The organism is Neotabrizicola sp. VNH66, assembly GCF_049445895.1.
Classification (GTDB): domain Bacteria; phylum Pseudomonadota; class Alphaproteobacteria; order Rhodobacterales; family Rhodobacteraceae; genus Pseudogemmobacter.
Genome location: NZ_JBMSDW010000019.1, coordinates 1 through 55002, shown reverse-complemented (window position 1 = coordinate 55002; position 55002 = coordinate 1). Strand labels below are relative to the sequence as shown.

Below are 55002 nucleotides of genomic sequence, written 5' to 3'. Positions count from 1 at the left end.
ACCGGCCTCGGCGGTGCGGGCGGCTCTGGCACGGCGACAACTTGCGCCGGTTGGGGCGCGGTTTCGGCCGCCGGAACTGCGGGGACGGCCACCGGAGGCGACGGTTCGGCCAGCGCCGCCGGTTCGGGGGCAGTTGCGGGGGCGGGTTCGGGCATGGCTGCGGTCGGCGCAACTTCCGGCGTCACCGGAACCGCAGTTGGCTCTGCCGCCGCTGTCTTCGCCGGATCCGGCTGCCCCCCCGCTGGCGCTGCGGGGGCGGGTTCTGCAGGGGCGACCGGCGCATCGGGGGCCGCGGCGCTTTCCGCTGCGGACACGGGTTCCGGGCTGACCGTCTTTGCCGCGACGTCCGGGGCCGGGGCAGGTTCCGCCGGAGCCGCAGCAACAGGCTCCGGCCTGGGCTCAGGCACAGGCTCGGGCTCGGGTGCCGCCGCGGCGGCCAGCGCCTCCGGCGTCTCACGGCGGAACGGCGTTTCAAACCGCGCCGTCACTTTCCCCGCGGCATCCAGCTGATCCACCCGCAGCGTGTAAAGCCCGGGCGCCGTATCGCCCAGCGTCACCAGCCACAGGCCGGTTGCAGGCACCGTCAGCTCACCCGCCGGGGCATTGTCCAGATAGATCCGCAGCGCAGCCTCCGGCTGGCCGCGCCCGCCCAGCTGCACCGCGCCTGCGGGCGTGTAGGTGATGGTCTCCACCGTCACCGGCGCAATCTCGGCCGTCGCGGCCGCAATTTCCGGCTCCGCCTCCTGCAAGACAACGGCGCCCTCATCGGTCACCATCACCGCGGCGGGCGGTGCGGGCACGGGCTCCGCCGCCGCAACGTCCGTGTCTTCCGGCCCCGTCTCCGCCTCGCCCCCCGGCGCCGGTCCGGGCTCCGGCTCAACTTCGGCCACAGCCACCGGCTCTGGCCCCGCAATCGGCCCAAGGGCCACACTTTGCGCGGACGGCACTTCGGCCCCGTCCTCCGGCACCATGACCAGCGTCAACAGGCTGGGATCGGGGTTCGGTTGCAGCAGGGTGACCACCGCAAACTCCCCGCCCGGCGTGGCGCGGGTCTCCGCCACCGGCACCCCGTCCAGCAGAATCCGCACCAATGCCCCCGGCGCCGCGATTCCTGCGATGGTGGCAGAGCCGTCAGCAGTCACCGCCCATGTCAGGATTTCAGGCGGCGCGACTTCGGCAGGCGCCGCAGGGGCAGCCGCCGCCTCGGGCGCGGCAGTCTCGTCGGGCGCTGCCGTTTCGGGCGCAACCGGCGCAGCCCCCTCCGGCGCGGCAGGCACCTCGACCAGAGCAGCGGGCGTCACCGGCGGAGGCGCCGGGCGCAGCGACCACAGCACCCCTCCGGCCACGGCGACAACAACCGCCCCCCCGGCCGCCACCGCGCCGCGCGCCGCCCCGCTCATCGCCCCCCAGTTCAGCATCTTCCATCCCCTTGTCGCCACCGGGTTGCGGCTTTCACCGCTCCCGGCTTGGTTTGGCATAGGAACCCCGATATCACGGGCCAAGGCAACGGAAATTTCAGGACGACCCATGACCCGCCCTTCGATCTGCGTCTTCTGCGGCTCGCGCCCCGGCACCAATCCCGCCCATGCAACCGCCGCGCGCGCCTTCGGTACCGCCATCGCCGCACAGGGCTGGCGGCTGGTCTATGGCGCGGGCGATGTCGGCCTGATGGGAGAGGTCGCCCGTGCCGCCCAATCCGCCGGCGCCCCCGCGCTTGGCGTGATTCCCGTCCATCTTCTGGGGCTGGAAAAGGGCAAGCGCGACCTGACCACCTTCGTCGTGACCGAGGATATGCACGAGCGGAAGAAGGTCATGTTCATGAACTCGGACGCGATCGTCGTGCTTCCCGGCGGCGCGGGTTCCCTGGACGAGTTCTTCGAGGTGGTCACCTGGGCGCAGATCGGCCTGCACCGCAAACCGATCTTCCTGCTGGACGTCGATGGCTACTGGCAGCCGCTGGTCGGCCTGATGAACCACATCATCGCCGAAGGTTTTGCGCCGGCAGAGCTGAACAGCCTTTACGCCACCGTGCCGGATGTCGAGACGCTGACCGGGGCACTGGCGGCGGCGCTGGCGTGACAAAGGATCAAGCCCGTCGCGCTACGGCAGGTCAGGCGCTGCGGCTATTCGCAGCCCGACTGCGGCCGCGATGGACGCCAACCGGGGAAAGGCCTCGCGGCTATCCAGAAGCAGTGTGAAATCCCCACGCTCCAATGCCGATTTCAGATCAAACGGATAGCACAGATGATCCGGGGGCGTGAACGGGCTTCCATCTCGGCCTTGCAGCTGTCCCATGCCGAATGCCGACAGCGCGATCCGAAGTTCTTGCTCATGCTGGAACCTGACTCGATCCTTATGAAACGTGGCAAGGATCGGGTTCGGATGGGTCCCGTCTGTCAAACGATCGGTCTGCCAGTCGGTATACCAGACACAGCCATAGTTCACGGACAGATGGCAAACCCACTCCACCTCTGAAGCAAGTTGCCGCGCCACGGATTCGTTCACAAGGCGCCGCAAAGTTCCGAATGTCGTGCAGACGGCAACCTTTGTCTCAGGGCCTCCTGAGCCGCCATAGTTCTCCCAGATGTACCGGCTGTTTTCTTTGCTGAAGCAGCAGGCATAGGTCCGACGGCGGCTATCTGAGTAATAATCGTCCAAAGTGCGGTGCGGCGCTTTCTCAAAATAGCCCTGACGCGCCATATCCCGGTCGACCGGTGATAGCGCGCCGTCGTTCTCGTCATCCTGATAGGTGTCGACCCGCTTGAAAAAGAGATAGGCGCCAGCCAGCGACCGTTCAAAATCATCAATCGCCATGATCTTGAAAAGCGCCTGATCGTCGGCCGGCTGAACCAATAGCGGGGCGTGCGGTTCGATCAGTCCAAAATAAGAGCTCTGCACCATGCCCTTGCCCCGGCAGACTTGCACCGGCATCCTAGGGCAGTTTCGCCTTGCCGGGAATAAAAAGGGCGGGACAGAGCCCCGCCCTTTATTTCTGATATCTGGCGGCTGCCTTCGCGCGGGAAGGCGCGCCTTACAGCTTGGCCGCGACCGCTTCCCAGTTCACCAGCTTTTCCAGGAAGTTGGTCAGATAGGCCGGGCGCTTGTTGCGGAAGTCGATGTAGTAGGAATGCTCCCACACGTCGCAGCCCAGCAGTGCAGTCTGGCCGAAGCACAGCGGGTTCACGCCGTTCTCGGTCTTCGTCACCTTCAGCGCGCCGTCCTTGTCCTTCACCAGCCAGGCCCAGCCCGAGCCGAACTGGCCCGCACCGGCGGCGGCGAAATCTTCCTTGAACTTGGCGACCGAGCCGAAGCTTTCGGTCAGCGCCTTTTCCAGCGCGCCGGGAATCTTCTTGTCTTCGCCCGGGCCCATCACTTCCCAGAACAGATTGTGGTTCCAGTGCTGCGAAGCATTGTTGAAGATGCCGTTCTGGGCAACCGCGCCGGCCTGATAGGTGCCTTTGACGATGTCTTCCAGAGACTTCGTTTCCCACTCGGTCCCGGCGATCAGCTTGTTGCCGTTGTCGACATAGGCCTTGTGGTGCAGGTCGTGGTGGTATTCCAGCGTCTCTTTCGACATGCCCAGCGGCGCCAGCGCGTCATGGGCATAGGGCAGGTCGGGAAGGGTGAAGGCCATGGGTCTCTCCTGTTCGGATGGCAGTTGGGCGGAGTAAGGGCGGATCGGCCGGGAAGGTCAAGTGCGCTTGCAGCCCAAAGGCCTGTGCAGCGGCACACCGAACCGGCGGCACGCCACCCTTTCAGGGAGAGGAAACGCAAAAGACGGCAGGCCGGTTCCCCGCGCCTGCCGTCTTTTTCGCAGTCCCTGTCGCCGGTGCCCTGCGGCCCGCCGGGTCAGCCGGGGTCAGCCCAGTTCGGCGCCCGGCGTGGCGGCGTGGGACAGAAGCCCCATGACATAGCCCGCGACCGAACGGAAGCAGACCACGGTATAGCCCCCGTCCGCCGCCCAGAAGGCCGCGGCCACCTGCGCCAGACGCGAACGGCGAAGTTCCCCCGCCTCCATCCTGTCCAGATCGGCAGGCGTCAGTTTGCGCAGCACCTGATCGGCCTTCAGCCCCTCGATGCGGAAGACCGCCCGCGCGTCGGAGACATCGGCCGCCAGATGGTGCTGCCCGGCAAGGCCCTGCGCCAGCGCAGCCAGCGCCGCGGTGACGCCTGCATAGGGCAGGATCAGCAGGTATTCGTCCGGGCTCATCCAGCCGCAGGCATGGTTGCCCGCGGTGACGATGCCGCGCTGCGGCGGCAGACCGGTGCCGGTGACCGCGCGGACCGCGGCCTCCAGCCCCGGCGTGCCGGGTTTCGCGCGGAGCGTGATCATGCCCAGAGGGCCGATCTCGCGGATGGTGGCAAAGCCCGGAAAGCTGGCGCCCGCCAGCGCAGAGACGGGATCAGACATTCTGTTTCGCTCCTTCCGGGTCCACGAACACCGGGTTCACCACCCGCGCCCGCAGGGTGCCGCCTTCAATCCGGGTGAACTCCACCTCTTCGCCCATCCGCGCCGGGCCGTTCAGCAGCAGGCCCATGGCAATGCCCCGCCCCAGAGTGGGCGAGAAATAGGTCGAGGTGATGCGCCCTTGGGTGTTCCTCTGGCCGTTGTCGTTCGACCCGGCCGCGATGACATAGGCGCCGTCCGGGATGACGGCGCCATCTACCGCTTCGAACCCCACCAGCTTCCAGCGGTCGGGGCTGGACAGGTGGCTGCGCTGCTGCCCGCGTTTGCCCAGATAATCCGCCTTTTTCTTGGAAATCGCCCAGTCCAGATTCAGGTCCTGCGGGATCACCGTGCCGTCGGTTTCGTCGCCGATCATGATGAAGCCCTTTTCGGCCCGCAACACGTGCAGCCCCTCGGTCCCGTAGGGCATCAGGCCCAGCCCCTCGCCCGCCTCAAGGCAGGCGTCCCAGAAGGCGCGGCCATGGCTCGCGGGCACGGCGATTTCATAGGAAAGCTCGCCCGAGAAGGAGATGCGGAAGGCCCGCACCGGGAAGCCGCCAAGCATGCCCTCGGCATAGGTCATGAAGGGCAGCGCCTCTTTCGAGACATCCATCCCGCCCAGCCGTTCCAGCAGAACCCGCGCCTTTGGGCCGACCACGGCCACCTGCGCATATTCCTCGGTCAGGTTGGCGGTGTAGACCTGCCAATCCCACCATTCGCATTGCAGCCAGTCTTCCATCCACGCATGGATGCGGTCCGCCCCTCCGCTGGTGGTGTGGCACAGCCAGCTGTCCTCGGACAGGCGCACGACCACGCCGTCATCCATCAGAAAGCCCTGCTCGCTGCACATCAGGCCATAGCGGCATTTGCCCACGGGCAAGGTGCTCATCATGTTGGTGTAGAGCATGTCGAGGAACCGGCCCGCATCCGGCCCCTTCACAAGGATCTTGCCAAGGGTCGAGGCATCCAGAAGCCCCACATTGCTGCGGGTGTTCAGAACCTCACGCCGGACGGCCTGTTCATGCGTCTCACCGGCGCGGGGGTAGGTATAGGGGCGCTGCCACAGGCCCACGGGTTCCATATAGGCGCCCTGCCCGGTGTGCCAGTCGTGCATCGGCGTGCGGCGCAGCGGCTGGAAGATCTCGCCCCGCGCCTCACCCGCCAGCGCACCAAGGGTGACGGGGGTGTAGGGCGGGCGGAAGGTGGTAGTGCCGACGGCGGGAATATCCTCGTTCAGTGCGCCCGCCAGAATAGCCAGACCGTTGATGTTGGACAGTTTCCCCTGATCCGTCGCCATGCCCAAGGTGGTGTAACGCTTGGTATGTTCGACCGATTCATAGCCCTCGCGCGCGGCCAGCTGCACGTCCGAGACCTTCACGTCGTTCTGAAAGTCCAGCCACATCTTGGATTTCAGCGCCGGACCTGCGCCCTGCGGCATGATCCAGACCGGCTCCACCGCCGCCTCATCCGCGGCTTCGGCGCGGGCGATGAGACTGGTCTTCTGCGCCAGCCCCAAGGCCTTGACCGCATCCATCCCGGCCTCGGCCGCGTCGGACAGGGTATCCGCGGTGGTCAGATGGCCATTGGCCGCCCCCGCCGGGATCACCAGGGCCGAGCCGTCATGGGTCAGCGGCGGGCGGGCCGGATCGGGGCGGAACATCGCCTGCTTGCGGTCCCAGGTCAGCTTGCCGCCGCAATGGCTCCACAGATGCACCACCGGCGACCAGCCGCCCGACATGGCAACGGCATCGCAGGCGATCTCATCCAGAACGGCGCCTTCGCCCGCCTGCAGGCCGATCTGCACACCGGTCACCGTCTTGCCGCCCTTGACCTTCACGATGGCGCGGCCGGTTTCCACCCGCAGCCCCATGGCACGGGCCTTTGCGGGCAGAGCGCCATTCGCCGTGGGTCGCGCGTCGATGATGGCCGGAACCTCCAGCCCCGTCTCGCGCAGCGCAATGGCGGTGCGGTAGGCGTCATCGTTGTTGGTCACCACAACCGTGCGGTCGCCCGGAGAAATCCCCCAGTTCACCACGAAATCGCGCACCGCCCCCGCCAGCATGACGCCGGGAATGTCATTCCCGGCAAAGCTGAGCGGGCGTTCCAGCGCGCCGGTCGCGGTCAGCACCTTCTGCGTGCGGATGCGCCACAGCCGCTTTTTCGGCCGCCCGTCGCCGGGGGTGTGGTCGGCCAGACGCTCTTCGGCCAGCACATAGCCGTGGTCATAAACGCCGGAGATCATGAAGCGCAGCTTCGCGGTGACATTCTCGGCCCCGTCCAGCGTGCGGAGGGTCGCATCGACCCAGTCGCCCGCGGGCTTGCCGTCGATCACCTCACCATCCACCGGGGCGCGGCCGCCCCAATGCGCGGCCTGTTCCGCCAGAATGACCTTCGCGCCCGAAGCCGCGGCGATCTGCGCGGCCTGCAGGCCCGCGATCCCGCCCCCCACGATCAGCAGATCGCAATGGGCATAGACATATTCATAGCGGTCCTCATCCGGTTGTTCCGGCGGCTTGCCCAGACCGGCGCTGCGGCGGATCACCGGCTCGAACAGATGTTTCCAGGCGGGGCGCGGATGGATGAAGGTCTTGTAATAGAACCCGGCGGGCAGGAAGCGTGCCAGCCGGTTGTTCACCGCGCCCACGTCGAACTCAAGACTGGGCCAGTGGTTCTGGCTGGTGCAGGTCAGCCCGTCGAACAGCTCGGTCGTGGTGACGCGCTGGTTGGGCTCATACCGCCCGCCCTGCCCCAGACCCACCAGCGCATTCGGCTCTTCGGGGCCAGAGGCCAAAATGCCGCGCGGGCGGTGATATTTGAACGACCGGCCCACCAGCGTCTGGCCATTGGCCAGCAGCGCCGAGGCGAGCGTGTCGCCCGCAAACCCCTTCATCCGCTTGCCGTTGAAGGTGAATTCCATCGGCGCCGTCCGGTTGATCAGACGCCCGCCCCGTGCCAGCCGCGCGCTCATTTCCAGCCCTTCCAGTCCGGCCGCTTGGCCTTGATCTTTGCAATCAGTTCCGCAGGCGGTTCCGAGGTCTGCGCCGGGTATGTCCCGAACACCTCCAGCGTGGCGGTGCAGCGCGCCGCAAGGAACCACTTGCCGCAGCCGTAGGAATGGCGCCAGCGTTCGAAATGCACGCCTTTGGGGTTTTCCCGGGCGAACATATAGGCCTCGAACTCCTCATCCGAGGCGCCGGGGCCGAAGCGTTTCAGATGCGCCTCACCACCCGGGGAAAGCTCGGTCTCCTCGGCGGCGACGCCGCAATGGGGACAGGTCAGTAGAAGCATGGCAGGGTCTCGCAATGCAGCAAAGGCCGGGAGGCGACATGCCCCCCGGCCCGCAGGTCAGGTCTGCCCCGAAGGGCGGTGTTGGTGTCAGTTGGCCGGCGCAGGTTGCGCAGGATCAGCCGGGGCCGGAGCGGGCACCGCAGGCTCCACCGCGTCAGGCGCGGGGGCCGGGACATCAGCCGGCGGCAGGGTGGCATCGGGCGTGACCGGGATTGCCGGGTCAGCCGCAGGTGCGGGCGCCGCAGGCTCGTTGATGATGGTGGTGTTGTCAGCCGGTGCGACGGCGCCGTCGTTCCCGGACGAGAAGGCATAGATCCCGGCGCCGACGACGACTGCCAGAAGAACGGCAGCCAGAAGCCCGGCACCCGAACCGCGGGTTTCCGGCACCCGGCGGTAATCCTGCGCATTGCCGGTGATGCGGTCATGTTCATAGGCCATTTGTTCATCTCCGTGGTTGCGAACACCACAGAAACACCGCGCCCCGGCCCTTCGTTCCGGCCCGCCGGACCGGTCAAACCCCGCCCGGCGCCGTTCCGCACAAACCCGCCCCGCCCCCCGGCAGCTTGCCGCCGCAGGACGACGGCGACACGGAACCGCCCCCCGGAGATCCGGGTTGCGGCCCTTTGCGCGCGGGACTGATGCGCGCGGGGGGTCATCAATGCGCCACCCCGGCGGCGACGGATTCGTCGATGAACTGACCTTCCTTGAAGCGCCACATGTTGAAGGCGGCGGCCAGCGGCCCCGGTTCGCCCTTGGCCATCAGCTCCGCCATCGCCCAGCCTGAGCCGGGGATCGCCTTGAACCCGCCGGTGCCCCAGCCGCAGTTGATGAAGCAATTCCCCAAAGGCGTTTTCGAGATGATCGGGCTGCGGTCGCCGGTCATGTCCACGATCCCGCCCCATTGCCGCAGCATCTTCAGGCGGCTGATGATGGGGAAGGTCTCGACCAGAGCGCGCAGGGTTTCCTCGATATGGTGGAAGCTGCCGCGCTGCGTATAGTTGTTGAACCCGTCGGTGCCGCCGCCGATCACCAGCTCGCCCTTGTCGGATTGCGACATGTAGCCGTGCACGGTGTTGGCCATCACGACGACGTCGATGCATGGCTTCACCGGCTCGGATACCAGCGCTTGAAGCGCAAGACTTTCGACCGGCAGGCGGAAGCCCGCCATGCCCGCGACCTGCCCGGAGTGACCCGCAACCACGATGCCCAGCTTGGTGCAGCCGATGGCGCCCTTCGTCGTCTCCACCCCGGTCACCCGGCCGTTTTCCGACCGCACGGCAGTGACTTCGCAGTTCTGGATGATATCCATGCCCATGTCGGAACAGGCCCGCGCATAGCCCCAGGCCACGGCATCATGCCGGGCGGTGCCACCGCGTTCCTGATAAAGCGCGCCCAGAACCGGATAGCGCGGCCCGGCGATGTTCATGATCGGGACCAGCTTCTTCACCTCCTGCGGGGTGATCCAGCGGGTGGCCACGCCTTGCAGCTGGTTCGCATGCACCGTGCGCAGATAGCCGCGCACCTCATGATGGGTCTGCGCCAGCATCAGAAGGCCACGCGGGCTGAACATCACGTTATAGTTCAGGTCCTGCGACAGGTTTTCATACAGCTTCAGCGCCTTGTCATAGATCGCGGCCGAGGGATCCTGCAGATAGTTCGACCGGATGATCGTGGTATTCCGCCCGGTGTTGCCCCCGCCGAGCCAGCCCTTTTCGATGATCGCCACATTGCGGATGCCGTGGTTCTTGCCCAGGTAATAGGCGGTGGCCAGCCCGTGCCCGCCCGCGCCGACGATGATCGCGTCGTAATGCGCCTTGGGCGCGGGGCTGCGCCAGGCGCGCTCCCATCCGGTGTGGTAACGGGCCGCCTCGCGGGCGATGGCAAAGACCGAATAGCGCTTCATCACAGGTTCTCCGCGGGGGCCTTGGGCAGGCCCGGATCAGCTTCGTTTCTGGAACGGGGCGCAGGATGGCCCACGTCCTTTGGCGGCACAATCGGGAAAAATGCGACATGCCCCCGGGGCCACGGACGGCAGGGTGCGGCGAATGGACCGGGCGCCGCAACCCGGGCGGCGGCATCTTGCCCTTCCCGCCGCGGGCGGAAGCGACTACATCCGGGCTGGATCAGGGACAGACGGGGCCGGGCATGGAGAACGGGGCATTCTGGCTGGCGGCGGGGCTGATGGCCGCGCTGACCGCGGCGGGGCTGGCGGCGGCCATGCTGCGCGCCGCGCGCCGCGCGACCGACAGCGCGGCCCTGCCTGCGGGGACCGAGGACCTGCGCATCTACCGCGATCAGTTGACCGAGGTGGAGCGTGATCTGGCCCGCGGCACCCTGCCCGAAGCCGAAGCCACGCGTCTCCGGACCGAGATCGCCCGCCGCCTGCTGGAGGCTGACCGCAAACGGCAGGCCTCCGTCCCGAAAGGCGCGCTGCGGCCTGCCACGCTGATCGGCGGGCTGGCGGCCGTGCTTCTGGCCTGTGCCGCGGCGCTGCTGCTCTATGACCGGCTTGGCACCCCTGGCTATCCCGATGTGCCGCTGGCCGCACGTCTGGCCGAGGCCGACCGGCGCATGGCAGACCGCCCCGGTCAGGCCGAGGCCGAAGCCACCGCCCCGGCGCTTTCCGTGCCCCCGCCCGATGCCGAATTCACGGCGCTGATGGACAAGCTGCGTGCAGCCGTCGATCCTGCCACCGCGACCGACCAGCGCGGACTGGATCTGCTGGCGCGCAACGAATTCGCCCTTGGCAATTTCCCCGCCGCGATTGCCGCGCAACAGCGGCTGATTGCGGTGAAAGGGGGCGCAGCAACGGCCGACGATCATGCGATGCTGGCGGATATGCTGGTGGCGGCGGCAGGCGGCTATGTCTCGCCCGAGGCCGAAGCGGCCATCGTGGCGGCGCTGCAACTGGACCCGCGCCACGGGCTGGCCACCTATTATGCCGGGCTGATGTTCGCCCAGAACGGCCGCTTCGACCGGGCCTTCGCCCTCTGGCGGCCGCTTCTGGAAGACGGGCCGCAGGATGCGCCCTGGGTCCCGGCCCTGCGCGAGGATATAGCCGAGATCGCCTTCCGGGCCGGGGTGAACTATACGCCGCCCGCGGCAGCGGCAGCCTCCGGCCCCACAGCCGAAGATGTGGCCGCCGCGGAAGACATGGCCCCCGCGGACCGGCAGGCGATGATCGAGGGCATGGTGGCCCAGCTGGGCGACCGGCTGGCCACCGAAGGCGGCCCCGCCGAAGACTGGGCCCGACTGATCCGCGCGCTTGGCGTTCTGGGCCGCACCGAAGAGGCCCGCGCCATCCTGACCGAGGCGCAGACCCGCTTTGCCGGGCAGGAGGCCGATCTGGCCGCGCTTTCCGCCGCCGCCACCGATGCGGGGATCGCCGAATGATCTGCGAAGATCTGACCGGCCTCGCCCCTCTCCTCCCCCCGTTCGGCGCGCTGGCCGGGCTGGATCTGGGCACCAAGACCATCGGTGTCGCCCTGTCGGACCTGCGCCGCAGCGTGGCCACGCCCACCAAGGTGATCCGGCGCGAGAAATTCACCCTCGACGCCGCCGCCCTGCTGGAGCTGCTGACCGCGCGTGAGGTGAAGGGCATCGTCCTCGGCCTGCCGCTGAACATGGACGGCAGCGAAGGCCCGCGCGTGCAATCCACCCGCGCCTTCGCCCGCAATCTGGAAAAGCTGACGCGGCTGCCCATCACCTTCTGGGACGAGCGGCTGTCCACCGTCGCCGCCGAACGCGCGCTGCTGGAGGCGGATGCGTCACGGAAACGTCGCTCCGAGGTGATCGACGCGGTGGCCGCGGGTTATATCCTGCAAGGCGCGCTGGACCGTCTGGCGCGGATGGAACGCCCGTGACCGACGAGATCTGGAAACGCGACGAGATCGAAAGCCCCTGCGTCAAGATCTGCGTCATCCACCCGGAGGTGCGGCTTTGCGTCGGCTGCTGGCGCAGCCTTGACGAAATCGCCCAATGGTCCGCCATGACACCCGAGGCGCGACGTGCCGTTATGCTGACGCTGAAAGGCCGCGGCGCGGCGCTGAAATCCCGCCGCGGCGGCCGCGCCGCCCGCCTTGGCCCCGCCAGCAGCGCGGGCTGACCCGCTGCAATAATGTGCCTCTGCGCGAAGGGCGCAGAGGCAAGCTTTTTTCGCCGGCTCTGGCGCAAGCGCCAACCGCCGGCAGCCTGCCTCCGGCGGGGATATTTAAGCCAGTATGAAATCCATGCCCATTCATACTGGCGCAAATATCCCGGGGGTCAGGGGGCAGCGCCCCCTGCGCTATCCGAAGATCACCTTCCGCAGCATGTTCAGCGCCACCAGCGCCAGGAAGATCGCAAAGGCGCGTTTCAGGGGCTTGGGGTCCATCGCATGCGCAAGCCGCACCCCCCAGGGCGTGGTCAGCAGCGTGGTGCCGATCACGAGGAAGAAGATCGGCAGGTTCACCGCGCCGATCGTATAGGGCGGCGCACCTTCGGCTTTGACGAACAGGAAGCCGATCACCGCAGGCACGGCGATCAGCACACCAAAGCCCGAGGCTGTCCCCACAGCGCGGTGGATCGGCATGTTATACAGCGTCATCAGCGGCACACCGAAGGTGCCGCCGCCAATTCCCATCATTGCGGAAAAGAACCCGGTGGCCGAGGCGAGCAGCGCGCGCACGGGCTGCCCCGGCATCGCCTCGCCCAGCCTCGCGCCGTCGCGGCCGAAAGCCATCCACAGCGCGGCGAGCCCCGCCAGCACACCAAACACCGCCTGCAGCGCGGCCGAAGGCACCCGTGCCGCCACGAAGACCCCGACAGCCGCCGAGATCACCAGCCACGGCCCCCAGCTTTTCAGCACCGCCCAGTCGACCGAGCCCTTGCGGTTGTGCGAGGAGACCGACCGGATGGAGGTGACCACGATCGTGGCCAGCGAGGTCGCCACGCACACCTGCATGATCTGCCCCTCGGAATAGCCGAGCGCATTGAACGTATAGAAGAAGGCAGGCACCAGCACGATGCCGCCGCCCACGCCCAGAAGACCGCCCACCACACCGGCGACACCGCCGACGATGATCATCGCCGCCAGCAGCGGCAAGTGGGAAAGGATCTGGTCCATGGCGGCCTCCGGTCAGGTTCAGTCCGGTTAAAGCCCAAGCCGCGGCGAAGGGCCAGCGGCAATGCGCCTGCAGGCGCCCGGTCCGGAGCCACCGTGCCGCGCCTGACCGTTCCCGCGCCGGTCGGGACTGGTTCGCGCGCCGCCCTGTTCTGCGGGGGCGAAACCCTTGCGAAACGCGACATCCGCTCTCTGCGCCCTGCCGGCGGTTTGGCAATCGCCAGGTCCCGCCGTTTCAGGCCGCGGCCTCGGTCACCCGGGCCAGCGCGTGCAGCAGCGTATCCTTCCCCGCCCCCTCGCGCGAGGCATCAGATGACAGCACCTGCCGCCAGCCGCGCGCGCCGGGGCGGCCGTGGAACAGGCCCAGCATGTGGCGGCTGATCTGATGCAGCCGCCCGCCCTGCGCCAGATGCGCCTCGACATAGGGCAGCATGTCCAGCACCACCTGCACGGGGTCCGGCGCGTGATCCTCATCCCAGAGCGCATCGGCCCCGATCAGCGTGGCCGCCGGGTCGTGATAGGCCGCGCGGCCGATCATCACCCCGTCCAGCCCCTGCGCCAACAGCGCCCGCGCCTGCGCAAGAGTGGTCACCCCGCCGTTCAGGCAGATGGTAAGTTCTGGAAAACGTTGTTTCATCCGCAGGACCAGCGCATGGTCCAAAGGCGGAATCTCGCGGTTTTCCTTGGGCGACAAGCCCTGAAGCCAGGCCTTGCGGGCATGGATGATGATATGGCTGACACCGGCCCGCGCCACGGTTTCGATGAAGCGGGGCAGCACCTCCTCGGGGTCGTCGTCATCCACGCCGATGCGGCATTTCACCGTCACGGGGGCGTCCGTCTCACCCTGCATCGCCCGCAGGCAATCGGCCACAAGGTCGGGCGTCTTCATCAGCACCGCGCCAAAACATCCGGACTGCACCCGGTCCGAGGGGCAGCCGCAGTTCAGGTTCACCTCGTCATAGCCCCAGGGCGCCGCGATCCGGGTGGCCGCCGCCAGCTCTGCCGGGTCCGACCCGCCCAGCTGCAGCGCCACCGGATGCTCTGCCACCGAATAATCCAGAAGCCGCGGCTTCGGCCCGTGCACGATGGCGGGCGCAGTGACCATTTCGGTATAAAGCATCGCCCGGCGCGTCATCATCCGGTGAAAATACCGGCAGTGACGGTCAGTCCAGTCCATCATTGGCGCCACCGAGAGGCGGTGGTTTTGGCGGGGGTCGGGCATCTCAGCGGGTCCGGTGGCGGTGTTGCGCGCGGTACTAGCGCAAAACGCCCGGCAAGGGAATGTCTCCCTGCCCGATGGCGGCGGGGCCGGGCCGGGACGCATTCAGCGGGTCCGATCGGGCAGCGGCCACTGACAGGCGCGCAAAGAGCGCGACGCTCAGGGGGCCAGCACCAGCGTCACCCGGCGGTTCTGGCGGCCCTTTTTCTCGACCTTCTCCAGCGCGACGGTGCCGATTTCGGCGGTGCGCGCGACATGGGTGCCGCCGCAGGGCTGCAGGTCCACCTGCCGCGTGGGCGTGCCGATCCGCACCAGCCGCACCCGGCCCTGCCCCACGGGAGGCTTCACGCTCAGCGTTTTCACCAGACCGGGGTTGGCGGCGAGTTCCTCATCACTGATCCACTGATCGGTGACCGGCAGGTCAAGGTCGATCAGCGTGTTCAGCCGCGCCTCGATCTCGGCCAGATCGCCGGGCGGGTCGGGCATGTCGAAATCCAGCCGCCCGCGCCCGGCGCCGATCTGGCCGCCCGTCACCGGCAGCGGGATCACCACAGACAGAAGGTGCAGCGCGGTATGCACCCGCATGTGCAGATGGCGCCGGGTCCAGTCCAGCAGCTGCCGCACCTCGGCCCCCGGGGGCGGCAGGGCCAGCGGCTCGGCCGGGACCAGCGCCACGGCGCCGTCAGATGTGCGGAGCGTGGTGGCCACCGGCAGGCGCCGCCCCTCCCACGACAACCAGCCGGAATCGCCGGGCTGGCCGCCGCCGGTGGGATAGAAGATCGTCCGGTCCAGCACCACGCCGCCTTCGTCCGTATGCCGCAGCACGCGGGCCGGGGCCTCCTGCTGATAGGGGTCGTCGCGGAAAAGAAGCTCGGTCATGGCAGCTCCAGCGGGCCGCGGTCGGGCGGATGCGCGCGCGGCTCTGACGGTTCGGGCGGCGGCGGGGCGGACAGCAGATCCGGACGCATCTGCAGAAGCTGCGCCAGCGCGGCACCGATCTGGTCGGCATTGCGCAGGGTGATTTCCGATTGCGCGAAGGGAATCTCGATCCCCTCTTCGGCGAAACGCTTCACGATCTGGTGGTTGATCTCGCTTTTCACCGTGCCCGAGAAGTTCACGTCGCGCAGCACCAGACGGATTTCAAAATTCATCGCATCGGCGCCAAAGCCCTGAAGCAGCACCATCGGCGGCGGATTCAGGATGGCCAGGGGTTGCGCTTCGGCAATCTCGCGCAGGATCGCCTCCACCTTGCGGGTGTCAGTGCCGAAGGCCACGCCCACCGGCACAATCAGCCGCCCGGTCAGGCTGAACCGGGTCCAGTTGGTGACGCTCTGGCTGACCAGATCGGCATTCGGGACCACAACGACGTTGCGGTCGAAGGTCTGGATGCGGGTGGACCGGACCGAGATCGACTTCACGATTCCCTGCGTCTGGCCGACCTGGATCCAGTCGCCCTCGCTGACGGGGCGTTCGATCATCAGGATGATACCCGAGACGAAGTTCTGCACGATGTTCTGCAGGCCGAAACCGATGCCGACCGACAGGGCCGAGGCGACGATGGCCAGACCGGACAAGTCGATCCCGGTGGCATTGATCCCCAGAAGCGCGGCAAGGAAGATCCCGACATAGCCCATGCCGGAGACCAGCGCATTCTGCCCGCCCTTCTCCATCTTGGTGCGCGGCAGGATGGTGTTGCGCAGGGCGCCCTGAAACAGCCGGGTGACCATGTAGCCGATGGCAAAGATCACCGCGAAGATCAGGAAGTCGGTGGGCGAGATCCGCGTCTCGCCCATCTGGAACCCTTCGCGGAACCGCGTCCACAGTTCTGTCAGTTCGGAAAACCGCGCGCCCCAGACCAGCGCCAGCACCGGCAGCGCGACCAGCGCAAGGCCAAAGCCCAGAAGGACCGGCACCAGACCTTCGCGGGCCTCCTCCGGGCTCGTGCGGGTCAGCATGGCCCAGAGGTCCGACAGAAGGCCCTGAACGATGATCAGAACCATCATCAGCCCCAGCGACAGGATCGCCGGGAAGATCAGCGCCTTGGCCGCCGCGACATAGCCGAAGGCGGCAAGGACCGGCCCCAGAACCCCGATGACGCCGCAGGCCCGCGCGATCAGCGACAGGATGGTCAGGCCATAATTCTGCGTCTGGCCGGTGTCGCGGTAAAGCCGCAGGATCCGGCCCATCCGCCACAGAAGAAGCCCGCCTGCGGCAAGGATCGGAAAGCTGGCCACCGCCGTCACCGCATCGGAATAGGCCATCGGCCCCATCGTCAGCTCGCGCAGCACCTCGGCCACGGTCACAAGGCCCATCATGGCCGACAGGAACCGCCCCTCGGCGCGGCGTTCCGCCGGAAGCGGCAGGTCGTCTTCGGATTCCTGCCGCGGGAAGGCGCGTCCACCCAGCCAGATCGACAGGAACAGAAGCACCCCGACGACCGGCAGCGCGCGGGCCACCGCCCCCGTCACCTCGCCCAGAAAGCCCGTCAGCACCAGCGCGGCCGACAGGGCGACCATGCCCACCGTCGGCACCACCACCTGCCCCAGCGAGGCGAGGAGCGCGATCACCCTTTGCCGCGCCTCGGACCCGCGGGCATGCAGCCTGTCGGAAAACACCTCGATCCAGCGGCGGGCAAAGACCGTCGTCGCCAGCGCCACCAGCAGCAAAAGCAGGATCAGCGGCAGGTTGTCGAAGAATTCGTTACGGGCGCGGCGGTCGCTCCAGCCGCTCTGCGCCTCGTCCCAGACCCGCCAGACAGTATCGGTGATGCCCACCGAGGCCTCGGGCCAGTTGGCCGGATTGACCGGCGAGGGCAAAAGCTGAAGCAGCTGGTCCGCCTGCCGTTCGCGGATTTCGCGGTCGATCTCGCGGATCAGGCCGTCTGCCCGGCGATAGGCCTCATCCGCGGCAATGCCCGGGGCCTGCAGCTTCACCAGAAGATCGGCCAGCTCGCTGCGTTTGGCCGCGATCTCGGGCGCCTCGGTCTGGCCTTCGGCCGGGGCGGCGCCAAGGGCTGCGATCTGCTCCTTGACCGTGGCGATCCGCGCGGAATTCGCGGTCTGCGCCGTCAGAAGCGCCGCCCGCCATTGCGCCAGCTGGCCGCGCAGCTCATCCAGCCGGTCATCGGTGATCGAGCTTTTGGAGAGTTCTTCCTCGGCGCGGCTGGCCGTGCCCTCCCAGTCGTCATAATTGACGGCGGTGGTTTCGGGCTGGTCCTGCGCCAGAGCCGGTCCGGGGACCAGAGGCCCCGCGACCAGCCCGGCCATCAGCACCAGCGCAAGCGTCAGCCTGCGCCAGCCCCCTGCGCCACCCGGCACCCGGTCAGCCCTCGGCATAAACTTCGGGCAGCGCCGCCGCCGGACGGGCCAGCCATTCGGGCACCGGCAGGCCCTTTTCCCGCAGGAAGACGGGATTGTAGATCTTGGACTGATAGCGGCTGCCGTAATCGCAAAGGACGGTCACGATGGTGTGGCCCGGCCCCATCTCGCGCGCCATGCGGATGGCGCCCGCAATGTTGATGGCGGTCGATCCGCCCATGCACAGGCCTTCGTCCTCCAGCAGGTCGAAGATCAGCGGCAGTGCCTCGGCATCGGGGATACGCCAGGCCATGTCGGGGGTGAAGCCTTCAAGGTTCGCGGTGATGCGCCCCTGGCCGATGCCTTCGGTGATCGAATTGCCCGGCGCTTCGAACGTGCCATTGGTGTAATAGCTGAAGAGCGAGGCGCCCTCGGGGTCGGCCAGACCGATCTTCACCCCCTTGGGCTGCAGCGCAAGGCCGACGCCCGCCAAAGTCCCGCCCGAGCCGACGGCGGCCACGAACCCGTCGACCTTGCCGCCGGTCTGTTCCCAGATCTCTGGGCCGGTCGTCTCGATATGGGCCTGCCGGTTGGCGGTATTGTCGAACTGGTTGGCCCAGATCGCCCCGTTCGCCTCGGTCTTGGCCAAAGCCTCGGCCAGACGCCCCGAATAGCGAATGTAGTTGTTGGGCATCCGGTAGGGCGCGGCGGGCACCTGCACCAGCTGCGCCCCGGCCAGCCGGATCATGTCCTTCTTTTCCTGGCTCTGCGTCTCTGGGATGACGATCACCGTCTTGAACCCCATGCTGGAGCCCACCAGCGCCAGCCCGATGCCGGTATTGCCTGCCGTGCCCTCGACAATCGTGCCGCCCGGCGCCAGCAGCCCGCGCTTCACCGCATCGCGGATGATATACAGCGCAGCCCGATCCTTGACCGACTGGCCGGGGTTCATGAACTCACATTTGCCAAGGATCGTGCAGCCGGTCATCTCGCTGGCGCGGCGCAGCTTGATCAGCGGCGTATTGCCGATGGCGGCGGCCAGATCGCTGTGGAACTGCATGGACAAACCCCTTCCTTTTGCACTGGTTTAGGCAAGCCGGGCCGCAAACTCAAGCCGCGGCGGGCGGGTTCCGCTGCCTCCGGGACAGCATCCGCCCGCGAAGGTCCGGCATGGGGCAATCTTCCGCCGCGAACGGGCGGGCGCGAAGGCCGTTCCGCCTGACTTGGCGGCGCGGAACGGGCGGGCTAGGGTCACGCTCCGCATAAGTCCGGAAGGAGGGCACCATGGTTTCGCAAAGGCCCCCGCTGACGCTGGTCACCGGCACCAGCGGATTCGCAGGCGCCGCCATCGGGGCGGAACTGCGGGCGCGAGGGCACCGGGTCATCGGCCTGTCACGCGGGGCGCCGCGGCCCGGCGCCTGCGATGTGGCACTGGCGCATGACATGGCGCATCCTCTGCCCGATGACCTGCCGCAGCCCGATTACATCGTCCATTGCGCGGCGCTGTCCTCACCCTGGGCCGCGCCTGCGGACTATATCCGCAACACCGTGCTGCCGGTCCGCCATCTGGCGGATTTCCTGCGCGCGCGCCCCGTCAGGCGGCTGGTCCTCATCTCCTCCACCGCAGTGCATTACCGGCTGGCCGACCAGACCGGGCTGACCGAGGAAAGCCCCCTGCCCCGACCGGCGGTGAACCATTACGCCGCGGCCAAACAACAGGCCGAGGCGCTGGTGGCCGGGCTGGACCTGCCGGTCGCCGTGCTGCGGCCCCGCGCTTTGTTCGGCCCCGGCGATACCGTGGTCTTTCCCCGCATCCTGCATGCGGCGCGCGCGGGCCTGCTCCCCCGCATCCGCCGCCCCGATGGCGGGCTGGCGGTCAGCGATCTGCTTTACGTCGGCAACCTTGCCGCATGGGTGGCCCGCGCGATTGCGGCCGAGGTCTCCGGCACTTTCGTGCTGACCAATGACGCGCCGGTCGTGACCTATGACCTGCTGGATCAGGTCTTCGATGCCCTGTCGATCCCCCGCCCGCAGCGCGAGGTGGGGCTTGGCACCGCCATGCTGGCGGCGCGGGGGTTCGAATGGCACTCCGGCCTCTTCCGCCGCTGGCGCGAGCCGCCGGTCACCCGCTTCGGCGTGGCCAGCCTTGCGCTGTCAAAGACCTTTGACATCACCCGCGCGAAAGCGGCCCTTGGCCCGCCCGAAGTCCGCATGGAGGACGGGATCGCGCGGTTCATCGACTGGCAAAGGCGGCAGGCATGACCGGATTTCTGATCCTCTGGGCGCTGACCGCGGCGGGGCTGGCCCTGCGCCTTGTCGTGGCGGCGCGCTGGTTCCGCCGCCCCGCCCCTGCCCCCGTGGCGGCCGAGGTGACGGTGCTGATCCCCATTCTCTCCGGCGACCCGAGGCTGGAAGGCTGCCTGCGGCAGAACCTGACGAACGCGCCGGACGTGCGGTTTCTGCTGCTGATCGACGACGACGACCCCGAGGCGCAGTCGATTGCCGCGAGGCTGAGCGCGCCGAATGCGGTGGCGGTCTCCTACCCCCCACCCATGGCCGGAGAAAACCCCAAGGTGGCGAAGCTCGCCCGCGCTCTGCCGCGGGTGGAAACCCCGATCTTCGCCGTGCTGGACGATGACACCGTGCTGCCCGCGGGCGCGCTGGACCGTGCCGCGGGCTGGCTGACGACCGGCGATCTGGTCACCGGCCTGCCCGCCTATGTGGCGGAGGGGAACCTCTGGACCCGCGCGGTGGCGGCTTTCGTCAATGCCTCGGTCCTGCCGACCTATCCGGTGGGCGCGGCCTTGGGCGAACAGCGCACGCTGAACGGGATGTTCTATCTGGGCCGCACCCGGGACCTGCGCGCCCTTGGCGGGTTTGACGCGATCCGCGGCCAGCTGACCGACGATTACGCCATGGCGCGGCTCTATCTGGACGCGGGGCGGCGGCTGGTGCAGGCGCCCGTGGTGCATCCGGTGCGCACGACCGTGACCGGGCCGGGGCACTGGCTGTCGATCCTGCGGCGCTGGATGATCTTTGCGCACCGCTACCTGCGCGAGAATCCCTCGGCCTTCACCCTTGGCCTGATCGGCGGCACCACGCTGGCGCCGCTGATCCTGCTGCTGTGGTCACTGGCGCTGTCCCCCTTGACCGTGGCGCTGGCGCTGGCGCTGCCCTTGGCCAAGGCGCTGATCCTGCGGGGGATGCGCGCGCGGTTGATGGGCCAGTGCGGGCCATGGTCGCAGGTCGCGCTGGAGGTTATCGCCGATCTCCTCGTGCCGCTGCACGCGCTGTCGGCGCTGGTGATGCCGAGTCGTTTCCGCTGGCGGCGGCGCAAGATGCGGATGCAAGGCGAGACGATCCGCTATGATTGACGCCCATTGCGCCCGGCTGCACGCCGCGCCCGCGCTGCCCCACGCCCCCGCCCGCGTGGCGATCCTGACCGGACAGGCCCGCCTGGACCAAAGCCCGCTGCCCCCCGCGCAAGCCGCGTTTCTGGCCGCGGTCACGCCGCCCGGCTGGCAGGCGGTGGCGGGCGGCTTTCCGTGGGAGGGCACGCCCCCGGCCCCGCCCGCGCCCTTTGCGCAGGCCGCCGCAGCCAGCATCCGCCAGTATCTCTGGGCGCGGCTGTCGCGGCGCTATGCCCGGGCGGCGGGGGCGGCGATCGCCCGGCTGATGCGGGCCAGCGACCGGCTGGCGCTGATCACCGGCAGCGCCGGACTTGCCATCCTGAACGCGGCAGAGCCGGTGCTGCCCGCAACATCTCTGACCGTCATCGCCCTTGGCCCCGCAGGCCGCGCGCCCCGCCTGCCCTGCCGGTTCCACGTCATCCGCGCCCGCGGCGACCACTGGGCGCGGCTCCTTGGTCCTGCGGCGGACAGGCTGATCCCCGGCGACCACTACAGCTATTGGACCAGCGCCGAGGCCCGCAGGGCAGTGGCCGCGATCCTGCGGAACGCGGCATGAAAATCGCCTTCGTCGCGCCCCCCTATGCCGGGCATCTGAACACGCTGTTGTTCTTTGCCCGCGCCGCGCAGGCCCGCGGCCATGGGGTGGAGGTCATCACCGGCCCCGGCAAGATCGCGCAGGTGCGGGCGCTGGACCTGCCCGCCCATTGCCCGCCCCTTCTGGAGAATGGCCTGCTGGAGGCGATCCCCGAAACGCCCGGCGCCACCTTCCGCAACCCGTTCCGCCTGCTCTCTCAGATGCGGCAGAGCGTGGGGCTCTTGGCGCCGCTGCGCGACCATCTGGCCGCGCGATGGACCGCCGACCGCCCTGATGTGGTGGTGGCCGATTTCATCGCTTTGCCCGCCGGTCTGGCCGCGCAAAGCCTTGGCATCCCTTGGGTCACCATGGCCGCCCCGGCCTTCGTGCTGGAAACCCGCTCCGGCCCGCCCAGCTATATGGGCGGCTTGCAACCGGGGCGCGGCACTCTGGGGCGCTGGCGCGACCGGGCGGGATGGGCGCTGATGTCAGCCGCGAAATCCGCGCTCTTCGCCCTGCACGGCGCGGCCTTCCGCCGCCTTGGCCTGTCCCGCCTGCGCCCCGACGGGACCGAAGCGGTCTATTCGCCCGATGCCATCCTCTGCCCAGGCCTGCGGGAGTTCGAATTCGCCACCCGCTGGCCCCTGGAGGTCAGCTTCCTTGGCCCGGTGCCCTTCACCCCGGAAACCCTGCCCACGACGCCCGGCGACGACCCCCGCCCCCGCGTGCTGGTCACCTTCGGCACCCATGTGCCCTGGGCCAAGGCGCGGATGATCGCCCAGACCCGCCGCCTTGCCACTCGCCTGCCTGGGGTGCAGTTCGAGATTTCCCGCGGGGAAAGCACCCGCGCGGGCGATCTGCCCGAGGCTTTGGCCCCGAATGTCACCCTGCGCGGCTTCATCCCCTACACGGCCGAGTTGCCGCGGTTCGACGCGGTCATCCACCACGGCGGCGCCGGAATCGCCACGGCCTGCCTCGCCGCGGGCCTGCCGCAGCTGGTCTGCCCGCGCGATTATGACCAGCCCGATTGCGCCGCGCGGGCGGCGCATCACGGGCTGGGCCACCGGATCCGGCGGCTGGACAGCGCCTCGACGGCGGAGCGGCTGGCGGCTATCCTGCGCACAGCGCCCCCCGGCGTGGCACGGATGCAGGCCGCCGCCGCCCGCTATGACCCGGAGGCGCTGTTCTTCGCCCGCCTCGACGCCCTTCTGTCCCGTCCCGAGTGTTCCCCATGTCCCTGACCATCCTTGCCGGAGCCGAGGCGCAGGCCGCCCGCAGCGTGACATCGGACTGGTTCGACCGGCGGCTGAACCGCCCGGCGGGCTGGGCCGAGGCCACGACCGGCGTGGCCGTCCGCCGCTTTGTGGACGGAGAAACGGCATCTGACCTTGGCACCCGCGCCGGGGCAGAGGCACTGGCCCGCGCCGGGCTGCGCGCCGAAGACCTGTCCGCCGTGATCGGCGCCAGCGGGGTGGGCGAACAGCCGATCCCCGCCTTTGCCGTGCTGGTCCACCGCAAGCTGGGGCTGGGCAACAGCGGCATTCCGGCCTTCGACATGAATGCCACCTGCCTGTCCTTCCTGCTGGCGCTGCACCATGCCGCGCTGATGATCGCTGCAGGGGAATGGCAGCATGTGCTGATCGTGTCCGCCGATATCGCCTCCGCCGCGCTGGACCCGGACGATCCAGAGACCGGGCCGCTGTTCGGCGATGGCGGCGCGGCGGTGGTCCTTGGCCCCGGTCCGGGCGGGGTGGAGGCGTTTTCGCTGCGCACCTATTCCACCGGCGCCGAGGCGGCATGGCTGGGCGCGGGCGGATCGCGCCTGCCCGCGCGCGACCTGCCCGCCCTGCTGGCCGAGGCGACCTTCCGGATGGACGGGCGCGCGGCGTTCCGCGTGGCCTCAGACCATATCGGGCCGTTCTTCGAGGATCTTCTTGCCCGCGCAGGCTGGCAGCGCGACAAGATCGACCTGATCGTCCCGCATCAGGCCAGCGGGCGTGCGCTGGATCTGATGGTGCGCCGGTTGCGGCTGGACCCGGCGCGCGTCATGCGCACCCTCCACGATGGTGGCAATCTGGTGGCCACATCGCTGCCCACGACGCTGATCCGCGCGATGGAGGCCGGGCGCACCCCGCCGGGATCGCGGGTTCTGCTGATCGGCACCGGGGCGGGCGTGTCTTTGGGCGGGGTGTGCCTGACATTATGACCCGGCTTTCGCTGCATCACACCGGCCAGTGCCGCCACCCCGAATGGTCCACACGGCGCGACCGCAGCCTGCGGCCCTGCAGCTTTCCGATGCATGCCGCGGTGATCGACCGCGGCGGCGATCTGACCGTGTTCGATCCGGGCTATGCCCCGCGGTTCATGACTGCGACCAGTCCGTTCCCCGAACGCCTGTATCGCTGGATGACGCCGACCGACGCGCCCGCATCCTCGGCCCTTGCCGCGCAGCTGGGGGACCGGCGGGCGGCGGTCACGACGGTGGTGATCTCGCATTTCCACGCCGATCATGTGGCGGGGCTGGCCGATTTCCCGCAGGCGCGCATCGTCTGTGCCCGTGGCGCGTGGCAGCATTTCCGGGCGCTGAGCGGGTTTTCCGCCGTTCGTGCGGGCTATCTGAAATCGCTGATCCCGGATTGGGTGGAGGACCGGCTGACCTTTGCCGATGACCTGCCCGCCCGCCCCCTGCCGCCCGGCTTTGCCCCGATGCGCGACGGGCGCGATCTGCATGGCGACGGGTCGGTCCTGCTGATGCCGCTGCCCGGCCATTCCGTGGGGCAGATGGGCGCAGCGCTGACCGGGGCGGACGGCATTCCGCGGCTGCTGATCGCCGATGCCAGCTGGTCGGTGCCTGCCCTGCGCGACGATGCCCCGCCGCCCGGCCTGACGCTGCGGCTGATCGGATCGGCGGCAGAATTCCGAGAGACATGGGGGCGCCTGCGCGCGCTGATGGCGCAGAACCCCGGGACGCGGCTGATCGCCTGCCACTGCGCCGCCTCCGCCCAAGGCGAGGCGTGCGGGCATCCATGAGCGCGGCGGACATCCTGCCCATCCTGCGCAGCTGGCTGGACGCGCGGCGCGCGCTGGCCCTGCCGACCCGGGCGGCGATCGAGGCGCGACAGGCCCGCGGGCTGCTGCACATGCGGCGGGGGCTGGCGGCATCGCCCTTCTACGCGCCCCTGCGCGACCGGCCATTTGACGACTGGCCGGTGATCGGCAAGGCGGAATGGATGGCGGATTTCGACCGGATCAACACCGTGGGCCTGACCCATGCCGCCGCGCTGGCCCATGCCGAACGGGCCGAGCGGGAGCGGGATTTCCGCCCCCGTCTGCGCGGCGTGACCGTGGGCCTGTCCACCGGCACCAGCGGGCGGCGCGGCGTCTTCCTCGTCTCGGATGCGGAGCGGCGGCTTTGGGCGGGCGTCATGCTGGCGGCCCTTCTGCGCGGCAACCCGCTGCGGCCCCGCCGGGTGGCCTTTCTTCTGCGGGCGAATTCAAACCTTTACGGCACCGCGGGCTTTGGCCCGGTCCGGTTCCGCTATTTCGACCTGCTGCAACCCTGGTCCGATCTGACCGCATCCTTGCGCGCCTTCGCGCCCGAGGTGCTGATCGCCCCCGCCAGCGTGCTGGACCTTCTGGCACGCGACGGCGGGCTGCGGCCCGCGCAGGTGGTGTCGGTGGCCGAGACGCTGCATGAGGATGAGGCCGCGCGGATCACCGCGGCCTTTGGCGTGGCGCCGGAGCAGGTCTATCAGGCGACCGAGGGCACCCTTGCGCTGCCCTGCCGTCTGGGGCGGCTGCATCTGAATGAGGCCTATCTGAAGATCGAACGCGACTGGATCGACCGCGCCTCGGGCCGGTTCGCGCCGGTGGTCACCGATCTGAACCGGCTGACGCAGCCGGTCATCCGCTACCGGCTGGACGATATCGTGACGCTGGACCCCGCCCCCTGCCCCTGCGGCGCGGCCAGCCATGTGGTCGCCCGGATCGAGGGGCGGTGCGATGACATCTGCCACCTGCTGGCGCCCTCCGGCCCGGTGCCGGTGTTTCCCGACCTCTTGACCCGTGCCGTTCTGGCCGCCGCCCCCGATCTGGCGGAGTTCCAGTTGCAGCAGACCCGCCCCGGTGCCTTTGCGCTGGCGCTGCCGCCGGGGGTGCCGATGCCCGATCTTGGCCCCGCACTGGCGGCTCTGGCGGCGGGACTGGGCGCCGCGCCGCCAGTGCTGACCGCGGCGCCACCGCTGCAACCGGGGGTGAAACGCCGCCGGGTGGTGCGGCTTTCTTGACCCCGGCCCGCCCCGCCGTTACGCCAGAGCCATGCCCCTGATCGACCTTGCCTCCGACGCCGCCACCCAGCCCACACCGCCCATGCGCGCCGCCATGGCCGCAGCCCCCGTGGGCGATGAACAGCGGGGCGAAGACCCGACGACCGCCGCGCTGGAGGAGCGGGTGGCTGCTCTTCTGGGGCAAGAAAAGGCGCTGTTCCTGCCCTCGGGCACGATGGCGAACCAGATCGCCTTTCTGGTCCATTGCCGCCCCGGCGACGAAATCCTGTGCGCGGCAAACGCCCATGTCTACGGATCGGAAGGCGCGGGCGCCGCAGTTCTGGCGGGCGCACAGCTGCGCCCGATCGAGACCGGCAGCGGCATCTTCACCGCCGCCACGGCCGAGGCCGCGCTGCGCACGCCGCGCGCGCGGTCCCCGCGCAGCCGGGTGATCGCGGTGGAGCAGACGACGAACCGCGGCGGCGGGCTGATCTGGGCGGAACATGCGCTGCGCGAGATGCGCGCCTTGGCCGACCGGCACGGCCTTGCGCTGCATATGGACGGCGCGCGGGTGATGAATGCCGCCGTCGCGGCAGGCGTTCCGGCGGCGGATTTCGGGGCGCCCTGCCATTCGGTCTGGCTGGACCTGTCCAAGGGCCTTGGCTGCCCGGTCGGCGCCGTTCTGGCGGGCTCTGCGGCGTTCATCGAAGAGGCATGGGTCTGGAAACACCGGCTGGGCGGGGCGATGCGGCAATCGGGCATCCTGTCCGCCGCCGGGCTTTACGCGCTGGATCACCACATCGACCGGCTGGCCGAGGATCATGCGAATGCCGCGGAACTGGCGGCGGGCCTGTCGCAAGTGCCCGGCCTGACGGTCTGGCCCGCGGTGACGAACCTTGTCTTCATCGACACCTCTGCCAGCGGCATTCCCGCAGCCGCGCTGATGGCGGAACTGGCGAGGGAAGGCCTGCGGATCAAGGCCGAAGGCGCGTTCCTCTTGCGCGCGGTCACCCATCTGGACATCTCTGCCGCCGAAATCATCCGCGCCACCACCCTGATCGCGCAGACGGTGGCGCGGCTGCGGGGTCAGCCTGGCGGCTGACGGTCGCGCATCAGCCGGAACAGCACTGGCGCGCCCAAGATCACCACTAAAATCCGTGTCAGGTGGTGCACGATGACAAAGCTGAGGTCGGCCCCCGCGATCAGGGCCAGCATGGACATTTCCGCCTGACCGCCGGGCATGAAGGACAGGAACCCCTCGACCGGCGGGGCAAGGCCGGTCAGCGTGACCAGTTCCGTCATCGCCCCGGCCAGAACGGCAAGGATGCCCACGAAAGCCGCCCCACCCGCGACGATCCCCCGCAGCTCGCGCAGCGTCACGCCGACATAGCTGACGCCGATCCCCATCCCGATCAGGAACTGCGCGGCCAGAAGCGCCTCGCGCGGGGGGCGCAGGTGCAGGATGCCCAGAAGCGACAGCGCGGCCGAGACGATCAGCGGGCCAAGGATCGCTGCGCCGAAAAGGCCGATCCGCTCTCCGCCCTTCCAGCCGATCAGCGCGGCCGCAACCATGATGGCCAGTTCGGTCAGGGGAATTTCGCTGGCAGGCTGGCCCACCGGATGGGTCAGCGCCACGCCATAGATCTTCACAAGGATCAGCGGCGCCACCACCATGATGACCAGCATCCGTGTGACATGGACCAGCGACAGCTGCCGCACATTGGCCCCCGCCTCCTGCCCGAAGACGGTCATGTCCGCCGCCCCGCCAGGCATGGCGGCATAAAACGCCGTCACCCGGTCAAAGCCGCAGACCCGGCGGAAGAAGGGCACACCCACAAGGCCGATCAGCAGGATATAGACCGGGATCAGCGCGACCGACACCAGCATGGACGGCACCTGCGCGACAAGCGCCGGCGTGACCGAGGCGCCAATCGCCACACCCAGAACCGACCGTGCCGCCACGGCGATCTGGCCCAGCCCCGCCAGCCGCGCGCCCAGAAGCGCCGCCACCAGCGAGGCCGCCATCGGCCCGAAAAGGAACGGCAGCGGCAGGTTCAGCAGGGTGAACACCACGACCCCCGCCGCCGCGATTGCCACGGTCATCAGCCGCCGCATCAGCATGGCTGGCCCTCCTCAGCCCAGATCGACCGCCGCGGAATGCGTCACCGCGGGCGGCGCCGCAAAGAAGGGCGAGGCCAACGCGCGCCACGCCTGAAACCCGTCCGAGGCGCGGAAGGTCACCATATGATCCTCAACCCTCCGCCAGCGCACCAGAAGGCGGTAGGTGTCCGGCGTCTCGACCACGCGGTGCAGGGCAAGACCAAGACAGCCCTCGGCGGCCAGAAAATGCGGGCGGGCCTGCGCCACCGCCGCCTCGAACCCGGCGGGATCGGTCACGCGGATCTCAGCCACTTCGATGATGTGGTCAGCGGGGGGCATGGCCGTGCTCCGCATCAATGCTGCGCGTCTCGCCCGTGGCCACCATGGTGCGGTTGGCGTTGATGTCCGCATAGATCCACAGGATTTTCATGGGCTTGTCGCTTTCGTTCAGAAAGCGGTGCGGCACGTTCGGCGGCAGCCATGTGGTGTCGAAGGTGTTCAGGTGGTGGCGAATGCCGTCGATCTCCACCACGGCCTCACCTTCGATGACCATAACGCTTTCCTCGCAATTGTGGAAATGCACGCCGATGGCCGCGCCCGGTTCGAAATGGGTGATGCCGTTGATCAGGCTTTCCGACCCCACGCGACGGGTGACCAGGGGCGTGGTGCGGGCGCCGCCGCCACGGTCGTTGGTCTTCAGCTCAGACGGGCGGAGGATGGCGGGTTCACGGGTCATGTTGCGGGTCCGATCCAGAGGGTCTTGATGTTGACGAATTCGCGGATGCCATAGCTGCCCAGCTCACGCCCATAGCCCGAGCGTTTGATCCCGCCGAACGGATAGCGCGGGTCGGATGCGGTCATGCCGTTGATGAAGACGGCCCCCGCCTCGATCCGGTGGGCCAGATCGCGCGCGCGGGCCAGGTCCGCGGTCCAGAGCGCGGCGCCAAGGCCGTATTCGCTGTCATTGGCCAGTTCGATGGCATGGGCCGCATCGCGCGCGCGGATGATCGCGGCCACCGGCCCGAAGGTTTCCTCGACAAAGGCCACCATGCCGGGTTTCACATGGTCCAGCACGGTGGGCGGATACCATGCGCCCGGCCCTTCGACGGGCTGCCCGCCCAACCGCAGCACCGCCCCTTCGGCGACGGAGCGTTCCACCTGATCGTGCAGCGTTGCGCGCAGATTGGCCCGGGCCATCGGGCCGATCTTCACATCCCGTTCCATCGGGTCGCCGATCTTCAGCGCGGCGGCCTTGGCCACGAACAGGTCAGCAAACCGGTCGGCCACCGCCTCTTCGACGATGAAACGCTTGGCGTTCACGCAGGACTGGCCCACGTTGATATAGCGCGCCTTCACGGCCGTCTCCGCCGCCGCCTCGATATCCGCATCGGCCAGCACGATGAACGGGTCCGACCCGCCCAGTTCCAGCACCTGCTTTTTCAGCGCGCGGCCCGCCTGCCCGGCCACGATGCTGCCCACCTCGGTCGAGCCGGTCAGCGTCACCGCGGCAATCCGCGGATCGGCGATGATGCCGGCCACCTTGGCATTGTCGATCAGCAGGGTGGCGGTCAGCCCCTTGGGCACGCCTGCCTGTTCCATCACCTCCTGCACGGCCAGCGCGCTTTCGGGGACGTTGTTCGCGTGTTTCAGGATCGCCCCATTTCCCGCCACCAGCGCGGGCGCGGCAAAGCGGAAATACTGCCAGAACGGATAGTTCCACGGCATGATGGCCAGCACCACGCCCAGAGGATCGAACACCACCGCGGTTTCGCGGGCCGAGGATTGCAGCGCCTCATCCGCCAGCCATTCCGGCCCCTTCTGCGCATAGAAATCGCAGTTCCAGGCGCATTTTTCGATCTCCGCCTCAGATTCGGCGATGGGCTTGCCCATCTCGCGGGTGATCATTTCGGCATAGCGCGCCTTGCCCGCGCGCAGGACGGCGGCGATCCGCGGCAGGACCGCGGCACGCTCCGCCACCGGGACCTGCGCCCAGTCTTTCTGCGCCGCGGCGGCGGCCGTCAGCGCGGCATCGACCGCGGCATCATCCTGCAGGTCAAAGCTGCGGATCGGCTGGCCGGTGGCGGGGTTGATCGAGGTGATCTGGCTCATGTCGGAACCTTTCGGGAAAGCCGCTCCGCCCAGCCCGGCAGAAAGGCGGCGCTGGCGGTGGTGGCGATGGAAGGGAGGTATTCAAAGCCGATGGCCCCGGCAAAGCCCGCGTCCTGAAGCGCGTCCAGAAGGGCCGCGAAATCCAGCGTGCCGGTGCCCGGCTCATGCCGTCCGGGGTGGTCGGCGATATGCACATGGCCGATTCGGGCGCTGTTCTCCTGCACCCATCGGGCGGGGTCGATCCCGGCATTGGCGGCGTGGAAACTGTCGAACAGCAGCGCGACCCCGTCGCCCATCCGGTCCTGCAATTCCATCGCGGCGGCAAAGCTGTTCATGTGATAGCCGGGAATGGTGGTGATCGGCTCCACCAGCAGGCGGATGCCGGTACCGCGAAGCTGCGCCAGGGCCCAGTCGAGATTGGCACGATAGACCGCCTCCTGCCCCCCCGCCCCGGCCATCGGATGCAGGAACGGCGCGTTCAGGCCCGTGGCATAGTCCAGCGCGCGCAGGAAGCCGGTGCGGAAATCCTCCTCGCGCCCCGGCAGCGCGGCCAGCCCCTTGGCGCCCCCCATGCCGGAGGAGGTTTGCGCGAAAGGCAGGTCCAGCCCCGCCAGCGCCACCTGCCATGCCGAAAGCGGCAGGTCCCACGGTTCGGGATGTTCCACGGCGGTAAAGCCGTCGCGGGCGGCGGCGGCGGGACGCGCCGCCAGAGGCAGATCGGTGTAGAGATAGCCTATATGGGCCGAAAGCCGGTTCATGCGCGCGCCTTGGGGAAAGCCACGCCCACCGCCGCGCCTTCAGCCGTCAGATCCGCCACGACATTGGCCGTCACCGGAATGCCGTCGCGGCGCCTTTGCGCCTCGCGCCGTTCCTCGGGCTCGCCGGGCAGCAGGATTTCGTCGACCCCGGAGGCGCGGGGCAGATCCTTGATCCGGGTGTAGAATTCATCCATCCGCGCGCCGAAATCGGTCAGCGACATGAAGAGGTCCGGCTTGATGGCAAAGAACAGATGACCCACGTTCTGCGGCTCGGAATGGTCGAAATAGAGCGACTTCACATCGCCGCCGAAATTCGCCCCGGTCAGCACGCCCGACATCAGGTCCATCAGCGTGCCCAGAACCGAACCCTTGATGCCGCCGAAGGGCAGGCAGACGCCTTCAAAGGCTTTGGCCGCATCGGTGGTGGGATTGCCGTCCTGATCCAGCGCAAGGCCTTCGGGGATCGGGTCGCCCTTCATCGCGGCCAGCCGGATCTTGCCGCGGGCGATGACGGTCATCGCCATATCCATCACAAAGGGTGGGTGCTGGCCGCCCGGAATGCCTGCCGCAATCGGGCTGGCCCCAAGAAACGAGGTCCGCCCGCCCCACATGGCGATGGCGGGCGAGGAATTGGTGAAGATGAGCGAGATGAACCCTCGCTCGATCGCGCGGAGCGCATAGCAGGCCCCCATCCCGAAATGGGTGGAGCGGTGGACGCCCGCCAGCCCGATGCCCATTTCCCCGGCGATATCGCAGGCGGTGTCCATGGCAACGGAGGACGGGATGAAGCCCATGCCGTTGTCGCCGTCCACGTGGGCGACGGCGCCGGCAACACGGGTCACCTTGACCTGCGGGCGGGGGTTCACAAGGCCGTGGCGCAACCGCTCCAGATACATCGGGATGCGGCTGACACCGTGGCTGTCCACGCCGCGCAGGTTGGCCTTGACCAGATCGCCCGCGATCAGGGCGGCATCGGCGTCGGTCATACCGGCGGAGCGGAACATCGCGGCCGCGAAGGCGGTCAGCTCTTCGGGCGTATAGAGCAGGGTCTCGGCCAAGGGCGGCCTCCTTTCTGGGATGCAGGTCTCCGGTCCGGCCACCCGCAGGGGCAACCGGGGGGCGCCGGACGGACCGGCTCCTCGTCGCATGTCATGCGCGTTGCAGGCGCCCTTTGCGCGCGGCAGCACGGGCCGCGTCGGGGGGCAGTCGTTCGGTTTTCCGGCCGGGCTGTGACGCCCGGCCGCAGGAATTACACGCCCGGGGTCTGATCCGGCAGCGGCTCGATCTTGCGGCTGCGGCGCCAGTGCAGCGCGGCAGGCACCACCACGATCAGCACAGCGATGACCATCAGCACGGCCGACATCGGGGTCGAGACAAAGACCGTGGGATCGCCCTGGCTGATCTGCAATGCGCGGCGGAACTGCACCTCGGCCATCGGTCCGAGGATCAGACCGATCAGCACCGGCGCGATGGGGAAGTCATAGACCCGCATCATATAGCCCAGAAGGCCCACGCCGAACATCATCGCCAGATCAACCCAAGAGTTCGAGACCCCCCAGATCCCCACCAGCGAGAAGGTCAGGATGCCTGCGTAAAGATAGGGCCGCGGGATGAACAGCAGCCGCACCCAGAGCCCCGCCAGCGGCAGGTTCAGGATCAACAGCATCAGGTTGCCGATATAGAGCGAGGCGATCAGGCCCCAGACAAGGTCACCCGAGTTGATGAAGAGCATCGGCCCCGGTTGCAGCCCGTAGTTCTGGAACGCCGCCAGCAGGATCGCCGCGGTGGCCGAGGTCGGCAGGCCCAGCGTCAGCAGCGGCACCAGAACCCCGGCGGCGGCGGCATTGTTCGCAGCCTCCGGCCCGGCGACGCCTTCGATGGCGCCATGGCCGAATTCCTCGGGGTGTTTGGTCAGCTTGCGTTCGACCGTATAGGACAGGAAGGTCGGGATCTCGGCCCCGCCCGCAGGCAGCGCCCCGATGGGGAAGCCGAAGAACGTGCCGCGCAGCCAGGGCATCCACGACCGTTTCCAGTCCTGACGGGTCATCCAGATGCCGCCCGCCAGAGGGTTCAGGTTCGGCTTGTGCAGGCCGAAGCGGCTGGCCACATACAGTGTCTCGCCGATGGCGAAGAGCGAGACGAGCACCACCGTCATCTCGACCCCGTCCATAAGATCGGGGACGTTGAATGTCACCCGCTGCAGGCCCGAAGCCTTGTCGATGCCGATGACGCCCATGGAAAGGCCGATGAACAGCGCGATGAACCCGCGCACCTTCGACGTGCCCATCACGACCGAGACCGACAGGAACGCCAGAAGCATCAGGGCGAAGTAATCCTGCGGCTTGAAGACGAAGGCCAGTTCCGCAATCGGCGGGGCAAGGAAGGTGATGCCCAAGGTGCCGATGGTGCCCGCCACGAAGGAGCCGATGGCCGCGGTGCAGAGCGCCGCAGCGCCCCGCCCCTTGCGGGCCATCTTGTTGCCCTCCAGCGCGGTCATCATCGAGCCGGATTCGCCCGGTGTGTTCAGCAGGATCGACGTGGTCGATCCGCCATACATCGCCCCGTAGAAGATGCCCGCGAACATGATGAAGGCGGCCGTCGGGTCGATATAGACCGTCACCGGCAGCAAAAGCGCAATGGTCAGCGCCGGGCCGATGCCGGGCAGCACGCCGATGGCGGTGCCCATGAAGGTGCCAAGAAAGGCCCAGAGCAGGTTCTGCGGCTGAAGGGCGATGGAAAAGCCATGCATAAGGCCGTTGAAGGAATCCATCTTACCACCCCGCGATCGGAAGAAGACCGCCCAGCTGGACGCCCAGCTTGCGGAAAAGCCACCAGCACAACAGCGAGAAGCCAAGGCCGATGGCGGCATTCAGGACGTGGCTGCGCGATTTGAACGCGGCCGCGATCAGCATGAAACAGCCGGTGCAGGTGATGACAAAGCCCAGATGCTTCATCGTCAGCATGGGCAGGGCACAGGCCGCCGCCGCAAGGGCCAGCGCGCCATAGTTGACGCTGTGGTCCTCGTTGACGTCCTCTGCGCCCTGCTCCTCGAACTTCACGCCCCGGTGGATCTGCCAGGCCAGCATCAGGCCCAGCATCACCAGCCCGACACCGACGGCCGAGGGCATGAAGCCCGGGCCCACTCCGGCATACTGGTCGAACTGGGGAAGCTCTGCGGCCTTCCAGATCACGATGGCTCCCCAGCCCATCGTGCCCGCCGCGATCCACCAGGGACGTTCGGTCATGTCATGTCCTTTCGGATGGGGGGCTGGTTACTGAACCAGCCCGGCTTCCTTCAGGATCTCGCCGATCCGGGTCTTTTCGGTCTCAAGGAAGGCCGCGAATTCGTCGCCGGCCAGATAGGCGTCTTCCCAGCCCTGCTTGGCCAGAATGTCCTTCCAGGCTTGCGACTCGTGCATCTTGGCGAAGCGGTCCAGCCACATGGCCTTGCCCTCGGCGGTCATGTCGGGGGCGCCGACGATGCCGCGCCAGTTGCCCGCCACCACCGGCACGCCGGCTTCGGTCAGGCTGGGCGCGTCGATGCCTTCGAAACGGCCTTCGGAGGTGACGGCGATGATGCGGATGCGGCCCGCATCGGCCATCGGCTTGAATTCCGACACGCCGGAGACGGCCACGGTGATCGCGCCGCCGCCCAGGGCGGTCACGGCTTCGGCGCCCGAGTCATAGGGGATGTAGTTCAGCTTGGCCGGGTCAAGGTCAGAGGCCTTGGCCACCAGCGCCATGACGATATGGTCGATCCCGCCGGCCGAGCCGCCGCCGATCGACACGGCCCCGATATCGGCCTTCATCGCGGCAACAAGGTCGTCAACCGTCTGGATGGGCGAGTCGGTCGCCACGGCGATGACGCCGGTGTCGTTCGACAGCCGCACGAGGGGCGTCACATCGTCCAGCGTGATGGGCGAGTTGTTCAGCAGGATGCCGCCCACCATGATCACGCCCATCGACATGACCGCATTGTCATTGCCGCGGTTGCCGTTGACGAATTCGGTCAGGCCGATAGTGCCGCCTGCGCCGCCCTTGTTGGTGAAATTGGCGCCGTCGGTGAAGATGCCCTCGGCGGCCATCGCCTCGAACGGCAGGCGGGCCATCGCGTCATAGCCGCCACCTGCGCCGCCCGGCGCCATCACCACGGCCGGATCGGCCAGCGCGGCCAGCCCCGACAGCGAAACGGCCACCGAAGCCGCGAAAATCGTTCTGATCATTGGTATCCTCCCAGTCTTGTTTGCAGTCTTGTCTGATCATTGCTCGCGCCCGTTCCGGGCCTGCGATGTCCTGGACACCGCCTCCTCGCGGTTGTCTCAAGATTGAACTTACGACAATCCATCCGATCAGGCAAGATTTCATCCGTGATCGGCGGACATTTCTTTCTTCTGTTTCTTCCTTTCCTTTCAGTCTCTTGATCATTTCCCGCCACCCCTGCCGCCGGATTGGCGACCTGTTCGGCGCAGCGACAATTGTCCGGGTCAGGGGTGACGATTCGTCGCGGTCAGGCGATGTCCAGCTCTTCCAGCAGACAGGCCCAGCCGGCGCCGTGCATGTCGCGGTCGGCCCGCGTGCCCTGCACCACCGGCCGCGGGACCGAGAATTTCACCACGTTCAGGCTGGGGATGTCGAACCGCTTCAAAAGCTGGCGGTCCACCCCGAAGAGCCGCGCCACCACCGCGTCATCCAGCCCCGCGCGCACCCGGTCAAAGGTGGCGGAATCGTCGCAGAACACGTCCACGGTCAGCCAGAACGGCCCCGCATTCTTGGACCGGACCTTGCTGACCAGCGTTCCCAGCTCAGGCATGGCCCACCTCGTGGGTTTCAAGGACAAAGGCGGCCATCGGATCGTCAAGCTCCATCACATGGTTCAGGCAGAATTCATACAGCGCCCCGCGCTGCATCTCGGCGGGCGAGAAGGGGAAGGCGAAGGTCGGCATCGGCTCATCCTCGGTCAGGGGATGGTGCAGCAGATAGGGGTTCAGGATCTTGCCGGCCTCGGCCGCCTGCTCGGGCGTCGGGCAGGTCAGGATGCCCATCACCCCCACCTCGACCGGAATGTCGCGGCGGTTTTCCAGATGGCCCAGAGTGGCATCCATCCCGATCAGCCGCAGCTCCACGCTGAACTCGTCAGGGCGCAGGCCCATCCGCGCCTCGATCTTGGCGGAGACCTTGGCCTCGATGTCGGCGGCCCATTCACGCACGTGCTGCACATAGCGCCGCTCGCGCACCACAGCGATGCCGACGGTCTGGTAGCCCACGATCCGCGCGCCCTCCAGCTTGACCGTATAGCGGCCGGGCACCCATTTCGACCCTTCGACCCGCACCCGCCGCGCATCGACGGCGGTGTAGTCCGAGGCCGTCACATCCAGATGTCCGCCCGGCTCGTGCAGGATGAACGGGTCGGAATTCTCATAAAGCATATGGGCGGAGACGGTGTAGGGCGTGGCCGCCGCCTCGGTCGCCATCGGTTCGATGGTGAAGCCCGCGGCGTCAAAGTCGATCTGGATCGTGCCGGAATTCGGCTGCGTCGTGGCCAGCGCGCCGCATTCGCCGACCTTCGCCCCGTGCCATGCCGCACCGGCATGGTCGCCGCGCTGGATCGGCAGCGCCGCGATGATCGCGGTATCGGTGGTGCGCCCGGCGATCACGATATCGGCGCCGGTGGCCAGCGCGGCCTGCACCTGCTCCACCCCCGCCAGCGCGACGATATTGGTGCAGGTGTCGATCACGCCTGCATCGACCGAAGGCGCCGCGGGCAAGGCGCGCAACGTGCCCTGTTCCAGCGCCGCCTTGACGCGCGCCTTGGGCTGGCCGGATTTCAGCGTGGCGACCTTGACCGCCATCCCCTCCTCTGCAGCGATCTCTCGCGTGATGTCCAGAAGCCAGTCCACCGCATCATCGGCGCCGCAGGTGCCCGCGGTGCCGATGACCAAGGGAACCCCGGCCTTGGCGCGGGCCTGCATCAGTTCGCGCCATTCCACCTTGGTCGAGGCACGCGAGTATTTCGAGACGCCCCGGCCCAGATAGGACGGGCCGCTGTCCGTCGATCCGCCATCGACGGCAATGATGTCGGGGCGGTTTTCCACCCCCCGTTCCAGCGCCTTGCGGTCATAGCCAAGGCCAAGCGCGCCGGTGGGCACAAGCACACGGGTCATTCTTCGGCACTCCTCTCCCATGCCCCCGCGGGGGCGGTGTGAAACATTTCGGGGCGGGCCTTCCGCGCCTTGGCACGGCCCAGATGTTCGGCCAGAAGGTCGGCAGCCCGGTCGCGCGCGCCGCCGTCCAGCGCATCCAAAATGGCCAGATGTTCGGCATTCTGGTCGCGCACCTGTTCAAGGTTCAGCGTCTGGCGGTATTCGATCAGCCGCCGCAGCTGGTTCAGCTTCTGCACGGTGGACAGCAGGAAACGGTTGCCCGACAGGCTGGCCAGCCCTTCGTGGAATTCGGAATTGGCCTCGAACAGTTCCATCTGGCTCAGCCTTTGCCAGCCGCCATCGGCCACGATCTCCTGCCGCCGCCGCAACTCGGCCAGAACCGCAGGATCGGCGCGGAAATCCGCGCTTTGCAGCCCGTGAATTTCAATGGCGCGACGCAGGTCATAGCATTCGCGATAGGCCTCGACCGAGTCGATCAGCGCGGCAAAGGTCCAGCCGCGGCCCTCGTTCCTCTCGATCCAGCCTTCGGCGGAGATGCGGGTCAGGATCCGCCGCAACGCGGGGCGGGAAATGCCATAGCGCCGCATCAGATCCGTCTCGCTGACGCGGTCCGGCAGGCGGCGCGACAGCCGGTCCTCGGCCATGCGCAGGTAAACCGCGGTCTCGCCCCCCTCGGCCCCGGTGTCCTCGGGGGCGATGCGGTCGGGGTCCCGGACGAAAAAGCCGCGGTTCGGCACCTGTTCCACCACGCCCTGATCGGCCAGCAGGGACAGCGCCGCCCGCACCGGCGGGCGCGAGGTGCCCAGCAGGCCCTGAAGGCTGGCCTCGGTCAGGTGCTGGCCGGGTTGCAGGTTCTCGGTCCGGATGTGGCGCATGATCCTCTCGGCCAGGCTACGGTGAAGGTCATTCATGGCGGGCCTCGAAAACTGTCTCATATCGTGATATGCGACATTCTCGGCCCGATCAATCATTCAGCGGTCCAGTGCGGACACGAGGCAATCGGCAAAGCCCGCGGTGCCCAGCGGGCCGCCCAGATCGGCGGTGCGGGTGGCAGGCGTGGCGATCGCTGCCTCCACCTCCGCCTCGACCGCGCGGGCCGCGTCACGCAGCGCAGGCCGGGCGTGACGGTCGGCCAGCCAATCCAGCAGCATTGCCGCCGACAGGATCAGCGAGGTCGGGTTGGCCTTGCCCTGCCCCGCAATATCCGGCGCCGACCCGTGCTGCGCCTGCGCCACGCAGACGGTGTCCCCCTGATTGAGCGACCCGCCTAGACCCAGACTGCCCGAAAGCTCGGATGCCTCGTCCGACAGGATGTCGCCGAACATGTTGGTCGTCACGATCACGTCGAATGTGTCGGGCCGGCGGATCAGATGCGCCGCGGCGGCATCGACGATCAGCTCTTCCAGCACCACCTCGGGGAACTCGGCGGCCACCTTGCGCACCTCGCGCAGGAACAGCCCGTCCGACAGTTTCAGCACATTGGCCTTATGCACCGCCGTCACCCGTTTCCGCCGCCCCATGGCCAGACGGAAGGCCGCGCGCGCCACCCGTTCGCTGGCCCGTGCGGTGATCTTGCGCACCGAAAGGGCCATGTCGGGGTCGGGCATGAATTCCCCGGTGCCTGCAAACATGTTGCGGTCGGAGTAGAAGCCTTCGGTATTCTCGCGCACGATGACCAGATCCATCGGCTTGCGCAGGATCGACAGCCCGTCGCGCGCGCGGCAGGGGCGGATGTTGGCGGAAAGGTCGAAGACCGTCCTCAGCTCACCCGAAGGATTGATGCCGCCCTTGTCGCGCGAGGGGTAATCGTAATGCGACACCGGGCCAAGGATCACCCCATCGACCTGCGGCACCCGGTCCAGCACCGCCTTGGGCAGAGTCGTGCCCTGTTCGGCCAGCGCCTTCAGCCCGATGTCCATCTGTTCGATCTGCAGCCCCAGCCCAAAGCGGCGGTCGGCCACATCCAGAACCCGCAGCGTGGCGGCGGTGATTTCAGGGCCGATTCCGTCTCCGGGCAGGACGAGCAGGCGCATGGCAACCCTTTTGGCATTTTGTCTTCACGAAAGACCAATAAGCGATTCCATGGCATCATGCAATGACAAAATACCAACAGGCTTGGCACGGCAGCCCCGGCATGGCATCAAGGAGATATGACAGAGATCGCCGCCTCGCTGGCCCATCAGATCGCCCGGATGATCCGGGAAGAGGCGCTGCCCCCCGGCACCGCGCTGACCGAGCGCGCGCTGGCCGACCGCTTCCTCGTCTCGCGCACGCCGGTGCGGGCCGCGCTGCAAGAATTGCGGCGCGCGGGGGTTCTGGGCGACGGGCCGCGCGGCGGGCTGGTGGTTGCCGATCCCGGGCGGGCGGAACTGCTGGCCGAGACCGCGCCGCCCGAAGAGGCAGGCGAGGCTGCCTATCTGGCCATCGCGCGCGACCGGCTGGCCGGGCTGATCCCCGACCGGATCAGCGAGAACGAGCTCCTCCGCCGCTATGATCTGAGCCGCCCGCGGCTGCAGACCCTGCTCCACCGCATGGCCGAGGAAGGCTGGGCGGAGCGGCGGCCCGGCCATGGCTGGCAATTCCTGCCGGTCCTGACCTCGATGGAGGCCTACCGGCAAAGCTACCGCTTCCGGCAGGCCATCGAACCCGCCGCCATGCGCGACCCCGGGTTCCGGCTGAACGTGCCGCTGCTGACCCGCCATCTGGAGGAGCAGCGCCGCCTTGTCGCGGGCGAGGTGCTGACCATCACCGGCGTGCACCTCTTCACCGTCAATGCCGCCATGCATGAGGCGATCTGCGAATGCAGCGGCAATGCGTTCTTCATCGAAAGCCTGCGCCGGGTGGACCGGCTGCGGCGGCTGATCGAATACGGGCTGACGGTGGACCGGACCCGCGCCCGCGCGCGCTGCGCCGAACATGTGCAGATGCTGGAACTGCTGCTGGCGGGCCGCAATGATGCGGCGGCCGATCTGATGCACCGCCATCTGGCGGCGCTTGGCCCGATCAAGGCGGCCACCATGGCCGCCGGGCGTGAGGGATCAGCCGAGGCCCCAGATCCGGCGGGCGTTGCCTGACAGGATCGCTGCCCGTTCCTCTGTGCTCATCCCCGAAAGCAGCGCATGCGTGGCGCCCACCCATTCCGGCAGGCTGCTGTGCAGCGTGCAGACCGGGCTGTCCGATCCCCAGACCATCCGCCCCGGCCCGAAGGCGGCGATGATGTGATCGACCCATGGCTGCAGGGTCCCGACCGTCCAGCCGCCGCCGGTATAGGTGGGCAGGCCGGAGAGTTTGACATTCACATGCGGGCGGCGGGCCAGATCGGTGATCTGCGCGGCCCATGGATCAAAGGCGCCGCCCGCAATGTCGGGCACGCCGCAATGATCCAGCACAAAGACCGTCTCCGGGCAGGCATCGGCCAAAGCGGCGGCCAGCGGCAGTTGCCGCGCCAGAACGCAGAGGTCGAACGGCAGGCCCGCGCGGCCCAGACGGGCGATGTTATCCCGGAACAGCGAACCTTCCGACAGATCGTCCGGCATCACATGCAACACGCGGCGCACACCTTTGACCACGCGCCGGTCCACGCGCTCCAGCCATTCCGCAAAACCCGCCGCCTCGGGCCGGGCGGCAGAGATCGCGCCGCGGATCAGGCTGTCCGGTTCGTCCATCAGCCCGGCCACAAAAGCGGTCTCGGCGTCGATGTCGGCAGGGTCAACATCCACCTCCATATGCAGCACATCGGTGATGCCCAGACGGCGCGCGGTGGCGGCGTAATCCGCATAGCTCCAGTCGCGGTCCAGCGCGGGGGCCGAAGCGAGCCACGGGTAAGACAGCCGCCCGCGGTCCACCAGATGCAGATGGGTGTCAAAGATCATGCGCTCCCCCCGGATTTCCGCCGCCTGACCGCGGCAAGCTGCGCGAGTCTTACTTGACTCCGAGGGGCGTGTCACGTTTATGTATGAAAAGATGTTCTGAATATGAAACCAAGCCGAAGCAACGGCGCGGCGCCGCGGACATCACCATCGCAAACGGGGAGGAGAGGACATGAACGGACGGGGAGCCAGCAGCGCACTGGCACTTGTGGCGGGTCTTGGCGCAGGTCTGGGGCTGGCATCTGCCGCGCTGGCCCAGGGCGAATTCGCCGGCGTCACCATCGAGGCCAAGCTGATCGGTGGCCAGCAATACGAGGCGCTCTATGCCCGGATCAAGGACTGGGAGGCCGAGACCGGCGCCAAGGTCAATATCATCAGCCAGAAGAACCACTTCGAGCTGGACAAGGAATACAAGGCCGATATCGCCGCCGGCACCACCAGCTGGTGCGTCGGCTCGAACCATTCGTCCTTCGCCTCGCAATATCCCAGCCTGTTCACCGACCTGACGCCGCTGGTGCCGGCGGAATCGATCGCGGGCTTCGTGCAGGCGAACATTGCCGCGGCCACGCTGGACGGCAAACTGGTGATGCTGCCCCGCGCGCAATTCGACGTCTCGGCGCTATATTACCTCAAGTCGAACTACACCGACCCCGCCAAGGCCGAGGCGTTCAAGGCGAAATACGGCTATGATCTTGCCGTGCCGGAAACCTGGGCGCAGGTGAAGGATCAGGCGGAATTCCTCGCCGCTCCGCCGAATTTCTACGGCACCCAATATGCGGGCAAGGACGAGGCCATCGTCGGCCGGTTCTACGAAATGGTCGTGGCTGAGGGCGGGACGTTCTTCAACGACGACTTCTCGCCCGCGTTCAATTCCGCCGAGGGGCAGAAGGCGCTGCAATGGTTCGTGGACCTCTACAAGGCGGGTGCCGTGCCGCCGGGCACCACCAACTATCTGTGGGATGACCTTGGCAACGGCTTTGCCTCGGGCACCATCGCGCTGAACCTGGACTGGCCGGGCTGGTCGGGCTTCTTCAACGATCCCTCCGCGTCGAAGGCTGCGGGCAATGTGGGCGTGGCGCCCGCACCCAAGGGCTCGGCAGGCGTGCGGACCGGCTGGTCGGGCTTCCACGGCTTCTCGGTCACGGAAAACTGCGCCACCAAAGAGGCCGCGGCCTCGCTGGTGGATTTCCTGACCAACGAGGACAGCCAGAAGCTGGAATCCGCGGCAGGCCCCCTGCCCTCGCGCACGGCGGTCTGGGATTACATCGTGGCCGAAGCCGCGGGCGATGCCTACAAATCCGAAGTTCTGGCCGCCTTCCAGGAAACCGCTGCCACGGCCTTTGCCGTGCCGCCGACGCCCTACTGGATCGAGGCGACGAACCTGATCTACCCGGAACTGCAGGCCGCCATTCTGGGCGACAAGACCACCGAGCAGGCGCTGAATGATGCCGCCGCCGCGGTGGATGAGCTGATGCAGGAAAACGGCGTCTACTGATCGCGTCTTCCGGGCGGCCCCTGCCTCTCTGGGGCCGCCCTTTTCCGACACCCGTGCCCGCAAGGCGCCCCTCATCCCCGGACATTCCATGACACGCGCCAAGCTGCCGCCATGGCTGGTTCTTCTGATGCCTGCCTTTGTCATCATCCTTGCGGTGGTGGCGATCCCGCTGGTCCTGTCGCTCTATTCCAGCTTTACCCCCTTTCACCTGACCCGGCCCGAAACGCTGTGGAAGATCAACTTCCCCTTCAACTATGAGAAGGCGCTGACGGACCTGAACTTCTGGAAGGCCTTCGGTCGCACGGTCCTGCTGCTGACCATCGCGCTGAATGCGGAAATGCTTCTGGGCCTTGGCCTTGCGCTGATGGTGTCCAAGGTGACCCGCGGCCAGCGCCTGCTGCGCACGGCCATGATGTTTCCGATGATGTTCTCGCCCATCCTTGTGGGGTTCCAGTTCAAGTTCATCTTCAACGACAACGTGGGTCTGGTGAACAACGCGCTGCAATCGCTGGGCCTGTCCGACGTGGCCATTCCGTGGCTGGTGGACGGGAACCTGGCACTGTTCTCGATCATCGTGGCGGAAATCTGGACCTCCACCTCGGTCTTTGCGATCCTGATCCTTGCCGGGCTGTTCGCCATGCCGCAGGACCCGCTGGAGGCCGCCAAGGTCGACGGCTGCACGCCGGTGCAGACCTTCCGCTATGTCACCCTGCCGTTCCTGATGCCTTTCATCTACATCGCCATGGCGATCCGGTCGCTGGATGTGGCCCGCGCCTATGACATCGTGCAGGTGATGACCAACGGCGGCCCCGCCCGCCGGACCGAGCTTCTGTGGACGCTGATCGGCCGCACCGGCTATGTCGATGCCCGCATGGGATACGCCAATGCCATGGGCTATATCGCGATCTTCCTGTCCATCGCCTTTACCATCTACTTCTTCGTCAAGCTGCAGAATGCGCGGCGCGAACTGGGCATGGGGGACTGACCATGGCATCCGCCGCACAACACCGCGTGAAAAAGCGCCTGCTGAAGACCGCGCATTTCATCGGCCTGTTTCTGGCCATGTGCGTGATCTGCATCCCCGGCCTGTGGGTCGTGCTGAACAGCTTTCGCCCCACGGTCGAAATCATGGCCAAACCGCCGGTCTGGATCCCCGAAAGCCTGAACCTTGACCATTACCGCGCCATGTTCGGCGGCGCGGGCGAAGGCGGCATCCCGGTCTGGACCTATTTCCGCAACTCGCTGATCATCTCTGTCACCTCGACGCTGATTGCGCTCTTGGTCGGCATGGGCGGCGGCTATGCCTTTGCCCGCTACAAGTTCAAGGGCAAGGCCGCGCTGTTCGTGGGGCTGATGGCAACCCGGGCGGTGCCCGGCGTGGCGCTGTCGCTGCCCCTCTTCATCATCTTCGGACGCACCGGGCTGATCGACACGCATTTCGGGCTGATCCTTGTCTATGTGGCGATGAACGTGCCCTTCACGATCTGGCTGATTGACGGTTTCTTCCGGCAGGTGCCGAAAGAGCTGGCCGAGGCGGCCGAGATCGATGGCTGCACCCGCTGGCAGGCGTTCTGGAAGGTGGAATTTCCGGTGGCCCGCGCGGGCATCGCCAGTGCCGGGATCTTTGCCTTCCTCACCTCGTGGAACGAATATGCGCTGGCCAGCCAGCTGACCCGCTCCACCACGTCGAAGACCATGCCCGTGGGTCTTCTGGATTTCACCTCGCAGTTCACGCTGAACTGGGGCGGCATGTGCGCGCTGGCGGTGCTGATGATCATCCCCGCGCTATTGCTGACCTTCCTCGTGCAGAAACATCTGATCGCCGGCCTGACCTTCGGCGGCGTGAAAGGATAAGCCATGGCTCAGGTCCATCTTCGCAACGTCGTCAAGGCTTATGGCGCGCTGCGCGTCGTTCATGCCATCAATCTGGACATCGCCGAGGGCGAGTTCGTCGTCCTTGTCGGGCCTTCGGGCTGCGGCAAATCCACCACTTTGCGGATGGTGGCGGGGCTGGAGGATATCTCGGGCGGGGAAATCCTGATCGGGGACCGGGTGGTCAACGACCTGCCCCCGCGGGAACGCAATCTGGCGATGGTGTTCCAGAACTATGCGCTTTACCCGCATATGACGGTGAAAGAGAACCTTGGCTTTTCGCTGAAGATCGCCAAGCGCCCGCAGGCCGAGATTGACGCCGCGGTGAAGGAAGCCGCGGAAATCCTTGCGCTGACGCCGCTTCTGGACCGCAAGCCCGGCGCGCTGTCCGGCGGGCAGCGCCAGCGCGTCGCCATGGGCCGCGCCATCGTGCGCCAGCCGGAGGTATTCCTGTTCGACGAGCCTCTGTCGAACCTTGATGCCAAGCTGCGCACCCAGATGCGGGTGGAAATCAAGAAGCTGCACCAGAAGGTCGGCTCGACCGTGATCTATGTCACTCATGACCAGATCGAGGCGATGACGCTGGCCGACCGGATCGTCATCATGCGCGACGGCCATATCGTTCAGGTCGGCACGCCCTTGGAGGTGTTCGAGCGCCCGGTGGACACGTTCGTCGCCACTTTCATCGGCTCGCCCCCCATGAACCTGTTGTCGGGCACCGTGCAGGCGGGCCGAGTGGTGCTGGCCGACGTCACCGCCATTCCGGTGCCGCCCGACCTGAAGGTCGCGGACGGGCGCCGGGTGCAGCTGGGCATCCGCGCGGATAACATCATGCCCGAGGGGCATGCCATGCCGCCGACCGCCCATATGGCCCATGTGGACATGGGCGTGACCCTGACTGAACCGCTTGGCACCGAAACGCTGATCTTCGCCACGCTGGCCGGGACCGAGGTTCAGGCCAAGATGCTGAACCCCCGCCCCGTCACCCCGGGTGAGGTGCTGCGCTTTGGCATCGCGCTGGACAAATGCCACCTCTTCGACGCCGAAACCGGCGCCAGCCTGCGGGGATAGGCCATGCCAAAGGTTCTTCAGGCCGAAGCCTTCCTTGTGGACCTTGTGCCCAAGGTCAAACGCACCGATGCCATCCAGTCCTTCAAATCGCAGGAGACGATCTTCGTCACCCTGACCGATGCCGAGGGCGCGACAGGCATGGGTTACAGCTATACCATCGGCGACGGCGGCTTTGCCGTGCTGTCCTTGTTGCAGCGCACCCTTTTGCCCCGGCTGATGGGACAGGAGGCCGACCGGATCGAAGGCATCTGGCGCGACCTGCTGTTCTCTTCGCATGCCACCGCCGTGGGGCCGATCATGTCGCTGGCGCTGGCGGCCATCGACACCGCGCTCTGGGATCTGCGCGGACACCGCACTGGCCTGCCGCTGCATCTGCTGGCGGGCGGGGCGAAGACCCGGGTGCCGATGTATTCGACCGAGGGCGGCTGGCTGCATCTGGAGCCCGCGGCGCTGGTGGAAGACGCGCTGGCCATGCGCGAGGCGGGATTCAAGGGCTCGAAGATCAAGATCGGCAAGCCCACCGTCGCGGGCGATGCCGCGCGGCTGTCGGCGGTGCGCGACGCGCTTGGCGATGATTATGAGATCATGACCGACGCCAACCAGTCGATGACGCAACCCGAAGCCAGCCGTCGCCTTGCCCTGCTGGAATCGCTCAACATCGCGTGGTTCGAGGAACCCCTGCCCGCCGATGACATCGCGGGCCATGCCCGGCTGACGCGGCAAAGCCGGGTGCCGATTGCCGTGGGTGAGTCGATGTATTCCCCCGGCCAGTTCGCCGATTACATCGCCGCGGGCGCCTGCGGCATCGTGCAGGCCGATGTGGCCCGCGTGGGCGGCATCACCCCCTGGCTGAAGGTGGCCCATCTGGCCGAGGCGCATAACCTGATGATCTGCCCGCATTTCCTGATGGAACTGCATGTCTCGCTGGTCTGCGCCGTGCCGAATGCGCCCTGGCTGGAATATATACCGCAGCTGGACGACATCGCCGCCCCGATGGGCCGCGAGGGCGGCCATGCGCTGGCGCCCGTCACGCCCGGCCTTGGCATCGAATGGGACCACGCCGCCCTTGCCGCCCGCACCGCGGACGGCAGCCGCTTCACCGTGAGGGCATCATGAAACGCTACGCCTCCGTCATCGGGCTCAGCGCAGAGGGCAAGGCCGAATATATCGCGCTGCATGCCGCGGTCTGGCCCGGCGTGCTGGCCAAGATCAGCGACTGCCACATCCGCAATTACTCGATCTTCCTGAAAGAGCCGGAGAACCTGCTGTTCTCTTACTTCGAATATCACGGCACGGACTTTGCCGCCGACATGGCCCGCATGGCCGAAGACCCGGAAACCCAACGCTGGTGGGCGGTGAACAAGCCGCTGCAACGCCCATTGGACACAAGGGCCGAGGGCGAGTGGTGGGCCGACATGCCGGAGATTTTCCACCATGACTGAGCTTCTCCAGACCATCGCGCCCCCGTCGCGCAGCCTGCCGGTGGTGATCTTCGGCGCGGGGTCCATCGTGACCGATGCCCACCTGCCCGCCTATGCCAAGGCCGGGTTCACCGTGGCCGGCATCTATGACCCGGACCGCGCCAAGGCCGAAGCCATCCTGCCGCCCGGCGCCGTGGCCTATGCCAGCATGGCGGACGCGACCGCCGCGGGAACAGCGGTGGTCTATGACCTTGCCGTGCCGCCCGCCGCCATTCCCGGCATCCTGCGCACCCTGCCCGAAGGCGCGGTGGCGCTGATCCAGAAGCCGATGGGATCGGACCTGAAGACCGCGGATGAGATCATCGGCATCCTGCGCACCCGCAACATCCGCGCCGCGGTGAATTTCCAGCTGCGCTTTGCGCCCATGGCGCTGGCGCTGAAGGATGCCATCGCGCAGGGGCAACTGGGTGATCTGGTTGATTTCGACGCCTGGCTCGCGCTGGACACGCCATGGCACCTCTGGGCCTTTTTGGCCGATCTGCCGCGGGTGGAAATCCTGCTGCATTCGATCCACTACCTTGATTTCATGCGCGATCTGCTGGGCAACCCGCTGGGGATTGCTGCGCGGACCATGGGGCATCCGTCCTCGACCGTGTCGAACACCCGCACCGCGATGATGATGGATTACGGCCCTGAAGTGCGCGCCAACCTGTCGATCAACCACAACCACGCCTTCGGCCGCAAATTTCAGGCCTGCGAATTCCGCATCTGCGGCACCAAGGGCGCGGCTTACATGAAACTGGGCGTCAACCTCGACTATCCGCGGGGCGAGCCGGACGAGCTGTGGCTGAACACCGGCGCGGGCTGGGAACAGGTGCCGCTGATCGGCAACTGGTTCATCGAGGCTTTCGTGGGCCGCATCACGCAGGTCATGCGCTTTGCCGTGGGCGAGGACGACGCCCTTCAGGGCAGTGCCGAGGACGCATGGCACACGATGGCGCTGGTCGAAGCCGCCTATGACAGCGCCGCCGCCCCCCTTTACCCGATCAGGACTGCCCCCGATGCTTGAGCAAGTGAAATACTTCGAGGATTACGAGATCGGCGAGGCGCGCGACACCGTGGGCCGCACCATCACCGAGACCGATTTCGTCGTCCATGCCGGGCATTCCGGCGACTTCTTTCCGCACCATCTGGATGCGGAATTCTGCAAGACCCTGCCCTTTGGCCAGCGGATCGCCCATGGCACCATGGTTTTCACCATCGGCGTCGGCCTGACGGCCACGATCATCAACCCGGTGGCGTTCTCCTACGGCTATGACCGGATGCGCTTTGTGAAGCCGGTGTTCATCGGCGACACCATCCGCTCGCGGGTGGAGATCATCGGCAAGGAGTTGATGGAAAAGCGCCCGGGATATGGCCGCGTCACAGAACGGCTGACCGTGACCAAACACACGGGCGAAACCGCGCTGGTGGCCGATCACATCTATATGGTGGAGTGCCGGAAGTGACCCATGATTTCGGCCCGTTCCTGCTGCTGTCCGACAAGGACAACGTGCTGGTGGCCCGCGCCAATGCGGCTGACGGCGCGGTGGTGACGCTGGAATCCGGCGCGGTGCGCCTGTCCCGCGCCATTCCCATGGCCCACAAGATCGCCCGCCGCCCGATTGCCGAAGGCGAAGTGATCCTGAAATACGGCATGCCCATCGGCGTAGCCACCGCGGCCATTGCGGCGGGCGATCACGTCCATGTCCACAACATCCGCTCGGCCTATACCGCAACCCATGCGTTGCAGGATGCCGACGGGCTTTCGGCGGGGGTCTCGCTATGAGTGACATTCAGGGCTGGCTGCGGAAGGACGGGCGCAAGGGCATCCGCAACACGCTGGTGGTGGCCTATCTGGTGGAATGCGCGCATTTCGTGGCGGCCGAGATCGTCCAGCGCTTCCGCAACACCGCGCATGAAGGCGATGTGCAGCTGATCGGCTTTCCGGGCTGCTACCCGAACGAATATGCCGCGCAGATGATGGAAAAGCTCTGCACCCATCCGAATGTGGGGGCGGTGCTGTTCGTGTCACTGGGCTGCGAGAGTTTCGACAAGGTGCGCGCGGCCAATGCGGTCGATGCCTCGGGCCGGCCGGTCAAGACGCTGGTGATCCAGCGGACGGGCGGCACCCGGTCCACCATTCAGGCAGGCGCCGACTGGATCGCGCAGACCCTGGCGCAGATCGCCGAAGGGCCGCGCGCCGCCATGGGCGTGGATGAGCTGATCATCGGCACGGTCTGCGGCGGGTCGGACGGCACCTCGGGCATTTCGGGCAATCCGGCGGCGGGCAAGGCCTTTGACCTTCTGGTCGGCGAAGGCGCGGCCTGCATTTTTGAGGAAACGGGCGAACTGATCGGCTGCGAAGAGATCATGGCCGACCGCGCCGTCACCCCCGAACTGGGACAGCTTTTGCGCGAAAGCGTGCAGAAGGCGGAACGCTATTACGCCACGCTGGGCTATGGCTCTTTCGCGGCCGGGAATGCCGCGGGCGGGCTGTCCACCATCGAGGAGAAATCGCTGGGCGCCTATGTCAAATCCGGCGACAGCCCGATTTCCGGCCTGATCAAGCCCGGCGACATTCCCCCGAAAGGCGGGCTTTACCTGATGGATGTGGTCCCCGATGGCGAGGTGCGCTTCGGTTTCCCGAACATCAGCGACAATGCCGAAATCGTCGAAATGATCGCCAGCGGGGCGCATCTGTCGCTTTTCGTGACGGGGCGCGGCTCAGTCGTGGGGTCCGCCATCTCTCCGGTCATCAAGATCTGCGCCAACCCCGACACCTATCGCGCGCTGGCCGAGGACATGGACGTGAACGCGGGCGACATCATCGAGGGGCGGCGGACCATCACTGAGGTCGGGCAGGAAATCCGCGATCTGGTGGTGGCGGTGGCGGCCGGACGGCAGACCAAATCCGAGGAACTGGGTCACCGCGAATTCATCCTGACCTACAAGAGCTTTGAACCGATCGGCCCGGCCTGCCTGCCGGGCGCGGCATGACGGAGGACACCATGGAACGACTGACGGGCAAAACCGCCCTGATCACCGCGGCAGGGCAAGGCATCGGCCGCGCCTCGGCCGAGCGGATGGCGCGTGAGGGGGCGAAGGTCATCGCCACGGATGTGAACCCCGCGCTGGTGGCCGATCTGGCAAAGGTGCCGGGGGTGGAGGCGCATGTCCTGAACGTGCTGGACCCCGCCGCCATCACCGCGCTGATCGAAAAGACCGGGCCGGTGGATATCCTCTTCAACTGCGCGGGGGTCGTGCACAACGGCACCGTGCTGGAAGCGACCGAGGCGGAATGGGATTTCGCCTTTGACCTGAACGCCAAGGCGCAGTTCCGCATGATCCGCGCCGTGCTGCCCGGCATGCTGGCCAAGGGCGCGGGCTCCATCATCAACATGTCCTCGGTCGCGGGGCCGAAAAAGGGGCCGATCAACCGGGCCGTTTATTCCGCCTCCAAGGCCGCCGTCGTGGGCCTGACCCGCGCGGTGGCCGCGGATTATGTGGCGCAGGGCATCCGCTGCAATTCCATCTGCCCCGGCACCGTGGACAGCCCGTCCCTGCATGAGCGGCTGAAGGCGACCGGCGATTACGAAGGCGCGCTGAAGGCCTTTGTCGCGCGGCAGGCCATGGGCCGCCTTGGCCACGCGGATGAGATTGCCGCGCTGGTCTGCTACCTTGCCTCGGACGAGGCGGGCTTTACCACCGGCACCGAACATGTGATCGACGGCGGCTGGACGACCTGAGGAGACGACGATGAAACTAGTCCGTTATGGCACCCGTGGCGCCGAAAAGCCCGGGATGATCGACGCCGAAGGCCGGTTGCGCGACCTGTCCGCCCATGTGCCCGACATCGCCGGCGCCGTGCTGGCCGACCTGTCGGCGCTGCAGGCGCTGGACCCCGCCAGCCTGCCGCTGGTCGAGGGCGATCCGCGCTATGGCGCCTGCGTGGGCCAGATCGGCAAATTCATCTGCATCGGGCTGAACTACTCGGACCACGCCGCCGAAAGCGGCATGGCCGTCCCGCCCGAGCCGGTGATCTTTGCCAAATACACCAGCGCCGTCTGCGGCCCGAATGATGACATCATCATCCCCCGCGGCAGCGAAAAGACCGACTGGGAGGTGGAACTGGCCTTCGTCATCGGCAAGCCCGGCAAATACATCGCCGAGGCCGATGCGATGGATCATGTCGCGGGCTTCTGCGTCTGCAACGATGTGAGCGAGCGCGCCTATCAGACCGAACGGTCCGGCCAATGGTCCAAGGGCAAATCCTCGGACAATTTCGGCCCGCTGGGGCCCTGGCTGGTGACGCGGGATGAGGTGGCCGATCCGAACGACCTGCGCATGTGGCTGACCGTCAACGGCGAGAAGATGCAGGACGGTTCGACCAATACCATGGTCTATCAGGTGCCCTTCCTTGTCTCCTACCTGTCGCAGTTCTTCACCCTGCATCCGGGCGACGTGATCTCGACCGGGACGCCGCCCGGCGTGGGTCTGGGGATGAAGCCCCCGCGCTATCTGAAGGCAGGCGATGTGGTGGAACTGGGGATCGAAGGCCTGGGCACGCAGCGCCAGACCTGCGTGAACGATCTGTGAGAAAGGCAGGGGGCGCTCGCGCCCCCTCGGGCCGCCGAAGGGACGGCCCTTCACCCCCTGAGGATATTTGTGAACAGATGAATGGGGCGAAGCCTTGCGCCCCCTGCACGGCCGTTGCGTGCGGCGGCGTCGCATGGCAGAGAATGCCGAGCAGATTTCACAGGTGAAAGAGCATGTCCGAGACCGACGACGAAGGCCGCTACCGCGCCCCCGCGCTGGACAAGGGTCTGGACATGATCGAGCTTCTGGCCACGACCGAAGACGGGCTGACGCTGAAGGATATTTCCACCGCCCTTGGCCGGTCACCGACCGAGCTTTACCGGATGCTGGACCGGCTGGCGCGGCGCGGCTATGTCGCGCGCCGCGGCGACACCTATGAATTGACGATGAAGCTGTTCCTGCTGGCCCATCTGCGACCGCCGATCCGGCGGCTGGTGGCGCAGGCCATGCCGGTGATGCGGCGGTTCACCCAGGCCGCGGATCAGGCCTGCCATCTGGTGAAATACGACCGCGGCGATCTTGTGGTGATCGCGCAGGTGGAGGCGCCGGGCTACTGGGGCGTGACGATCCGGGTTGGGGCACGGATCGGGCTGGTGAACTCCGGCTCGGGCCATGTGTTTCTGGCCTATGCCTCGCCCGAGGAGCGGGCGCTGATGTTCGAAGAGCATGAGAAGATGCCCTATGAGATCGCCCCCCCCGATCTGGACGGCCGGCTGGCGGAGGTGCGGCGGCAGGGATACGAGGCGATGGAAAGCCAACAGACCCCCGCAGTGGCCAACCTGTCGATTCCCATTCTGGGCGCGAACGGCACGGTACTGGCGGCGCTGACCTGCCCCTTCGTGCGGCGACTGGAAAACCCCGATGCGCCGGACCGCGCGCGGGTGCTGGACCTGCTCTTGGCCGCGGGGCGTGAGATGGCGGCGCTGTCGGCCTGATCCCCCTGCCCTTTGCGCACCGATGCCCCGGCCCCCGCGGCCGGGGTTTTTCTTTGCGCAAGCTGCGGTCATTCGATTTCACACTTGAATGAAACTTCCATAAATGAAAAACTATCTCATAGACGAAATTCATGCCGCGCCGCCGCAGATTCCCGCGCAGGCGCAGCGTGCCGGAGGATGACGTGACACCCGACCCGAAAGACGCCCCCGTCCTGCCGCTGGACGGCCTTCTGGTGCTGGACATGAGCCAGTTCCTCTCCGGCCCCTACTGCTCACTTCGGCTGTCGGATATGGGCGCGCGGGTCATCAAGATAGAGCGGCCGGACGGGGGCGACCTGTCGCGGCGGCTCTATCTGTCGGATACCGAGATCGGCGGCGACAGCACCATCTTTCACGCCATCAACCGCGGCAAGGAAAGCCTCGCCATCGACCTGAAGAACCCCGCCGATCTGGCCGCGCTGAAGCGGCTGGTGGCGCGGGCCGATGTGCTGATCCAGAATTTCCGGCCCGGGGTGATCGAACGGCTGGGGCTGGATTATGACGCCGCCCGCGCGATCAACCCGCGGCTGGTCTATGCCTCGATCAGCGGCTACGGGGATGAGGGGCCCTGGGTCATGCGTCCGGGGCAGGATCTGCTGGCGCAGGCGCGGTCGGGGCTGATGTGGCTGAACGGCGACGCCGATCAGGGGCCGGTGCCCTTTGGACTTGCCGTGGCCGATATGCTGGCGGGCGCGGCCTGCTGTCAGGGCATTCTGGCCGCACTGGTGCGGCGCGGGATTTCCGGCACCGGCATGCATGTGCAGACGAGCCTGATGGAGGCGCTGATCGACCTGCAGTTCGAGGTGCTGACCACCCATCTGAACGATGGCCGGCGGGTGCCCAAACGCTCGGGCTACCGCAGTGCGCATGCCTATCTGTCGGCGCCCTATGGCGTCTATCAGGCGGCGGACGGCTGGCTGGCGCTGGCGATGACGCCCCTGCCGAAGCTGGCCGCGCTGATGGAGATCGGCAGTCTGGCGCCTTATCTGGACGATCCGGCGGCGGCCTTTGCCCACCGCGACACGATCAAGCGGCTGATCGCCGAAGCGGTCGCCACCCGCAGCGTGGACGACTGGCTTTCGGTGCTGGAACCCGCCGACATCTGGTGCGCCCGCGTGCTGGACTGGCCGGAACTGCTGGCCTCGGACGGGTTCCGGGTGCTGGATATGCTGCAGACCGTGACCCGCGCCGATGGCGTCTCCATCGACACCACCCGCCTGCCGCTGCGCCTGAACGGCCACCGGCCCGCAAAGCCGCAGGCCGCGCCCCGCATCGGCGACCATTCCGACCTGATCCGCAAGGAGTTCGACCTGTGACCCGTCTCAAAGGCATGACATGGAGCCATCCGCGCGGCTACGACCCGATGGTGGCCTGCTCGGCGCTTTGGGCCGAAAAGACCGGCGTGCAGATCGACTGGGACAAACGCTCGCTGCAGGATTTCGAGAGTTTCCCGGTGGAGGAGCTGGCGCGAGCCTATGACCTGATCGTCATCGACCACCCCCATGTCGGCCAGATCACGCAGGAGGGCTGCCTTGCCCCGCTGGACCTGCCCGGGCGCGAGGCGGAGCTGGCGGCGCTGGCCGCCGGATCGGTGGGGGCAAGCTACCCCAGCTACAACTGGCAGGGGCGGCAATGGGCCTTTCCGATTGATGCGGCAACGCAGGTGCTGGCCTGGCGTCCCGACCTGATCGCCACGGCCCCCGCGACCTGGGCCGAAGTGCTGGAACTGGCGCGCGCGGGCCGGGTCCTGTTGCCGCTGCGCCCGCCGCATTCGCTGATGTGTTTCTACACGCTGGCCGGAAATCTGGGGACGCCCTGCCGGACCGAGGGCGAACTGATCGGCGCGGAAGATGGTGCCCGGGTGTGGGAGGCGTTGCGCGAACTGGCCGATCTGGTGCCCGAAGCCTGCGCCACGCAAGATCCGATCACCGTGTTTGAACAGATGGCCGCGGAGGGCAGCCGCTATGCCGTGGCCCCGCTGATCTATGGTTACGTGAACTACGCCATCGCCGGGTTCCGCCCGCATCTGATCCGCTTTGCCGATATCGCCGTGGCCGGGGAAACGGGGCCTGTCGGATCAGCCCTTGGCGGCACCGGGATCGCGGTTTCGGCCTTCTCGAAGGCCCGTGAGGCCGCGACCGACTTCGCTTTCTGGGTCGCCGGGGCCGAGGTGCAGCGCGGCTCCTTTGCCGCCGCCGGCGGCCAGCCGGGCCATGCCGCGGCATGGGAGGATGACGGGGTGAACACCGCCACCGCCGGCTTTTACCGCGACACCCGGTCCACGCTGGAAGGCGCCTGGGTCCGCCCGCGCCACAACGGCTATATGGCATTCCAGGAGGCGGCATCGCAGCGCATCACCGCAGGATTGCTGGCGCGCGAAGCGGCGGGACCGGTGGTCACCGATCTGAACACGCTATTCCGGCAGAGCTTCGGCTGAACCCAGCTGGGGCGGCCGAACCGTCTCGCGCTGGCCAGGGCCCGTCTTTCCACTGCGCGGTGTCCAGACCGGACCCGCCTCCAAACGCAAGCCAGGTGGACGGGACTGCCGAACCCGCAGTCCTCATCTGTGGACCGTTGCTGCACCGGATCAGGGGGCCGTTGAAGAAGCACGAAGGCCAAGCCTGCATCCTTCTTGCCGGGGCCACCGGCCGGTGTCGGCCAAATTGCAAACAAACCGCGACGCAGACGAGCTGGCCCGCCATCCGCGGCCGGATCCACAGGACGGCTGCGGCAAAATTCCGCGCGGATCCTCGACCGCTCTGCAACAAGGTCAGATATCCCCGAGCAGGATTCCTAATTCTGTGCCGTGACCTGCCCCCCGGAAGATCCCTCGCTGTGATGTAGAGTCTGCCCAACCTGAGAAGGAGCAGACGACATGAGGAAAAGCCGTTTCACCGAGGCGCAAATCATCGGGATGATCAAGGAACAGGAGGC

Annotated in this window: 55 protein-coding genes (1 of these 55 only partly in view); 28 read left to right on the top strand and 27 right to left on the bottom strand. The window is 67.5% G+C overall.

All coding sequences use genetic code 11. The features are described 5' to 3' along the window. A protein-coding gene (locus ACO2Q5_RS20165; protein WP_423294393.1) for a LysM peptidoglycan-binding domain-containing protein crosses the window boundary here: on the bottom strand, window positions 1-1418 show its 5' portion. It extends 163 nt beyond the left edge of the window; the window shows 1418 of its 1581 coding nt (coding positions 1-1418); the start codon lies at window positions 1416-1418; the stop codon falls past the left edge of the window. A gap of 109 nt (window positions 1419-1527) precedes the next feature. On the opposite strand from ACO2Q5_RS20165, the gene ACO2Q5_RS20160 reads away from it, so the two are divergent. Beyond that, complete coding sequence (locus ACO2Q5_RS20160; RefSeq protein ID WP_423294391.1) at window positions 1528-2079, top strand: TIGR00730 family Rossman fold protein; 552 nt, start codon at window positions 1528-1530, stop codon at window positions 2077-2079. A 21-nt stretch (window positions 2080-2100) separates the two neighbouring features. Here ACO2Q5_RS20160 and ACO2Q5_RS20155 read toward each other — a convergent pair whose 3' ends face one another. The 7 genes from ACO2Q5_RS20155 to ACO2Q5_RS20125 form a co-directional block, all read right to left on the bottom strand. Beyond that, complete coding sequence (locus ACO2Q5_RS20155) at window positions 2101-2901, bottom strand: hypothetical protein (protein WP_423294390.1); 801 nt, start codon at window positions 2899-2901, stop codon at window positions 2101-2103. A 130-nt stretch (window positions 2902-3031) separates the two neighbouring features. Further along, complete coding sequence (locus ACO2Q5_RS20150) at window positions 3032-3634, bottom strand: superoxide dismutase (protein ID WP_423294388.1); 603 nt, start codon at window positions 3632-3634, stop codon at window positions 3032-3034. A 225-nt stretch (window positions 3635-3859) separates the two neighbouring features. Next, complete coding sequence (locus tag ACO2Q5_RS20145) at window positions 3860-4411, bottom strand: sarcosine oxidase subunit gamma (RefSeq protein ID WP_423294386.1); 552 nt, start codon at window positions 4409-4411, stop codon at window positions 3860-3862. Beyond that, window positions 4404-7415 carry a sarcosine oxidase subunit alpha family protein gene (locus tag ACO2Q5_RS20140; protein WP_423294384.1) on the bottom strand — a complete coding sequence of 1004 codons (3012 nt, stop codon included), beginning with the start codon at window positions 7413-7415 and terminating at the stop codon, window positions 4404-4406. Before ACO2Q5_RS20140 ends, ACO2Q5_RS20145 begins: the two co-directional genes overlap by 8 nt. Beyond that, on the bottom strand, window positions 7412-7735 hold the full coding sequence (locus tag ACO2Q5_RS20135) for a sarcosine oxidase subunit delta (RefSeq protein WP_423294382.1): 324 nt from the start codon (window positions 7733-7735) through the stop codon (window positions 7412-7414). The genes ACO2Q5_RS20140 and ACO2Q5_RS20135 overlap by 4 nt, the downstream gene beginning before the upstream one ends. Window positions 7736-7822: 87 nt before the next feature. After that, complete coding sequence (locus tag ACO2Q5_RS20130) at window positions 7823-8173, bottom strand: hypothetical protein (protein ID WP_423294380.1); 351 nt, start codon at window positions 8171-8173, stop codon at window positions 7823-7825. Between the two features lie 217 nt (window positions 8174-8390). Further along, entirely contained in the window at window positions 8391-9638 is a 1248-nt protein-coding gene (locus ACO2Q5_RS20125; RefSeq protein ID WP_423294378.1) for a sarcosine oxidase subunit beta family protein, read from the bottom strand. 242 nt (window positions 9639-9880) lie between these two features. On the opposite strand from ACO2Q5_RS20125, the gene ccmI reads away from it, so the two are divergent. From ccmI to ACO2Q5_RS20110, 3 genes are read left to right on the top strand one after another with little or no spacing between them, the layout of a single operon-like run. Then, window positions 9881-11128, top strand: coding sequence for a c-type cytochrome biogenesis protein CcmI (ccmI, locus tag ACO2Q5_RS20120; RefSeq protein ID WP_423294376.1), 1248 nt, complete (start codon window positions 9881-9883; stop codon window positions 11126-11128). After that, window positions 11125-11598 (top strand): Holliday junction resolvase RuvX, encoded by a 474-nt coding sequence (ruvX, locus tag ACO2Q5_RS20115; protein WP_423294374.1) that lies wholly within the window; start codon window positions 11125-11127, stop codon window positions 11596-11598. The genes ccmI and ruvX overlap by 4 nt, the downstream gene beginning before the upstream one ends. After that, window positions 11595-11840 (top strand): DUF1289 domain-containing protein, encoded by a 246-nt coding sequence (locus ACO2Q5_RS20110; RefSeq protein WP_423294372.1) that lies wholly within the window; start codon window positions 11595-11597, stop codon window positions 11838-11840. The genes ruvX and ACO2Q5_RS20110 overlap by 4 nt, the downstream gene beginning before the upstream one ends. Before the next feature lie 180 nt (window positions 11841-12020). Here ACO2Q5_RS20110 and ACO2Q5_RS20105 read toward each other — a convergent pair whose 3' ends face one another. The 5 genes from ACO2Q5_RS20105 to ACO2Q5_RS20085 form a co-directional block, all read right to left on the bottom strand. Then, complete coding sequence (locus ACO2Q5_RS20105; RefSeq protein ID WP_423294370.1) at window positions 12021-12839, bottom strand: sulfite exporter TauE/SafE family protein; 819 nt, start codon at window positions 12837-12839, stop codon at window positions 12021-12023. Between the two features lie 232 nt (window positions 12840-13071). Continuing rightward, entirely contained in the window at window positions 13072-14058 is a 987-nt protein-coding gene (gene dusA, locus ACO2Q5_RS20100; RefSeq protein WP_423294368.1) for a tRNA dihydrouridine(20/20a) synthase DusA, read from the bottom strand. Between the two features lie 156 nt (window positions 14059-14214). Continuing rightward, window positions 14215-14934 carry an alanyl-tRNA editing protein gene (locus ACO2Q5_RS20095; protein ID WP_423294366.1) on the bottom strand — a complete coding sequence of 240 codons (720 nt, stop codon included), beginning with the start codon at window positions 14932-14934 and terminating at the stop codon, window positions 14215-14217. Next, window positions 14931-17372 carry a DUF3772 domain-containing protein gene (locus ACO2Q5_RS20090; RefSeq protein WP_423294364.1) on the bottom strand — a complete coding sequence of 814 codons (2442 nt, stop codon included), beginning with the start codon at window positions 17370-17372 and terminating at the stop codon, window positions 14931-14933. The genes ACO2Q5_RS20095 and ACO2Q5_RS20090 overlap by 4 nt, the downstream gene beginning before the upstream one ends. Window positions 17373-17376: 4 nt before the next feature. Further along, the gene (locus tag ACO2Q5_RS20085) at window positions 17377-18411 is read right to left on the bottom strand and encodes a cysteine synthase A (RefSeq protein ID WP_423294362.1); all 1035 of its coding nucleotides are present in this window, start codon (window positions 18409-18411) and stop codon (window positions 17377-17379) included. Between the two features lie 224 nt (window positions 18412-18635). Between ACO2Q5_RS20085 and ACO2Q5_RS20080 the strand changes: the two genes are divergently transcribed. Genes ACO2Q5_RS20080 through ACO2Q5_RS20045 form a run of 8 tightly spaced genes read left to right on the top strand, consistent with a single transcriptional unit; the run spans window position 18636 to window position 26702 of the window. Continuing rightward, a complete protein-coding gene (locus ACO2Q5_RS20080; protein WP_423294360.1) occupies window positions 18636-19613 on the top strand; it encodes an NAD-dependent epimerase/dehydratase family protein in 978 nt (325 codons plus the stop codon). Continuing rightward, window positions 19610-20725, top strand: coding sequence for a glycosyltransferase (locus tag ACO2Q5_RS20075; protein ID WP_423294358.1), 1116 nt, complete (start codon window positions 19610-19612; stop codon window positions 20723-20725). Before ACO2Q5_RS20080 ends, ACO2Q5_RS20075 begins: the two co-directional genes overlap by 4 nt. Next, window positions 20718-21317, top strand: a complete 600-nt coding sequence (locus ACO2Q5_RS20070) for a hypothetical protein (RefSeq protein ID WP_423294356.1) — start codon at window positions 20718-20720, stop codon at window positions 21315-21317. Before ACO2Q5_RS20075 ends, ACO2Q5_RS20070 begins: the two co-directional genes overlap by 8 nt. Then, on the top strand, window positions 21314-22576 hold the full coding sequence (locus ACO2Q5_RS20065; RefSeq protein WP_423294354.1) for a glycosyltransferase: 1263 nt from the start codon (window positions 21314-21316) through the stop codon (window positions 22574-22576). Before ACO2Q5_RS20070 ends, ACO2Q5_RS20065 begins: the two co-directional genes overlap by 4 nt. Next, on the top strand, window positions 22567-23541 hold the full coding sequence (locus ACO2Q5_RS20060) for a 3-oxoacyl-ACP synthase III family protein (protein WP_423294352.1): 975 nt from the start codon (window positions 22567-22569) through the stop codon (window positions 23539-23541). Before ACO2Q5_RS20065 ends, ACO2Q5_RS20060 begins: the two co-directional genes overlap by 10 nt. Beyond that, window positions 23538-24365, top strand: a complete 828-nt coding sequence (locus ACO2Q5_RS20055; protein ID WP_423294350.1) for an MBL fold metallo-hydrolase — start codon at window positions 23538-23540, stop codon at window positions 24363-24365. The genes ACO2Q5_RS20060 and ACO2Q5_RS20055 overlap by 4 nt, the downstream gene beginning before the upstream one ends. Next, on the top strand, window positions 24362-25621 hold the full coding sequence (locus ACO2Q5_RS20050; protein ID WP_423294348.1) for a F390 synthetase-related protein: 1260 nt from the start codon (window positions 24362-24364) through the stop codon (window positions 25619-25621). The genes ACO2Q5_RS20055 and ACO2Q5_RS20050 overlap by 4 nt, the downstream gene beginning before the upstream one ends. Before the next feature lie 31 nt (window positions 25622-25652). After that, window positions 25653-26702: a threonine aldolase family protein gene (locus ACO2Q5_RS20045; protein ID WP_423294346.1), complete on the top strand. Its 1050-nt coding sequence runs from the start codon at window positions 25653-25655 to the stop codon at window positions 26700-26702. On the opposite strand, the gene ACO2Q5_RS20040 is transcribed toward ACO2Q5_RS20045, so the two are convergent. From ACO2Q5_RS20040 to ACO2Q5_RS19980, 13 genes are all read right to left on the bottom strand, one after another. Continuing rightward, complete coding sequence (locus ACO2Q5_RS20040) at window positions 26687-27721, bottom strand: AbrB family transcriptional regulator (protein WP_423294344.1); 1035 nt, start codon at window positions 27719-27721, stop codon at window positions 26687-26689. The genes ACO2Q5_RS20045 and ACO2Q5_RS20040 overlap by 16 nt on opposite strands. A 12-nt stretch (window positions 27722-27733) precedes the next feature. Further along, a complete protein-coding gene (locus ACO2Q5_RS20035; protein WP_423294342.1) occupies window positions 27734-28039 on the bottom strand; it encodes an antibiotic biosynthesis monooxygenase family protein in 306 nt (101 codons plus the stop codon). Next, on the bottom strand, window positions 28026-28436 hold the full coding sequence (locus ACO2Q5_RS20030; protein ID WP_423294340.1) for a cupin domain-containing protein: 411 nt from the start codon (window positions 28434-28436) through the stop codon (window positions 28026-28028). The genes ACO2Q5_RS20035 and ACO2Q5_RS20030 overlap by 14 nt, the downstream gene beginning before the upstream one ends. Then, on the bottom strand, window positions 28433-29809 hold the full coding sequence (locus ACO2Q5_RS20025) for an NAD-dependent succinate-semialdehyde dehydrogenase (RefSeq protein WP_423294338.1): 1377 nt from the start codon (window positions 29807-29809) through the stop codon (window positions 28433-28435). The genes ACO2Q5_RS20030 and ACO2Q5_RS20025 overlap by 4 nt, the downstream gene beginning before the upstream one ends. Then, entirely contained in the window at window positions 29806-30567 is a 762-nt protein-coding gene (locus tag ACO2Q5_RS20020) for a TIM barrel protein (RefSeq protein ID WP_423294336.1), read from the bottom strand. Before ACO2Q5_RS20020 ends, ACO2Q5_RS20025 begins: the two co-directional genes overlap by 4 nt. Beyond that, a complete protein-coding gene (locus ACO2Q5_RS20015; protein WP_423294334.1) occupies window positions 30564-31625 on the bottom strand; it encodes an Ldh family oxidoreductase in 1062 nt (353 codons plus the stop codon). The genes ACO2Q5_RS20020 and ACO2Q5_RS20015 overlap by 4 nt, the downstream gene beginning before the upstream one ends. Window positions 31626-31816: 191 nt before the next feature. Continuing rightward, entirely contained in the window at window positions 31817-33337 is a 1521-nt protein-coding gene (locus ACO2Q5_RS20010; protein ID WP_423294332.1) for a tripartite tricarboxylate transporter permease, read from the bottom strand. Between the two features lies 1 nt (window position 33338). Then, a complete protein-coding gene (locus ACO2Q5_RS20005; protein WP_423294330.1) occupies window positions 33339-33812 on the bottom strand; it encodes a tripartite tricarboxylate transporter TctB family protein in 474 nt (157 codons plus the stop codon). Between the two features lie 27 nt (window positions 33813-33839). Continuing rightward, on the bottom strand, window positions 33840-34790 hold the full coding sequence (locus ACO2Q5_RS20000; RefSeq protein WP_423294328.1) for a Bug family tripartite tricarboxylate transporter substrate binding protein: 951 nt from the start codon (window positions 34788-34790) through the stop codon (window positions 33840-33842). 284 nt (window positions 34791-35074) lie between these two features. After that, window positions 35075-35377 carry a DUF4387 family protein gene (locus ACO2Q5_RS19995; RefSeq protein WP_423294326.1) on the bottom strand — a complete coding sequence of 101 codons (303 nt, stop codon included), beginning with the start codon at window positions 35375-35377 and terminating at the stop codon, window positions 35075-35077. Beyond that, window positions 35370-36728 carry an acyclic terpene utilization AtuA family protein gene (locus ACO2Q5_RS19990; RefSeq protein WP_423294324.1) on the bottom strand — a complete coding sequence of 453 codons (1359 nt, stop codon included), beginning with the start codon at window positions 36726-36728 and terminating at the stop codon, window positions 35370-35372. Before ACO2Q5_RS19990 ends, ACO2Q5_RS19995 begins: the two co-directional genes overlap by 8 nt. Continuing rightward, on the bottom strand, window positions 36725-37639 hold the full coding sequence (locus ACO2Q5_RS19985; RefSeq protein ID WP_423294322.1) for a GntR family transcriptional regulator: 915 nt from the start codon (window positions 37637-37639) through the stop codon (window positions 36725-36727). The genes ACO2Q5_RS19990 and ACO2Q5_RS19985 overlap by 4 nt, the downstream gene beginning before the upstream one ends. Before the next feature lie 60 nt (window positions 37640-37699). After that, a complete protein-coding gene (locus ACO2Q5_RS19980; protein WP_423294320.1) occupies window positions 37700-38761 on the bottom strand; it encodes an isocitrate/isopropylmalate dehydrogenase family protein in 1062 nt (353 codons plus the stop codon). 117 nt (window positions 38762-38878) lie between these two features. Between ACO2Q5_RS19980 and ACO2Q5_RS19975 the strand changes: the two genes are divergently transcribed. Beyond that, the gene (locus ACO2Q5_RS19975) at window positions 38879-39802 is read left to right on the top strand and encodes a GntR family transcriptional regulator (RefSeq protein ID WP_423294318.1); all 924 of its coding nucleotides are present in this window, start codon (window positions 38879-38881) and stop codon (window positions 39800-39802) included. On the opposite strand, the gene ACO2Q5_RS19970 is transcribed toward ACO2Q5_RS19975, so the two are convergent. Further along, on the bottom strand, window positions 39767-40600 hold the full coding sequence (locus ACO2Q5_RS19970) for an amidohydrolase family protein (protein ID WP_423294316.1): 834 nt from the start codon (window positions 40598-40600) through the stop codon (window positions 39767-39769). The genes ACO2Q5_RS19975 and ACO2Q5_RS19970 overlap by 36 nt on opposite strands. 169 nt (window positions 40601-40769) lie before the next feature. On the opposite strand from ACO2Q5_RS19970, the gene ACO2Q5_RS19965 reads away from it, so the two are divergent. The 15 genes from ACO2Q5_RS19965 (at window position 40770) to ACO2Q5_RS19895 (ending at window position 54505) form a co-directional block, all read left to right on the top strand. Continuing rightward, window positions 40770-42092, top strand: a complete 1323-nt coding sequence (locus ACO2Q5_RS19965; RefSeq protein WP_423294314.1) for an ABC transporter substrate-binding protein — start codon at window positions 40770-40772, stop codon at window positions 42090-42092. An 88-nt stretch (window positions 42093-42180) separates the two neighbouring features. Further along, window positions 42181-43077, top strand: a complete 897-nt coding sequence (locus ACO2Q5_RS19960) for a carbohydrate ABC transporter permease (protein WP_423294312.1) — start codon at window positions 42181-42183, stop codon at window positions 43075-43077. Window positions 43078-43079: 2 nt separating this feature from the next. Then, window positions 43080-43946, top strand: coding sequence for a carbohydrate ABC transporter permease (locus tag ACO2Q5_RS19955; RefSeq protein ID WP_423294310.1), 867 nt, complete (start codon window positions 43080-43082; stop codon window positions 43944-43946). A 3-nt stretch (window positions 43947-43949) separates the two neighbouring features. Continuing rightward, the gene (locus ACO2Q5_RS19950; protein ID WP_423294308.1) at window positions 43950-45035 is read left to right on the top strand and encodes an ABC transporter ATP-binding protein; all 1086 of its coding nucleotides are present in this window, start codon (window positions 43950-43952) and stop codon (window positions 45033-45035) included. 3 nt (window positions 45036-45038) lie between these two features. After that, complete coding sequence (locus ACO2Q5_RS19945) at window positions 45039-46151, top strand: mandelate racemase/muconate lactonizing enzyme family protein (protein WP_423294306.1); 1113 nt, start codon at window positions 45039-45041, stop codon at window positions 46149-46151. After that, window positions 46148-46477, top strand: coding sequence for an L-rhamnose mutarotase (locus ACO2Q5_RS19940; RefSeq protein ID WP_423294304.1), 330 nt, complete (start codon window positions 46148-46150; stop codon window positions 46475-46477). Before ACO2Q5_RS19945 ends, ACO2Q5_RS19940 begins: the two co-directional genes overlap by 4 nt. Beyond that, window positions 46470-47525 carry a Gfo/Idh/MocA family protein gene (locus ACO2Q5_RS19935; RefSeq protein WP_423294302.1) on the top strand — a complete coding sequence of 352 codons (1056 nt, stop codon included), beginning with the start codon at window positions 46470-46472 and terminating at the stop codon, window positions 47523-47525. Before ACO2Q5_RS19940 ends, ACO2Q5_RS19935 begins: the two co-directional genes overlap by 8 nt. Then, window positions 47518-47964: a MaoC family dehydratase gene (locus ACO2Q5_RS19930; RefSeq protein WP_423294300.1), complete on the top strand. Its 447-nt coding sequence runs from the start codon at window positions 47518-47520 to the stop codon at window positions 47962-47964. The genes ACO2Q5_RS19935 and ACO2Q5_RS19930 overlap by 8 nt, the downstream gene beginning before the upstream one ends. After that, a complete protein-coding gene (locus tag ACO2Q5_RS19925) occupies window positions 47961-48284 on the top strand; it encodes a UxaA family hydrolase (RefSeq protein WP_423294298.1) in 324 nt (107 codons plus the stop codon). The genes ACO2Q5_RS19930 and ACO2Q5_RS19925 overlap by 4 nt, the downstream gene beginning before the upstream one ends. Further along, the gene (locus tag ACO2Q5_RS19920; RefSeq protein WP_423294296.1) at window positions 48281-49495 is read left to right on the top strand and encodes a UxaA family hydrolase; all 1215 of its coding nucleotides are present in this window, start codon (window positions 48281-48283) and stop codon (window positions 49493-49495) included. Before ACO2Q5_RS19925 ends, ACO2Q5_RS19920 begins: the two co-directional genes overlap by 4 nt. Before the next feature lie 11 nt (window positions 49496-49506). After that, window positions 49507-50244, top strand: a complete 738-nt coding sequence (locus ACO2Q5_RS19915; protein WP_423294294.1) for an SDR family oxidoreductase — start codon at window positions 49507-49509, stop codon at window positions 50242-50244. 10 nt (window positions 50245-50254) lie between these two features. Continuing rightward, complete coding sequence (locus ACO2Q5_RS19910) at window positions 50255-51094, top strand: fumarylacetoacetate hydrolase family protein (protein WP_423294292.1); 840 nt, start codon at window positions 50255-50257, stop codon at window positions 51092-51094. A 173-nt stretch (window positions 51095-51267) separates the two neighbouring features. Further along, window positions 51268-52029 (top strand): IclR family transcriptional regulator, encoded by a 762-nt coding sequence (locus ACO2Q5_RS19905; RefSeq protein ID WP_423294290.1) that lies wholly within the window; start codon window positions 51268-51270, stop codon window positions 52027-52029. Window positions 52030-52211: 182 nt separating this feature from the next. After that, the gene (locus tag ACO2Q5_RS19900) at window positions 52212-53384 is read left to right on the top strand and encodes a CaiB/BaiF CoA transferase family protein (protein ID WP_423294288.1); all 1173 of its coding nucleotides are present in this window, start codon (window positions 52212-52214) and stop codon (window positions 53382-53384) included. Beyond that, window positions 53381-54505, top strand: coding sequence for an extracellular solute-binding protein (locus ACO2Q5_RS19895; RefSeq protein ID WP_423294286.1), 1125 nt, complete (start codon window positions 53381-53383; stop codon window positions 54503-54505). The genes ACO2Q5_RS19900 and ACO2Q5_RS19895 overlap by 4 nt, the downstream gene beginning before the upstream one ends. The last annotated feature ends 497 nt before the right edge of the window (window positions 54506-55002 follow it).

What these genes read in the sequence shown, in the direction of transcription:
- ACO2Q5_RS20160 (WP_423294391.1), top strand. Translation starts at nt 1,528, where the DNA reads ATGACCCGCCCTTCGATCTGCGTCTTCTGCGGCTCGCGCCCCGGCACC.
- ACO2Q5_RS20155 (WP_423294390.1), bottom strand. Translation starts at nt 2,901, where the DNA reads ATGGTGCAGAGCTCTTATTTTGGACTGATCGAACCGCACGCCCCGCTA.
- ACO2Q5_RS20150 (WP_423294388.1), bottom strand. Translation starts at nt 3,634, where the DNA reads ATGGCCTTCACCCTTCCCGACCTGCCCTATGCCCATGACGCGCTGGCG.
- ACO2Q5_RS20145 (WP_423294386.1), bottom strand. Translation starts at nt 4,411, where the DNA reads ATGTCTGATCCCGTCTCTGCGCTGGCGGGCGCCAGCTTTCCGGGCTTT.
- ACO2Q5_RS20140 (WP_423294384.1), bottom strand. Translation starts at nt 7,415, where the DNA reads ATGAGCGCGCGGCTGGCACGGGGCGGGCGTCTGATCAACCGGACGGCG.
- ACO2Q5_RS20135 (WP_423294382.1), bottom strand. Translation starts at nt 7,735, where the DNA reads ATGCTTCTACTGACCTGTCCCCATTGCGGCGTCGCCGCCGAGGAGACC.
- ACO2Q5_RS20130 (WP_423294380.1), bottom strand. Translation starts at nt 8,173, where the DNA reads ATGGCCTATGAACATGACCGCATCACCGGCAATGCGCAGGATTACCGC.
- ACO2Q5_RS20125 (WP_423294378.1), bottom strand. Translation starts at nt 9,638, where the DNA reads ATGAAGCGCTATTCGGTCTTTGCCATCGCCCGCGAGGCGGCCCGTTAC.
- ccmI (WP_423294376.1), top strand. Translation starts at nt 9,881, where the DNA reads ATGGAGAACGGGGCATTCTGGCTGGCGGCGGGGCTGATGGCCGCGCTG.
- ruvX (WP_423294374.1), top strand. Translation starts at nt 11,125, where the DNA reads ATGATCTGCGAAGATCTGACCGGCCTCGCCCCTCTCCTCCCCCCGTTC.
- ACO2Q5_RS20105 (WP_423294370.1), bottom strand. Translation starts at nt 12,839, where the DNA reads ATGGACCAGATCCTTTCCCACTTGCCGCTGCTGGCGGCGATGATCATC.
- dusA (WP_423294368.1), bottom strand. Translation starts at nt 14,058, where the DNA reads ATGCCCGACCCCCGCCAAAACCACCGCCTCTCGGTGGCGCCAATGATG.
- ACO2Q5_RS20095 (WP_423294366.1), bottom strand. Translation starts at nt 14,934, where the DNA reads ATGACCGAGCTTCTTTTCCGCGACGACCCCTATCAGCAGGAGGCCCCG.
- ACO2Q5_RS20085 (WP_423294362.1), bottom strand. Translation starts at nt 18,411, where the DNA reads ATGCAGTTCCACAGCGATCTGGCCGCCGCCATCGGCAATACGCCGCTG.
- ACO2Q5_RS20080 (WP_423294360.1), top strand. Translation starts at nt 18,636, where the DNA reads ATGGTTTCGCAAAGGCCCCCGCTGACGCTGGTCACCGGCACCAGCGGA.
- ACO2Q5_RS20075 (WP_423294358.1), top strand. Translation starts at nt 19,610, where the DNA reads ATGACCGGATTTCTGATCCTCTGGGCGCTGACCGCGGCGGGGCTGGCC.
- ACO2Q5_RS20070 (WP_423294356.1), top strand. Translation starts at nt 20,718, where the DNA reads ATGATTGACGCCCATTGCGCCCGGCTGCACGCCGCGCCCGCGCTGCCC.
- ACO2Q5_RS20065 (WP_423294354.1), top strand. Translation starts at nt 21,314, where the DNA reads ATGAAAATCGCCTTCGTCGCGCCCCCCTATGCCGGGCATCTGAACACG.
- ACO2Q5_RS20060 (WP_423294352.1), top strand. Translation starts at nt 22,567, where the DNA reads ATGTCCCTGACCATCCTTGCCGGAGCCGAGGCGCAGGCCGCCCGCAGC.
- ACO2Q5_RS20055 (WP_423294350.1), top strand. Translation starts at nt 23,538, where the DNA reads ATGACCCGGCTTTCGCTGCATCACACCGGCCAGTGCCGCCACCCCGAA.
- ACO2Q5_RS20050 (WP_423294348.1), top strand. Translation starts at nt 24,362, where the DNA reads ATGAGCGCGGCGGACATCCTGCCCATCCTGCGCAGCTGGCTGGACGCG.
- ACO2Q5_RS20045 (WP_423294346.1), top strand. Translation starts at nt 25,653, where the DNA reads ATGCCCCTGATCGACCTTGCCTCCGACGCCGCCACCCAGCCCACACCG.
- ACO2Q5_RS20040 (WP_423294344.1), bottom strand. Translation starts at nt 27,721, where the DNA reads ATGCTGATGCGGCGGCTGATGACCGTGGCAATCGCGGCGGCGGGGGTC.
- ACO2Q5_RS20035 (WP_423294342.1), bottom strand. Translation starts at nt 28,039, where the DNA reads ATGCCCCCCGCTGACCACATCATCGAAGTGGCTGAGATCCGCGTGACC.
- ACO2Q5_RS20030 (WP_423294340.1), bottom strand. Translation starts at nt 28,436, where the DNA reads ATGACCCGTGAACCCGCCATCCTCCGCCCGTCTGAGCTGAAGACCAAC.
- ACO2Q5_RS20025 (WP_423294338.1), bottom strand. Translation starts at nt 29,809, where the DNA reads ATGAGCCAGATCACCTCGATCAACCCCGCCACCGGCCAGCCGATCCGC.
- ACO2Q5_RS20020 (WP_423294336.1), bottom strand. Translation starts at nt 30,567, where the DNA reads ATGAACCGGCTTTCGGCCCATATAGGCTATCTCTACACCGATCTGCCT.
- ACO2Q5_RS20010 (WP_423294332.1), bottom strand. Translation starts at nt 33,337, where the DNA reads ATGGATTCCTTCAACGGCCTTATGCATGGCTTTTCCATCGCCCTTCAG.
- ACO2Q5_RS20005 (WP_423294330.1), bottom strand. Translation starts at nt 33,812, where the DNA reads ATGACCGAACGTCCCTGGTGGATCGCGGCGGGCACGATGGGCTGGGGA.
- ACO2Q5_RS20000 (WP_423294328.1), bottom strand. Translation starts at nt 34,790, where the DNA reads ATGATCAGAACGATTTTCGCGGCTTCGGTGGCCGTTTCGCTGTCGGGG.
- ACO2Q5_RS19995 (WP_423294326.1), bottom strand. Translation starts at nt 35,377, where the DNA reads ATGCCTGAGCTGGGAACGCTGGTCAGCAAGGTCCGGTCCAAGAATGCG.
- ACO2Q5_RS19990 (WP_423294324.1), bottom strand. Translation starts at nt 36,728, where the DNA reads ATGACCCGTGTGCTTGTGCCCACCGGCGCGCTTGGCCTTGGCTATGAC.
- ACO2Q5_RS19985 (WP_423294322.1), bottom strand. Translation starts at nt 37,639, where the DNA reads ATGAATGACCTTCACCGTAGCCTGGCCGAGAGGATCATGCGCCACATC.
- ACO2Q5_RS19980 (WP_423294320.1), bottom strand. Translation starts at nt 38,761, where the DNA reads ATGCGCCTGCTCGTCCTGCCCGGAGACGGAATCGGCCCTGAAATCACC.
- ACO2Q5_RS19975 (WP_423294318.1), top strand. Translation starts at nt 38,879, where the DNA reads ATGACAGAGATCGCCGCCTCGCTGGCCCATCAGATCGCCCGGATGATC.
- ACO2Q5_RS19970 (WP_423294316.1), bottom strand. Translation starts at nt 40,600, where the DNA reads ATGATCTTTGACACCCATCTGCATCTGGTGGACCGCGGGCGGCTGTCT.
- ACO2Q5_RS19965 (WP_423294314.1), top strand. Translation starts at nt 40,770, where the DNA reads ATGAACGGACGGGGAGCCAGCAGCGCACTGGCACTTGTGGCGGGTCTT.
- ACO2Q5_RS19960 (WP_423294312.1), top strand. Translation starts at nt 42,181, where the DNA reads ATGACACGCGCCAAGCTGCCGCCATGGCTGGTTCTTCTGATGCCTGCC.
- ACO2Q5_RS19955 (WP_423294310.1), top strand. Translation starts at nt 43,080, where the DNA reads ATGGCATCCGCCGCACAACACCGCGTGAAAAAGCGCCTGCTGAAGACC.
- ACO2Q5_RS19950 (WP_423294308.1), top strand. Translation starts at nt 43,950, where the DNA reads ATGGCTCAGGTCCATCTTCGCAACGTCGTCAAGGCTTATGGCGCGCTG.
- ACO2Q5_RS19945 (WP_423294306.1), top strand. Translation starts at nt 45,039, where the DNA reads ATGCCAAAGGTTCTTCAGGCCGAAGCCTTCCTTGTGGACCTTGTGCCC.
- ACO2Q5_RS19940 (WP_423294304.1), top strand. Translation starts at nt 46,148, where the DNA reads ATGAAACGCTACGCCTCCGTCATCGGGCTCAGCGCAGAGGGCAAGGCC.
- ACO2Q5_RS19935 (WP_423294302.1), top strand. Translation starts at nt 46,470, where the DNA reads ATGACTGAGCTTCTCCAGACCATCGCGCCCCCGTCGCGCAGCCTGCCG.
- ACO2Q5_RS19930 (WP_423294300.1), top strand. Translation starts at nt 47,518, where the DNA reads ATGCTTGAGCAAGTGAAATACTTCGAGGATTACGAGATCGGCGAGGCG.
- ACO2Q5_RS19920 (WP_423294296.1), top strand. Translation starts at nt 48,281, where the DNA reads ATGAGTGACATTCAGGGCTGGCTGCGGAAGGACGGGCGCAAGGGCATC.
- ACO2Q5_RS19915 (WP_423294294.1), top strand. Translation starts at nt 49,507, where the DNA reads ATGGAACGACTGACGGGCAAAACCGCCCTGATCACCGCGGCAGGGCAA.
- ACO2Q5_RS19910 (WP_423294292.1), top strand. Translation starts at nt 50,255, where the DNA reads ATGAAACTAGTCCGTTATGGCACCCGTGGCGCCGAAAAGCCCGGGATG.
- ACO2Q5_RS19905 (WP_423294290.1), top strand. Translation starts at nt 51,268, where the DNA reads ATGTCCGAGACCGACGACGAAGGCCGCTACCGCGCCCCCGCGCTGGAC.